Source organism: Amycolatopsis sp. WAC 04169 (assembly GCF_003947535.1).
GTDB classification, from domain to species: Bacteria; Actinomycetota; Actinomycetes; order Mycobacteriales; family Pseudonocardiaceae; genus Amycolatopsis; species Amycolatopsis keratiniphila.
Window position 1 is genome coordinate 1 of sequence record NZ_QHJI01000004.1, and the last position, 56,096, is coordinate 56,096.

The following is a 56,096-nucleotide window of genomic DNA, read 5'->3' on the forward strand; positions in this document are numbered from 1 at the left end:
TTGCCCACGTGTTACTCACCCGTTCGCCACTAATCCCCGGCCGAAACCGGATCATCGTTCGACTTGCATGTGTTAAGCACGCCGCCAGCGTTCGTCCTGAGCCAGGATCAAACTCTCCAACAATGTCAAATTTGATCGAGGCAAATAATTTGCTCTCAAAGGAACCTCTTACGAGGTTTCAATACATAAGCTCTACTGGCTTAGTTCACTAGCACACTGTTGAGTTCTCAAGCAACACACCCCGAATCGCACCGCCATCACGCGGCCTTATCCGAAGCAGTCATTCCTAGCAGTTTTTGGTGGGACACCCACTCAATCGCACTGAGCGAGAGCTTGGTTCGTGTCCCGGTCGGCCGCCCGGTTTCCCTGGCGACTTGGAGAACTTTACACGCCCCGAAAGGGCCCGAAACAGGGGGGTACCTTAACTGCGTTTCCACAGGTCAGAGCCCCTGTTTCGGGCCCGGGCCGCCATCAGCCCCCGACGCGCACGCCGGCGACGTTGCGCTTGCCCTTGCGGACCACCAGCCAGCGGCCGTGCAGAGCGTCGTCCGAGGACGGCTTCCACTCCTCGTCGGCGATCTTCGTGTTGTTGACGTACGCGCCGCCTTCCTTGACGGTGCGGCGCGCGGCGCCCTTGCTGTCGACCAGCCCGGCCGCGATCAGCAGATCGACGATCGTCGACTCGCCGTTCGGATCGACCTTGCCGTTCGGCACCTCGGCCATGGCGGCGTCGAGGGTGGACGAGTCGAGCTCACGGAGCTCCCCCCTGCCGAACAGCGCCTGGCTCGCGGCGATGACCTGGCGGGTCGCCTCCGCACCGTGCACCAGGGTCGTGAACTCCTCGGCCAGCTTCCGCTGCGCGGACCGCAGGTGTGGGCGCTGTTCGGTGTCCTCGGCCAGCGCCGCGATCTCCTCCTGGCCGAGGAAGGAGAACATCCGCAGGTAGCGGATGACGTCGGCGTCGGCGACGTTCACGAAGTACTGGAACCACGCGTACGGCGACGTCATCTCCGGGTCGAGCCAGACACTGCCGCCACCGGTGGACTTCCCGAACTTGCGTCCTTCGGTGTCGGTGACCAGCGGCGCGGTCAGCGCGTGCGTGTGCCCGCCGTCGGTCCGGCGGATCAGGTCGACGCCACCCACGAGGTTGCCCCACTGGTCGGAGCCGCCGATCTGCAGCTTGCAGCCGTACTCGCGGTACAGGTGCAGGTAGTCCTGCGACTGCAGCAGCAGGTAGCTGAACTCGGTGTACGACATGCCGTCGGCTTCGAGGCGGCGCTTCACCGTCTCCCGGTTCAGCATCATGTTGACCGGGAAGTGCTTGCCGACGTCGCGCAGGAACTCGACCACGGTCTGCTTGCCGGTCCAGTTCAGGTTGTTCTCGATGACCGCGCCGGTCGGCGAGTCGTCGAAGTCGACGAACCGCTCCAGCTGCCCGCGGATCCGATCCGCCCACTCGGCGACGGTGTCCAGCGTGTTCAGGGTGCGTTCACCGGTGTCACGCGGGTCGCCGATCATCCCGGTGGCGACACCCGCCAGCACGATCGGCCGGTGCCCGGCGCGCTGGAAGCGCGAGAGCATCAGCAGGGGCACCAGGTTGCCGGCGTGCAGGCTGGGCGCGGTCGGGTCGAATCCGCAATAGAGCGTGAGGGGTCCTTGGTCGAGGTCTCGCCGCAGTGCTTCGAGGTCGGTGGATTGCGCGATCAGGCCGCGCCAGGTCAGCTCGTCAAGGATGTGCTCGCTCACGCCTGTAGATCCTCCCGCACCAGGTCAACCGACTATCGGCCGGGGGCGGCCGCCCGTCGCTTGCCGCCGCGGCGGTAGGTGGAGACCGCGGGTGATCCGTCGATCCAGAAGCGCCAGGGCGTGTCCATCGCCATCGCGACCCCGACGCGCGGCCCGGTGCGGATGTCCGCTTCGGGGACCCGTTCGCCGGTGAACAGCCGGACGGGTGACGCGGGGTCGGTCAGGTCGACACCGTTCTCGGCCCGGTCGATACCGAGCACCGAGGTGAGGATGGCCGGGCCTTTGGCGAGTTCGCCGTTGCCGCGCGCGGACGGCCTGCGCGCCCTGGCGATGTCCGCACCGGACACCACCTCGCCGGCACGCAGCAGCACGGCACCCGGCTGCCCGTCTTCGGTGCCGACGACGTTCGCGCAGAAGTGCATGCCGTAGACGAAGTACACGTACAGATGCCCCGCGGGCCCCCACATGACCGCGTTGCGCGGGGTCTTGCCGCGATAGCAGTGCGACGCGGGATCGTCGAGCCCTCGATAGGCCTCGACCTCCACCAGACGGACCGCGACCGTGCCGTCGGGGCCGGTGGCCTCGATCACCGCGCCGAGCAGGAGCGTGGACAGCTCCACCGGATCCAGCGCCAGCTCGCGCCGGGTGAACTGTCTGCCGGTCTCCACGTTCCGCACTCCCCTAACGTCGCGTTCTCCCTCCGCCGACCTTAACCGGCCGTTCGGATCTTCGGCGCCACCCGCATGCTGGTGTGGCAACACTCGGTGCCGTCGGGGAGTTTCGTGAACAGCACCGGCATCCAGTCGTCGCCGAACATGGGGTTCATCCCGGCGAAGACACCCTCCGACACGGGCACCAGATCCGCTTCGATCGGCGGGGCGATCCCCTTGAGACCATCGGCGAATTCGTAGACGAAGTGCAGCTTTCCCGCCGTCTCGGTGACGGTGATGATGACGCCTTCCCGACGGTAAGTACCGGCGAAGGGGGCGACGTCCACCGTGGGTGGTGACGCCGGCGGGGCGAAGTCCCCGGGAACTTCGACCCCGGCGACCTCGCCGAGCAGTTCTCGCGAAAGCTCGTTGTACAGCCTGTCGGTCGTGCCGTGATTGGTGAGCAGGGCGAAGGCCACTCCGGCGTCCGGCACCACACGCAGGTAGGAGCGCTGCCCGATCGAGGATCCGTTGTGCCCGAAACCGGGAACGCCGTTCCAGTCGTGGATCGACAGCCCGAGCCCCCAGCCTTCGGAACCGAGGGTCCACTTGTCGGGCACCTCTGCTTCCAGACGCCGCATCATGGTCACCGTCTCTTCGGCCAGCACGCGCGTCCCGTCGGGTGCCGTGCCGTCCAGCAGCATCCGGGCGAAGCGGACGACGTCGCCCGCCGTGGCGAGGACGCGGCCGAACGGTCCGGCGGAGCGCGGCAGGAGATCCCACGCGGCGGTCGGCTCCGGGTCCGGGCCGAGGTGCCCCATCGCCACCCGGAAGCGCAGCGCCTCCTCGGGCAGGGTCATCGTCTCGGCGAGCCCGAGCGGGAGGACGAGCCGCTCGCGCAGGGCGTCGTCCCAGGTCAGGCCGGTGAGGACCTCGACGATCCGGCCGAGCACGTTGTACCCGACGCTGCTGTAGGACGCGGCCGTTCCCGGCGGGCAGTCGAGCGCCACTCCCCTGGCGGCCTCGACGTACTTGGCGAGGCAATCGTCCCCGCGTCCGGTGTCTTCGACGAAGTCGCACGTGAGCCCGCCGGTATGACTGAGCAGTCGCCGGGCGGTGATGGTCTTCGTCGCCACGGGATCGATCGTCGCGAACTCCGGCAGCACCTCGACGACCGGCGCGTCGAGGTCCAGGCGACCTTCCTCGGCCAGCCCCAGTACCAGCGCGGCCGTGTAGACCTTGGCGATCGAGCCGAGCTGGAAGATCGAATCGGTGGTCGCCGCCACCCCGGTTCCCCGGTGCAGAACCCCGCTCGCCAGTTCGTGGATCTCTCCCTCGGCCAGCACGGCGAGCGTCGCGCCCGGCACGTGGTGTTCGGCCCTCAGGTCGTCGAGCCTGGACTGCCAGTGGGCGAGGTCGAACTTTGTCCGTACAGTGTTAGGCATACTGAACACTGTACGGAAAAGTGAGGGAGCGCGGATGTCGGTGTGGATGCGTCCGCCGAAACGCAAGCGCGAGCAGCCGTCGCTGAGCCGGGAACAGATCGTTTCCCAGGCCATCGAGCTTCTCGACGGTGGCGGCGTCGACGCGCTGAGCATGCGAAAGCTCGGAGCCCGGCTCGGTGTGGCCGCCCCGTCGATGTACACCCACGTGGCCACCAAGGACGAGCTGGTGGAACTGGTCGTCGACGAGGTGTACGGCGAGGTCGCGCTCCCCGGTGAGGGGCCGTGGCGCGTCGTGGCGGGACGGTTCGCGCGCGACCTGCGTTCGGTCTTCCTGCGCCATCCGTGGCTCGGTTCGCTGCTCGGCGAGACGGGAGTGGCGTACCTCGGGCCGAACGTGCTGAAGATGTCGGAAGCGGCGCTCGCCCTGTTCGAGAACGCCGGTTTCTCCCTGGAGGACGCCGATCTGGCGTGGAACACGGTCATGGCGTTCGTCGTCGGGCGGGCTACCAGCGAAGCCGCGTGGCTGACCACACTCGAACGCGGCGGGCAGAGCGAGGCGGAGTGGAAGGAGCGCTTGTGGCCGGCGGCCGAGCAGGCGGTGCGTGATCATCCGCGGCTCAAGAAGCTGTACGCGGCACAACGAAGGCGGGCCCCGGGCGAGACGAACGAGGCGGATTTCGAGCGTGGCCTCGACTGCGTTTTCGATGGCTTGGAGACAAGACTTCCGTGATACGCGTGAAGGCCCCCTTCCCTTGACCCAGCCGAGGGAAGGGGGCCTTCACGCGCTTTGTTCAGCCGAGCCAGGCGCGGTGTTCGGCGACCCGTGCGATCAGGCGATCCCGCTGTTCGGCGACGCGCTCCGGAGCGGTACCGCCCCGGGCGTTGCGCGAGCTCACCGAACCCTCGACGGTCAGGACCTCGCGCACGGCCGGCGTCAGCGCCGGGTTGATCTTTTCGAATTCTTCGTCGGTCAGTTCGTCCAGACCGACGCCGCGAGCCTCGGCGACACGGACGCTCTCCCCCGCCGCCTCGTGCGCGACGCGGAACGGAACACCCTGCCGGACCAGCCATTCGGCGATGTCGGTGGCGAGGGTGAAGCCGGCGGGCGCCAGTTCGGCGAGCCGGTCGGTGTGGAAGGTCAGCGTCTCGAGCATGCCCGCGATCGCCGGGAACAGCAGTTCCAGCTGCTCGACGGAGTCGAAGACCGGCTCCTTGTCCTCCTGCAGGTCACGGTTGTACGCGAGCGGCTGCGCCTTGAGCGTCGCGAGCAGCCCGGTCAGGTTGCCGATGAGCCGCCCCGCCTTGCCGCGGGTCAGCTCGGCGACGTCGGGGTTCTTCTTCTGCGGCATGATCGAACTGCCGGTGGCCCAGGCGTCGTCGAGGGTGACGTAGCCGAACTCGGCGGTGTTCCAGATGATCACCTCTTCGGCGATCCTGGACAGGTTGACCGCGAGCATCGCGACGTCGAAGGCGAACTCGGCGACGAAGTCCCGCGAGGCGGTGCCGTCGATCGAGTTCTCGACGCTGGTGTCGAAGCCCAGCTCCTCGGCGACGGCCTCCGGGTCGAGGCCGAGCGAGGACCCCGCCAGGGCACCGGAACCGTAGGGCGACTCGGCGGTGCGAGCGTCCCAGTCACGCAGCCGGGTGACATCGCGCAGCAACGACTGGCCGTGCGCGAGCAGGTGGTGCGCCAGCAGGACGGGCTGGGCGTGCTGCAGGTGGGTGCGGCCCGGCAGGATCGCGTCCGGGTGCCGCTTCGCCTGCGAGACGAGGGCGTCGACGACGCCGAGGGTGCCCGCGACCACCCGGCGGGCGGCGTCGCGCAGCCACATCCGGAACAGCGTCGCGACCTGGTCGTTGCGCGAACGGCCCGCCCGGAGCTTGCCGCCGAGTTCGGTGCCCGCCCGCTCCAGGAGGCCGCGTTCGAGCGCGGTGTGGACGTCCTCGTCGGCGACGGTCGGGGTGAACGCGCCCGAGGCGACGTCCTGCGCGAGGGTGTCCAGCGCGGCGAGCATGCCGGTCAGCTCGTCTTCGGTGAGCAGCCCCGCCTTCCGCAGCACCCGCGCGTGGGCCCGCGACCCGGCGATGTCGTACGGCGCCAGCCGCCAGTCGAAATGGGTCGACGCGCTCAGCGCCGCCATCGCCTCGGCCGGTCCGCTGGCGAACCGGCCGCCCCACAGCTGCACCGGCTGCTCATTCCCGCTCACAACACTCCTCGGATTCCTTGGTTCTCTTCAGGCGACTGACCGGTCGAAGGTAGCGCCTGTGGTGAAGTCGTACAGTGCGCGCTCGTCGCGCGCGGAGTTCACGACCGCGTTGCCGCGGTGCAGGACCAGCCGCACCTCGCCGGACACCCGCCCGGTACTGACCTTTTGCAGTTCCTCGTGCGCGGTGACCAGTGCGATCGCGGCCGGCCCCTCGTAGATCTCGCGTCCTTTGAGCCCGAAGGCGCCGACACGCAGGTTCAGCTGCTGGAAGGCCTCCAGCAGCGTCACGGTCTCCCCGTCGATGGCCACCGGCACACCCTCGTCGAAGGTGATGACCAGCTTCTCCGGGTCATCCGGGAAGGCGAACCCGTCAGGCGTCACCTTCGGTCTCCTCACCGCCGTCCACTGTGGACGACCGTCGGGCCAGCGCCATGAAGCGCTCGGCCAGGTCTTTGCCGGACAACGGTTCCCTCGCGATCACCGCGACCGTGTCGTCGCCGGCGATCGAGCCGACGACCTCCTCCAGCGCCGCCCTGTCGATGGCGCTGGCCAGGAACTGCGCCGCCCCCGGCGGGGTGCGCAGCACCGTCAGGTTCCCCGACGAGTCCGCCGAAACGAGTAGTTCGGCGAGCAGCCGCGAAAGCCGGGAAGTACCGCCCTGCACTCCGCGTACCGGGCTGCCGTCCTCCGGAATGACATACACCGGTGCCCCGGAATCGGCACCTCGGAGCTTCACCGCGCCCAGTTCGTCGAGGTCGCGGGAAAGCGTCGCCTGTGTGACGTCGATGCCCTCCGCGGCCAGGAGCTTCGCGAGCTCCGTCTGGCTGCGGATGGCCATCGAGGACACGAGCTCGGTGATCCGGGCCTGCCGGGTGACCCTGCTGCCGGTCATCGTCGCTTCTCGTCCATGAGCCACACCAGCAGCGCCTTCTGCGCGTGCAGCCGGTTCTCGGCCTCGTCCCAGACCGCGCTCGCCGGCCCGTCGATGACCTCGTCGGTGATCTCCCAGCCGCGGTGCGCGGGGAGGCAGTGCAGCACGATCGCCTCGTCCGCGGCGCGGCGCATCAGCGCGGAGTTGACCTGCAGCTCGCGGAACGGGCCGACCCGGTCGAGACCGTCGTTCTCCTGGCCCATGGAGGTCCAGGTGTCGGTGACGACGACGTCCGCGCCTTCGACGGCGGCGTACGGGTCGGTGAAGACCGTGGTGCTGCCGCCGGTCTCCGTCGAACGGTGCTTGGCGTCGAGCATGACCTGCTGATCCGGCTGGAACCCCTCCGGCGAGACGACGCGCACGTGCATTCCCGCCGTGGTCCCGCCCAGCAGCAGCGAATGCGCCATGTTGTTGGCGCCGTCGCCGAGGTACACCAAGGTGAGCCCGGCGAGCTTGCCCTTGCGCTCGCGGATGGTCATCAGGTCGGTGAGCACCTGGCACGGGTGGAACTCGTCGGTGAGCGCGTTGATCACCGGGATACTCGCCGCCGAGGCCATCGCGTCGATGCGCTTCTGGGCGAAGGTCCGCCAGACGATCGCGTCCAGGTACCGCGAAAGCACGCGCGAGGTGTCCTCGATGGTCTCTTCGCGGCCGAGCTGCATCGAGCGGCCGTCGACGATGACCGGATTGCCGCCGAGCTGGGAGATGCCCACCTCGAAGGAGAACCGTGTCCGGGTGGAGTTCTTCTCGAAGATCGCCGCGACGGACTTGCCCTCCAGCGCGCGCGAGCTCAAAGGCTCGGCCTTCAGCTGGTCGGCGAGGTCCAGGATCTCGGCCTGTTCGGCAGGGCTGAGATCGTCGTCACGGAGGAAGTTGCGGAGCATGCTTTTCGTCTCTGTCCTAGGTGGTGGTGGAATCGAGCGCCCCGGGAAGGGCTTCGAGGAATCCCGTGGCCTCGTCGGCGCTCAGGATCAGCGGTGGGGCCAGCCGGATGGTGTCGGGTGCGATCGGGTTGACCAGGTACCCCGCGTCTTGCGCGGCCTTGGCGACCTTCGCCGAGACCGGTTCGCGCAACGCGATGCCGAGCAGCAGCCCGGCGCCGCGGACCCCGGACACCAGCGGGTGGCCGAGCTCCTCCACGCGGGAGGCGATGTCCTTGCCCAGTGCGGAAACGTGGTCGTTCAGGTTGTCCTTGGCGATGGTCCTGAGCACGGCGAGCCCGGCTGCGCAGCAGACCGGATTGCCGCCGAAGGTGGTGCCGTGCTGCCCCGGCTTCACCAGCTCCCCCGCCTCGCCGACGCCGATGACCGCGCCGATCGGCAGCCCGCCGCCGAGCCCCTTGGCCAGCGTGATGACGTCCGGGACGATGCCGGTGTGCTGGAAGGCGAACCACGCGCCGGTGCGGCCGATGCCGGTCTGCACCTCGTCGAGGACCAGCAGGGTCCCGGTCGCCTTGGTGATCTCCCGTGCGGCCTGGAGGTAGCCGTCCGGCGCCGGGACGACGCCCGCCTCCCCGAGGATCGGCTCGAGGAACACCGCCGCCGTCTCGGTGTCCACCGCGGCGCGAAGCGCGTCTACGTCGCCATAGGGAACGTGGGTGACGCCGGGAACCAGCGGCTCGAACGCGTCCCGCTTCGACGGCTGCCCGGTCAGCGTCAGCGCGCCCATGGTGCGGCCGTGGAAGGCACCTTCGCACGCGACGACCTTGGTCCGCCCGGTGAGCCTGCTGATCTTCAGCGCGGCTTCGTTGGCCTCCGCGCCGGAGTTGACGAACAGCACCTTCGCGTTGCCGGACAGGCCGGCGACGTCCAGGAGGGTCTCGGCCAGTTCGACGGCGACCGGGTTCACGTAGAGGTTCGAGGTGTGGCCGAGTTTCGCGATCTGCTCGGTGACCGCGGCGACCACGGCGGGGTGCGCGTGGCCGAGCGCGTTGACCGCGATGCCGCCCAGCAGGTCGACGTACGGTTTGCCGTCGGCGTCCCAGACCTTCGCCCCCTCACCGCGGACCAGCGTCAGCGCCGGGGTGCCGTAGTTGTCCATGAGGGACGACTTCCAGTGCTCCTGGCCGTCTACATTGGACTTGTACGTGGTCACGGGAGCTCCGTTTCGGGGAAGACCATGGTACCGATGCCGCGGGAGGTGAAGACCTCCAGCAACACCGAATGGGCGATGCGGCCGTCGATCACGTGCGCGCGGCGGACGCCGCCGCGGATGGCGCGCACACAGGCCTCCATCTTCGGGATCATGCCGCTGGCGAGGCCGGGGAGCAGGGTTTCGAGGCGGTCCACGCGGATCCTGTCGACCAGCGAACCGCGATCCGGCCAGTTGGCGTAAAGGCCTTCGACGTCGGTGAGCACGACGAGCTTTTCCGCGCCCAGCGCCGCCGCCAGCGCACCGGCCGCGGTGTCGGCGTTGATGTTGTGCACGACGCCGTCGACGTCCGGGGCCACGGTGGACACCACCGGGATCCGGCCCGCGTTGACGATGTCGAGCACGGCGTCCGGGTTCACCTCGGAGACCTCGCCGACGAGCCCGATGTCGACCGGTACACCGTCCACAGTGGCCTGTTTGCGCTCGGCGGTGAACAGCCGCGCGTCCTCGCCGGAGATGCCGACCGCGTACGGGCCGTGCGCGTTGATCAGGCCGACCAGTTCCCGGCTGACCTGACCGGTCAGCACCATGCGGACGATGTCCATGGTCTCGGGCGTGGTGACCCGCAGGCCGCCCTTGAACTCGCCTTCGACGCCGAGCCGGTTGAGCATCGCGGTGATCTGCGGGCCGCCACCGTGCACCACCACCGGGCGCAACCCGGCCGTGCGCAGGAAGACCATGTCCTCGGCGAAGGCCTGCTTGAGACTCTCGTCGATCATCGCGTTGCCGCCGTACTTCACCACGACGGTGGCGCCGTGGAAACGCTGCAACCAGGGCAAGGCTTCGATGAGGATCGAGGCCTTCTCGGCGGCCGTCGCGAGCCGCTCGTCCGCGGGGACGGTGGATTCGGAAGGGCTCATGACGAGTACGCGCTGTTCTCTTCGACGTACGCGTGCGAGAGGTCGGTCGTGTAGATCGTCGCCCCGCCTTCACCGAGGCCGAGGTCGACGACGATCTGGATGTCGCGGCCCGAAAGATCCGCCTCGGAGCGGTCCGCCGCGGTGGTGCCCTTGGCGAACAGCGTGACGCCGTTGATCGCGATGGCGACCTTCTCCGGGTCGATCTCCGCCGGCACGCGGCCCAGCGCCATGGCGATGCGGCCCCAGTTCGGGTCGGAACCGAACAGGGCGGTCTTGACCAGGTTGTCCTCGGCGATCGTCCGGCCGACGGCGATGGCGTCGGCCTCGCTCGCCGCGCCGGTGACCGTGACGTCGACGTACTTGGTCGCGCCCTCGGAGTCCGCACGCAGTTGCAGCACGAGGTCGAGGCTGACGGTGGTGAGGAGTTCGGTCAGTTCGGCCTCGGTCGGCTCGACACCGCTGGCGCCGGACGCGAGGACGAGCACCGTGTCGTTGGTGGAGGTCCCGCCGTCGACGTCGAGCCGGTCGAAGGTCACGCCGGTGGCGGCACGCAGGGCCTTGTCCAGGACTTCGGGCTTGACGACCGCGTCGGTGGTGAGGACGGAGAGCATCGTCGCGAGGTTCGGGGCGAGCATGCCCGCGCCCTTGGCGAACCCGCCGACGCTCCAGCCGCTTTCGTGCTTCGCGGCCGCCTGCTTCGGCTTGGTGTCGGTGGTCATGACCGCGGTGGCGGCGGCGAGGTCGGCTTCGTCACCGGTGCCGAGCCGCTCGAAGGCGGTGTCCACCCCGGAGAGCAGCGCGTCCATCGGCAGCCGTTCACCGATCAGGCCGGTCGAGCAGACCGCGACCTCGATCGCGCCGGCTTCGAAGAGTCCCGCGACCTTCTCGGCGGTCTGGTGGGTGTCCTGGAAGCCGCCGGGGCCGGTGGCGGCGTTCGCGCCGCCGGAGTTGAGGACGACGGCCTTGAGCCGCTGCTGCTTGAGCACTTCCTGCGACCACAGGACGGGCGCGGCCTTGATCACGTTGCGCGTGAAGACGCCGGCCGCGACCTGCAGCGGCCCGTCGTTGACGACGAGCGCGAGGTCGAGCTTGCCCTCGGCCTTGATCCCGGCGGCGACGCCCGCGGCACGGAATCCCTTCGGCTGGGTGACGGTCACGGAGCGACTCCTACGGTCGGTAGTCCGGTGGTTTCGGGGAGGCCGAGGGCGATGTTCATCGACTGGACGGCGCCGCCCGCGGTGCCCTTGGTCAGGTTGTCGATGGCCGCGACCACGATCAGGCGCCGGGTGTCGGCGTCGACGGTGACCTGCAGCTGGACGTTGTTCGAGCCGACCACCGACGCCGAGGACGGCCATCGGCCCTCGGGCAGCAGCTGGACGAACGGCTCGGTGGCGTACGCCTTTTCGTAGACCGCGCGGGCGCCTTCGGCGTCGAGGTCGGTCTTGAGTGCGGCGCTCGCGGTGGTGAGAATTCCGCGCGGCATCGGGGCCAGCACCGGGGTGAACGAGACCTTGACCCGTTCACCCGAGACCGCCGAGAGGTTCTGCGCGAACTCCGGCGTGTGCCGATGAGCACCACCGACGCCGTACGCGGTGGCCGAGCCCATCACCTCCGAACCGAGGAGGTTCGGCTTCAGGCTCTTGCCCGCGCCCGACGTCCCGGTGACGGCGACGACGTTGACCTCCGGCTCGACCAGGCCCGCGGCGAGCGCCGGGGCGAGGGCGATCGAACCGCCGGTCGGGAAGCAGCCGGGGACCGCGATGCGCTTGGTCCCGGCGAGACGTTCGCGGGCGCCGGGGAGCTCGGGGAGCCCGTACGGCCATTGCCCGGCGTGGTCACCGCCGTACCAGCGCTGCCAGTCGGCCGCGTCCGAAAGGCGGTGGTCCGCGCCGAGGTCGACCACCAGGACGTCCGGGCCCAGCTGCGCGGCGATGGCACCGGAGTGGCCGTGCGGCAGGGCGAGGAAGACGACGTCGTGTCCGGCCAGGGTCTCCGGGGTCGTCTCCAGCAGGACCCGGTCCGCCAGTGGCGCGAGGTGCGACTGATGCTGGACGAGCGGCGTCCCCGCGGAGCTGGCCGCGGTGAGCGCGCCGATCTGGACTTCGGGATGGGTCAGCAGCAGGCGCAGGAGTTCGCCGCCCGCGTACCCGCTGGCTCCGGCCACCGCGATCTTCACCGTCATACGCATGATTATGCACTCCCATGCAAGTTCAATCAAACAAAGTCGTGTGGCTCACCCGATACGGGCTGTTGCCGAGGCATCCTTGACCGCATGACCGACACCCCCGCCCGGCTGCTCAGCCTGCTGTCGCTCCTGCAGACCCCGCGCGAGTGGCCCGGCAGCGAGCTCGCCGAACGGCTGGAGGTCAGTCCGCGGACCATCCGGCGCGACATCGACCGGCTGCGTGAGCTCGGTTACCCCGTCGAAGCGTCACGGGGCGCCGAGGGCGGCTACCGGCTGGGCGCCGGCACGGCGATGCCACCGCTGCTGCTCGACGACGAAGAGGCCGTCGCGATCGCGGTCGGTCTCCGTGGCGCCGCCGGGCAGGCGATCTCGGGTATCGAGGAGTCTTCGGTACGGGCGCTGGCCAAACTCGAACAGGTGCTGCCTTCGCGGCTGCGTTATCTCGTCGGCGCGCTGGCGGTCGCGACCGTGCCGCTCCCCGGCACGGGTCCCGCGGTGGATCCGGAACACCTCACCGTCTTCGCGGGCGCGATCGCCAACACCGAGCGGACCCGGTTCACCTACCGCACCGGCGAAGGAACCGAATCCCGGCGGCACGTCGAACCGCACCGGCTCGTCTCCGCCGGACGCCGCTGGTACCTGCTCGGCTACGACCTCGACCGGGACGACTGGCGGATCTTCCGCGCGGACCGGATCTCGGAACCGCGGGCGACCGGCGGCCGGGCCACCCCGAGACAGCCACCCGCGGAGGACGTGGCGGCCTATGTCACCGACAGGATGTACAGCCTCCTTCCCACCTACAGCGCACGCGTGACCCTGCACGCGCCGATCGGCCAGGTCGCCCCCGCGATCGGCGAGGGATTCGGCGAACTGGAATCGATGGACGACGAGACCTGCGTTTTCCACGCGGGCACCGACACCCTGGACTGGCTCGCGTTCCGGATTCTCGGGCTCGGCTGCGAATTCACCGTGCACGAACCGCCGGAGCTGATCGAGCATCTCCGCGAGATGGCCGCGCGGGCCGAACGCGGAGCGGCGTCCACAGTGGACTGACGGTGGCCGCGAGGGACCGAAGGCCCTCGCGGCCACCGGTGTTCAGCCGATTTCCGCCACCTCTCGTTGGCTCGGCGGGATGGGGAGATAGGCGCCACGGCGCTCCGGGTCGCAGCCGACCCTGGGCAACCGGGCCCGGATCCCACCCGGTGTCCGCTCGAACCGCCGCGCGATCTCCTCGACGCTTTCCCCGGCGAGCCAACGGCTTTCCAGTTCCGCGTCCAGCTCGTCGGTCCACGGCAGGCCTTGCTGCGCGGGGCGGTCCGCCGATCTTCGGCGGCCGTTCCGGCCGGTGCTCCGCCCGGCGAACGCCAGCAGCGTGTCGGAAAGGACGGTCGCCAAGGCCGGTACGGCTTCGGCGTCGATATCGAGCCTGCCTTCGGCGACAGGCTCTTCCAGCGGTCCGGCTCCGCCGACCATTACGGTCACCCAGCGGTCTTCCCCGGCCGCGCCGCCACCCTCACGGGCGGCGACCTCGATGCGATAAACGGTGTCCTGCACCCGGATCTCGGTCCGGTGCTCTTCGACGATGGTCATGGCGGGGACGCTAACGGGCGGGCCCGACAATTCGGCGGCGCGGCGAGGGGATTCGGTGCGTGACCGGAAGTTTCCTCGCTTTCCCGGCCGCGAGGGGGCCGGTCACGGCACTATCGGCCACCCCGGTAGCCGCACCTAAGTGATCCTGACCGCGGTCGCCCGCGAGTTAGCTTTGCTCACCGGTTCTTCTGCGAAGGGGAGGAAAAATGAGGACCAAGGCACGCCGGACGTCGCTTTTCTTGACCATGCTCGTACTCACGATCGGGACCGTCTTCGCCACGCCCGCCTCGGCAGGCACGACTGCGTCCACCACCGCACTCGCCACCTGCACCGGAGCGGATTACTGCTGGTTCACCTGGGGTCGTATCCAGGCGGGCGACTGCACGATGGACAACGCGAAATGGACCCTCAGACGCAATGGCAGCGCCTCGTTCGAGGCGACGATCGTCAGCAGCGACAGCAACGACGCGTGGCTGATGTGGGTGAACACCCTGGACAGCAACGGCATCGTCCTCGGGCCCATCCATCACGGCGGTGACACCAAGTTCGTCAAGGGCACCGTCAAGAACGTGTGGCACTGGTGGTTCGCCGAGGGATCGTTCGACGCCGGGTTCTTCGACCGCATCCACAGCATGCGGATGACGAGCCACTGCTAAGAAGCCCCAGGGCAAGGAAATGCCCCGGTCCGGAAAACCCGGACCGGGGCATCGAAACATCCTGACGAAGGCTCAGAAAGGCAGCGCCTGAGCCAGCGCCTCCTTCTTCACCTCGGCGACTGAAGGCGGCACGTCCGACTTCGCGGCCGCGGAAGCACCGGCCGGAACCGGCTGCGGGACCGGGCCGCACTGCACGTCCGAACCGTTGCCCGGCTTGCGCACGGGCAGCTTTCCGGTCAGCAGGTAGTCCGCGATCTTGTCGTCCACACAGGACACACCGGACAGCGAGCCCGAGTGCGTCGTGCCGCCCGGAGCGCTGATCAGGCTGGAGTTCGGGTAGCGCTTGCGGACCTCGAGGCTGCCGGGGTACGGCGTCGCGGCGTCGTTCTCCTCGTTGACCAGCAGGATGCCGGGCACCTTGCTGCCGTCGATCTCCACCGGCTTGCCCGGCTTCGCGGGCCAGTCGAGGCACGGGGCGTTGAACCAGGCGTTGCCCCAGGTCTCGAACGGCGCCCGGAAGTGCGTGACCCAGTTGTCGAACTTCCAGCGGGGCCAGCTCTGCGGCCACGCCACGTCGGTGCACTGCACGGCCGCGTACACCGCGTAGCCGTTGTCCTGGCCCGGCGGGTTCGAGTCGTCGTACAGGCCCTTCAGGGTCTGCCAGTCACCCTTGTGCACCCAGCCCGAGAAGGCGTTCGCGATGTCTTCCCAGCCGAAGACGTAGTAGCCGGCCTGCAGGAAGATGTCCGTCCACTCGGATCCGCCGATGACGCCGCCCGCGGGCTTGTCGTACAGCTTCTTCTGCTCGGCGTACCACAGCTTCTCGACCGCGGCGGCGGTGTTGCCGAGGTGGTAGACCGAGTCGTACTTCGCGAGCCAGCCGAAGTAGATCTTGATGTTCTTGTCGAAGGCGATGTCCTGGTTCAGGTTCGCCTTGTACCAGACGTCGCGGGGGTCGACGGTGCCGTCGAACACCATCCGCCGCACGTTCTGCGGGAACAGCGTGCTGTAGACCTGCCCGAGGTAGGTGCCGTAGGAGAAGCCGTAGTAGTTGATCTGCTTCTCGCCCAGCGCCTTCCGCAGGCTGTCGACGTCCTTCGCCACATCGATGGTCTTGATGTGGTCGAGGATCGCGCCGTTCTTGGCGCACGCCTTCGCGTAACCCTTGGCCCTCTCGCGCCACGCCGTCTCGATGGCGCGCGTGGTCGGCACGTACTGCGGGCGGTTGTAGGAGGCGTAGTTCCCGTCGCAGGTCAGCGACGGCTTGCTCTCCCCCACGCCACGCGGGTCGAAGCCGATCCAGTCGTACTCCTCACCCGCCTTCTTGGGGACGGCCCGGCCGAGCGTCGACAGGCCGAGACCCGATCCGCCGGGACCGCCCGGGTTGACCAGCATGACGCCCTGCGACTGGGCGGACTTGTGCTTCACCCGCGAGACGGCGATCGAGATCTTCTCCCCGCCCGGCTTCGCGTAGTCCAGCGGGACCTCGAGGAAACCGCATTCCGCGCCGGCCTTCACCAGGCTCGGGCGCGTACAGGCTCCCCAGGAGATGGGCTTCGGATCGAAGTCCGACGCCGAGGCGGCCGTGGCGGAGGGAGCGAGCGCCATGGTGCCGACGCCGATCCCCGCGACCGCCAGGGCGGCAACGAATTTCTTCACTGTGTTCCTTTTCGTCCGCGTTCGACCCGGTCGGGCCGAAGCTACCGAGAACCGGCTTCAATCTCGCTGACCGACACGTTGACCGCCATCCCTCTTTAGTCGGTATCCGATCCCCGATCCGGGCATATCAGTCTTGTCGGTCCCCTGTCGTACGCTCGCGGCGCCCACGGGGGAAAGGAGAGCGCATGGACGAGGTGAAAAGCCTGGTTTCGGCGGTTCGCAACGGTTTGGCCGCGCTGGCCGATCCGGAAAAGGCGCCGTCGATGCGGGCGTACATGAAGTCGGAAATGCCGTTCCTCGGTGTGGCGTCCCCGGCTCGGGCGGCCTTGCTGAAACGGCTCTACGCCGAACATCCGCTACCCGATCGTGTGAGCTTTTCGACGGCAATTCTCACGTTGTGGCGAGAGGCCGAGTTCCGGGAAGAGCGCTATGCGGCGATCGCCCTTTCCGGGCATCGCGCGTACACCCGTTGGCAGGACGGCGATCTGCTCGGCCTGTACGAGGAGATGATCGTGACGGGCGCCTGGTGGGATTACGTGGACGAGGTCGCCATCCGCCGGGTCGGCCCGATCCTGCGCGCGGAGCCGGAGACGGTGACCACGCTGATGCTGACCTGGGCCTACGACGAGGACCGCTGGCGTCGCCGCACCGCGGTCATCTGCCAGATCGGTGCCAAGGGCGGAACGGACACCGACCTGCTCACCCGTGCCGTCGAGGCGAACATCGACGACAAGGACTTCTTCCTGCGCAAGGGAATCGGCTGGGCCCTGCGCGAGTACGCGAAGACCGACCCGGACTGGGTGCGCGCGTTCGCCGCCGCGCATCCGGCACTGTCCACTCTGTCCAGGAAGGAGGCGCTCAAGCACCTGGGAGGGTGAGCACCGGCCTGGGGACGAGGGCGATGAGCTCCTCGACCACCCCGCCGAGTTCGGGCAACAGCACTCGTAGTTCCTTGAGATCGCGAAGCAGCTCCAAGCGCGTCTCCTGTGGCGGGCCCTTTTCGAGCAGGGACTTGAGGTCACGGGTCATTTCGTCCTCACGTCCGAGGACGAGGAGGTAGAAGAGCGGCTGGAGCTGGACGTCCCAGGCGAAGGGGCCGGTCGAGATCCGGGCATTGGCCTTGTCGAGGCCTTCGTTCAGCGCCTGGCGGGCTTCTTCCGTCTTCCCGGTCTGCAGCCAGACGAGGGTGAGGAGGTTGTGCGCCCAGCCGAATTCCGGTGCGAGCGGGGCCAGGAGCGTCTCCGCCTCGTCGAGCTCCCCCGCGAACAGCAGAGCCTCCCCGAGGCTTTCGCGGTATTCGGAGTTCTCGGGATCCGAGGCGACCAGTTCGCGTAGTTCGCGGATGGCCTCCTCGTACTCGCCCGCCCGGCAGCGGATGTCCGCGCGCAGGGCGCGGGCGCTCTCGTCGTGCCCTGCTTCCAGCGCGCTTTCCGTGTCGGCCAACGCGCCTTCCAGGTCACCGAAGACGAACCGATGACGGGCGCGCCGGTACAAGGCGTACCCACCGTCCTGGCCAAGGCGAACCCCTTCGTCGAGTGCAGCCCTGGCGTCGTCGTGCCGGTCGAGGTCTCTGAGGATGTCGCCGCGATTGGTGTGGAAGAAGGCCAGCCCCGGATTCGCGGAGATGGCGACGTCGATGTCGGCGAGGGCCGCCGGGAAATCGCCGGAGCGCTGGTGGGCCAGAGCACGCCAGCTGTGCGCCCACTCGTTGCCGGGGTCGAGTTCGATCGCGCGGCTCAAGGAGGTCACCGCGCTGCCGTTCTCGTTGAGCCTGCTGAGCACCGCCCCTCGCTGCAGATGGTTCTCGGCGTCGTCGGGAGCCAGCTCGATGGCCCGGTCGAGGTCGGCGAGTGCCGTCCGGTACTCGTCCAGATTGTGGTGCGCCTGGCCGCGCATGTAGTACGCCCACTCGTAGTCCGGGTCGATCCGCAGCGCGGCGGTGAAACCGTCCACGGCGAGCCGGTTCCGATCAGCGCGGTGGTGGAAGGCCGCCCGGATCGCGTGGGCCCTGGCGCTCCCCGGGTCCGCCGCGACGATCGCGTCGAAGGCCGCCGACGCGGCGTCTCCGTCTCCCGTCCGCTCCAGGAACAACGCCAGTTTGGTCAGGTAGAAGACGTCTTTGGGGCGGAGGGCGGCGGCCGCGCGGTGACCGGCGAGTGCTCCCTCGTCGTCTCCCAGCTCGGCGAGCAGCGTGGCCCGGTAGTGGACGGCCCAGGCGTACTCGGGGTCGAGCCGGATCGCGGTGTCGATCTCGTGGATCGCCTTCCGGATATCGCCGCGTTTGAAGTGCACCTCGCTCCGGATGGCGTACGCCCATGTGTGGTCGGGCTGGAGACGGACGGCCTCGTCGAGGTCCGCCATCGCGCCGTCGAGGTCTCCGAGTTCGGCACGAGCGGAGCCGCGTCCACGCCACGAATAGGCGTACCCGGGGTCGAGTTCGATAGCCCGGTTCAGATCCGACAACGCCCGTTCCCAGTCTCCCTCGTTGCGGAACAGGTTTCCCCGATCGCTCCACGCGTAGGGGTCGGCGGGGTTCAGATCGAGCGCCCGGTCGAAGTCCCGTGTCGCCGCCTCGATGTCCTCTTGGCTTTCGTAGGCCCAGGCGCGCCGCCGGATCACCGTCGAAAGCCGCGCGGCGTCGAGTTCGCCCGCGCCGGCGAGCAGGTCGAGCACCGGGATCTCCCGCGGGCCGTCGCCGTCACCGATCGCGGCGGTCAGCCGTTGGCCCCAGCCCAGTACCGAGGGCGCGTCCGCGTCGGCACCCGCCTGTTCCATCATGCGGGCCCAGGCGCGGGCGGGAGCGGTGCCGGTGGTGATCATCTCGGCCGCGCCGAGCAGCGCGTCCGGCAGCGCGTCGGCCGGGGCGCCGCAGAGCCGGTGATAGGTCTGTTCGAGTTTCCTCTTCTGCCAGCGCTCGTCGCTCCAGGCGTCGCGGTGGTCGCTCAGACCGAGTTCGGCACAGCGGCCTTCGTAGTACTCGCCGAGCCGAAGGTGGCGTTCGGCGAACTCGGCGGGCGAGCGACCGCGTTCCAGCCGCACCATCGGGCCGCGGACCACCGGGTGGTAGCGCACCGGGAGCTCGCGGCGCCCGACGAACGGCAGTTCCCGCAGCCAGCGGAAGGTCTCCCCCGCGGTCTCCTTCCCGGTCAGCACGCCGATGACGTCCTCGTCGAGGAAGCGGGGCAATGACGCGGTGGCGGCGATGTCCTTCCTCGCCTTTTCGGGGACCCAGTGCAGGAATCGCTTGACCGCGTCGTCGCTGGGATCGCCGACGGCGTCCGCTCCGGCCGGGTTGCCGCGGGCCAGCATGGCGACCAGGACGGGCAGGCCGTCGGTCAGCCGCAGCACGATCTCGATGACCTCTTCGTCGGTGATGCCGTGTTCGGCGAGCAGGCGGCGTGCCTCCGGCTCGGTGAACGGCCGGAGTTCGATCTCGCGCACCAGCGGCGCGTGCCGGTTCCACTTCGCCTCGTCCAGCGGGAACTGGCCCGCGACGGTCAGCACCAGGTTCTGCGGCAGATCGCCGTACAGTCCGGCGAGCAGGTCGAGCAGCCAGGTCTCCAGCACCGGCGCGGTTCGCTCGAAGGTGTCGAAGAACAGCGCGATCTGCCGCGTCTCCGGAATGCGCCACAGATCTTCGACGAACGGTTTGGTGAGCTCCTCCGCCGGTTCGAGGAGCAGTTGGACGTCGGCCTTCCGCTTGAACTTCGCCGCGAGGTAGACCTGGAGCTGCTCCAGCTGTTTCGCCGTCGCGTCCGCGTCGATCGCGTCGGCGGCGATGCTGCCGCCGGGTAGTGTCTTCGCGACGCCGAGACCGGCCTTGACGACGGTCTTCGTCACCAGTTCACGCCCGGCCGCGGGTGCCTGCGGATCGCTGTGCAGCCGTTCCCTCGCCTTGAGATACGACTCGTAGCGCTTCTCGAAGCGGCGCATCTCGTATCCGCCGCGAGCGAGGTCCTTCGCCAGTTTGACCAGGGTCGCGGGCAGATCCTGCTGCCGGTCGTCGGCGAACCCGACGGCGGCGCGGGCTTCCTCGGCGATACCGCGAAGCTGGTCGAGGAGGAAGGACTTCCCGACCCCGGCGAGACCGTGCACCGAGTACAGGTACCGGCGGCGCCGATCGTCTCCGGACAACCCCAGATTGTCCCGGAAGTCCTCACGTTCTCCGACCCTGCCGACGAAACCGTCGCTCAGCCTGGCGCGGGCGATGTCTTGGATGCTGGACCGGCCGTCTGGACGTGACACAAGTCCTCACTTTGCCACACCCCAAGCGCGTGAAGGCCCCCTTCCCTCGACTCAGCCGAGGGAAGGGGACCTTCGCGGGACTACAGGAGTCAGGCCCGCAGGCTCGCGCCGAAACGTTCGCCGGCGACCGCGACGGCGGCGTCGCGGGCCTTGGTGGCCTCGTCGACGGTCAGCGTGCGGTCCGCGGCACGGAACCGCAGCTTGTACGCCACCGAACGCTTGCCCTCGCCCACCTGCTCGCCCTGGTAGGAGTCGAACAGCGTGATGTCCTCGAGCAGTTCGCCCGCGCCTTCGCGCAGCGCCTCGGCCAGATCCGCCGACGGCACCTCCGACTCCGCGACGAGGGCGATGTCGAGCAACACCGGCGGGTACGCCGAGATCCGCGGCGCCGGACGCTCGTCTGGGATCGGGATCGCGTCCAGGTCGAGCTCCATCGCGACGGTGCGCGGCGGCAGCCCGAGCGCCTCGACGACCTTCGGGTGCAGCTCACCGGCGTAGCCGACGGGCCACTGCCCCACCCGCAGCTGCGCGCAGCGGCCGGGGTGCCACGGCGGCTGATCCGCCGCGGCCGTGGTCAGCTCGACACCGGCGGCCTGAGCCACCAGCCGGGCGGCCTGGACCGCGTCGGCCCAGTTCGCCTGCTCGCCCTCGCCCCACCAGCCGGCCCGGGCACGCTGACCCGCCAGCACGACGGCGACGTGCAACGGCTGCGGCGGCACGGCCGCCTCCAGTACCGCGAGTTCCTCGTCGGTCGGGCGCCGGTCGACCCCGAGCGAAGGCATCGGGATCGGGTTCGGCCCGGGCAGCACGACCTGCCCGATGTGGAACAGCGAGACATCCTTGAAACCGCGGGAAATGTTGCGCTGCAAGGTCTCCAGCAGCCCCGGCAGCAAGGTGCTCGCCATCCGGTCCTTGTCCGCCTCCAGCGGGTTGCGGACCTTCACGGTGCTGCGGCGGACGTCGTCCTCGGGCAGCCCGAACGCGTCCCAGACCGAGTCCGAGATGAACGGGAAGGGCAGCACCTCGACGTAGCCGTTCTCCGCCAGCGCACGCGCGACCGAGCGGCGACGACGCTGCACGTCGGTGAGGCCCCGGCCCGCCGGGGCGTCGGGCAGCACCGACGGGATGCTGTCGTAGCCCTCCAGCCGGAGCACCTCCTCGACGAGGTCGGCGGGCTGAACCAGGTCGCCACGCCAGCTCGGCGGGACCGCGGTCACCAGGGCGGTGCCGTCCTCCGACGTGCCCACGTTGACCTTGCACCCGATCTGCGAGAGCCGTTTGACCGTGACACCGCGTTCGTAGCGCACCCCGGCCACCTGGTCGGGCAGGCTGATCGGCATGGTCACCGGCGGGTTCGGCTCGACGCCGCCCTCGTCGGTGCGGCCGGGCAGGATCGAGCCCTCGCCGTACTGACGCAGCAGGCGCGCGGCGAATTCGACGGCCACCGCGCACAGCTGCGGGTCGGTGTAGCGCTCAAACCGCTTGGCCGCCTCGGAGAACAGCTTGTGACGGCGGGCGGTCCGGCTGATCGACGACGGGTCCCAGTGCGCCGCTTCGAGCAGCACGTCGGTGCTCTCCGGGGTGATCTCGGTCGACGCGCCGCCCATCGTGCCCGCCAGCGAGATGACCCCGCTGTCGTCGGCGATCACCACGTCGTCCGCGTCGAGCGTGCGCTCGACATCGTCCAAAGTGGTCAGTTTCTCGCCCGGCTTCGCCTTGCGCACCACCAGATCGCCCTTGACCGAACCGGTCGCGAACGCGTGCAGCGGGTGCCCGAGTTCGAGCATGACGTAGTTGGTCACGTCGACCGCGAGCGAGATCGACCGGATGCCGGCCAGCATCAGGCGGCGGCGCATCCACCACGGCGTCGGCGCGGTCGCGTCGAGGTTCTTGACCCGGCGCAGGACGAACCGCTTGCAGCCCTCGGTGTCTTCGAGGTGCACCGGCCAGACATCGCTCTCGGCCTCGGGGACCTCGATGGACGCCGGGTCGCCGAACGGGACGTCGAGCGCGTTGGACAGCTCGCGGGCCAGGCCGCGGACCGACAGCGTGTAGCCGCGGTCCGGGGTCGGCGTGACCTCGAGGACGGTGTCGTCGAGGCCGAGCAGCTTGCTCGCGTCTTCGCCCGGGCTGGCCGTGCTCGGCGGGAGCACGAGAATGCCGGAGTGGTCGTCGCCGATGCCGAGTTCGCTCGCGGAGCAGATCATGCCGTCGCTGAGACGGCCGTAGGTCTTGCGCGCGCCGATCTCGAAACCGCCGGGCAGCACGGTGCCGGGCAGCGCGACGACGACCAGGTCGCCCTCGGCGAAGTTCGAGGCGCCGCAGATGATCCCGCGGGTCTTGATCCCCGTGGGGCCGTCGTCCTCGAAAGGACCTTCGTCGTCGTCCTCGTCTTCGTCGAGGTTCTCGTCCGGCTTGCCGGCGTCCTCGTCCTCCGACTCACCGACATCGACCCGGCAGAACCGGACCGGCTTCTTGAACTCGGTGAGCTCCTCGATCTCGGCGACGCGGCCGACCACGAGCGGGCCGGTGACGGGTTCGAGTTCACGGACGTCGTCGACCTCGATGCCGATGCGCACGAAGGCGTCGGCCAGATCCTGGGCCGTGACCTCCTCGTCGACGTCGAGGTGTTCGATCAGCCAGCTGGCTGGGACCTTCACTCAGGCCTCCGTTCCGAAGGGCAGGGTGAACCTGATGTCGCCCTCCACCATGTCGCGCATGTCCGGGATTCCGTTGCGGAACTGCAGGGTGCGCTCGATACCCATGCCGAAGGCGAAGCCCGAGTAGACCTCGGGATCGACGCCACAGGCACGCAAGACGTTGGGGTTGACCATGCCGCAGCCGCCCCATTCGACCCAGCCGGGGCCGCCCTTCTTCTCCTCGAACCAGACGTCGACCTCGGCCGACGGCTCGGTGAACGGGAAGAAGTGCGGGCGCAGGCGGGTCTTCGAGGTCCCGCCGAACATCGCGCGGGCGAAGGCGTCGAGGGTGCCCTTGAGGTGCGCCATCGTCAGGCCCTTGTCCACCGCGAGCCCTTCGACCTGCGAGAACACCGGGGTGTGCGTGGCGTCGAGCTCGTCGGTCCGGTAGGTGCGGCCGGGGCAGACGACGTACACGGGCAGGTCGCGGTGCAGCAGCGTGCGGGCCTGCACCGGCGAGGTGTGCGTCCGCAGCACCAGGCCGGAGTCCTCCTCGCCGAGGTAGAACGTGTCCTGCAGCTGGCGCGCGGGGTGGTCCTTGCCGAAGTTCAGCGCGTCGAAGTTGAACCACTCGGCTTCGAGCTCGGGACCGTCGGCGACCTCGTAGCCCATCGCGACGAACGCGTCGGCGATCCGCTCCGAGAGGGTCGCGATCGGGTGCCGGGCGCCACGGGGCACGCGGTCCCACGGCAGCGTGACGTCGACGGCCTCCTCGCGGAGCACCCTCTCGTCACGTTCCGCCTGGAGCACCGCGCGGCGGGCGTCGAACGCGGACTGGATGCCCTGGCGCGCTTCGTTGACCCGCTTGCCGGCCTCGGCCTTCTCCTGCTTCGGCAGGGCGCCGATCTCGCGGCGGGCGAGCAGCAGCGGAGACTGGTCCCCGAGGTGGGCGGGCTTGACCGCGGCCAGCGCGTCGAGATCCGCCGCGGCCGCGAAATCCGTCTCGGCCTGTTTGACGGCGGCCGTCAACGTTTCCGGCGCGAGCGCCCCCGCCTGGGGGTCCTGCTTGTCGTTGGCTTCGGACATAACTCCTCGGCGTCCGCTGGGACTGGTCCGGTGCACGCGAGCGCACACATGGGTTTAGCAGCTGCTGAATTCTATGGGACAGCGAACGGCGGCCCCCGATCACCCTCGGGCTGGGCACACCGTCACTCGGGAGTGCGAAAAACGCGCTCTACGCCGTAAACAAGGTGCTGGAACGAACACTGCGTTCCATGAGAGCTCCCTTGGTGTCGTGGTGCGACGGCGTGATGACCGGGACTCTACGTGGCCGCGGCCCGGGAAGCCATCGCATTTGTGTACACGCAGACGGCCGCGGCCGTCGCGAGGTTCAGGCTCTCGGCGCGGCCGTACATCGGGATCTTCACCGCGAGGTCGACCGTTCCCAGGACCTCCCGCGGCAGGCCGTGCGCCTCGTTGCCGAACACCCACGCGGTCGGCTCGTCGAAGGTCACCTGATCGAGTTCGGTGTCGGCGTAACCGTGCGCGCCGAGCGTGCGGAGGCCGGCGGCGGAGCAGGCCTTCAAGGCCGCGTCGACGTCCCGGATCCGGGTGATGGCGGGGTGGAACAGGCTGCCGGCGGCCGCGCGGACGCATTTGCCGTTGTGCGGGTCGACGCTGTCGCCGGCGACGACGACCGCGTCGGCACCGGCGGCGTCCGCGACCCGGATCACGGTGCCCGCGTTGCCGGGGTCGGCGACGTCGACAAGGACGACGACGAGCTTGGCGCCCGGCTTCAGGACGGTCTCCTGTGGACGGTCGACGAGCGCGCAGACCGCGACGATGCCTTGCGGTGTCACGGTCTCGGACAACCCGTCGGCGGCGCGATCGGTGATCGGCGAGACGGGGACGCCCGCCTCGCGCGCGATGGTGAGCAGCCGCTCGTGCTGCGCGGCGGCGCGTTCGGTCACGAACAGCTCGTACACCGTGCCGCCGTCTTCGAGCGCGGCCTCGACGGCGTTCGCGCCCTCGGCGAGGAACCGGCCGGTCTTCTCACGCTCGGCCCGGCGGGTGAGCTTGCGCGCAGCAACAACCCGGGGCGTCCGTTCGGTGAACGGAGCCGCCCCGGGTTGCGGAAGAGCGCTGTAGCCGGTCAGGCCGACTTCTTCTCTTCGGTGTTCACGTTCGCCTTGGCCAGCTCGGCCAGCGCGGTGAACGCGGCGGCGTCGTTGACGGCGAGGTCCGCGAGGATCTTGCGGTCGACCTCGACACCCGCGGCCTTGAGGCCCTGGATGAACCGGTTGTAGGTCACGCCGTTGGCGCGGGCCGCGGCGTTGATGCGGGTGATCCACAGCTGGCGGAAGTCACCCTTGCGGGCACGACGGTCCCGGTAGGCGTAGTTCAGCGAGTGAAGCGTCTGCTCCTTCGCCTTGCGGTACAGCCGCGAACGCTGGCCGCGGTAGCCGCTGGCGAGCTCGAGAGTCGCGCGACGCTTCTTCTGGGCGTTGACCGCCCTCTTGACGCGTGCCACTGGTCCATCCTGTCGATCTGGGGGCGCGGCGGGCGCGCCCGGGGTTTACAAGTGCGGGGGTGTCAGCGGCCGAGAAGGCGCTTGACGCGGCCGACGTCGTTCTTGGCGATCTCGGTCGTGCCTTCGAGGCGACGGGTGAGCCTGTTGGACTTCTTCTCCATCAGGTGGCGACGGCCGGCCTTCTGGCGGCGCAGCTTGCCCGAGCCCGTGACGCGGACACGCTTGGACGTCCCGCTGTGCGTCTTCATCTTCGGCATTACGTTGTCCTCTTTCGCGCGGCGGCACACCGGTGTTCCCCGGTGTGCCGCTGACATGTGCTGGTCGGCGCTACGCGTCGGCGGGCGGCTCGGACGACTCGTCCTTGGCTGCCTTCGCGGCCTTCTGCGGCTTCACGTTCTTGTGCGGAGCCAACACCATGATCATGTTGCGACCGTCCTGCTTCGGCGACGACTCGACGAACCCGAGCTCGGTCACCTCGTCGGCGAGCTTCTGCAGCAGCCGGAAACCGAGTTCCGGCCGGGACTGCTCGCGACCGCGGAACATGATCGTGACCTTGACCTTGTTGCCTGCCGCCAGGAAGCGCGACACGTGACCCTTCTTGGTCTCGTAGTCGTGCTGATCGATCTTCGGCCGCAGCTTCTGCTCTTTGATGACGGTGAGCTGCTGGTTGCGGCGGGACTCGCGGGCCTTCTGCGCGCTCTCGTACTTGAACTTGCCGAAGTCCATGAGCTTGCATACGGGCGGGCGTGCCTGCGGAGCGACCTCGACCAGATCGAGATCGTTCTCCTGTGCCAGCCGCAGCGCATCTTCGATCCGGACGATGCCGACCTGTTCACCGGCAGGCCCGACGAGGCGGACCTCCGGAACCCGGATTCGGTCGTTGATGCGTGTCTCGGAGCTGATGGGGCCTCCTTGGTCCGAGGTAAATTCTTCTACCGTTTCGACCTGGTGCCCACATGCCGAAGGCCCCGGTACCGTGAGGTACGCGAGGCCCACTCATTCCGATCGCGTTCAGTCTCCAGAACCGAACGCACCGCCTCCGACGCCCGAAATCGTCTTCGGCGAGACCGGACCCGGACACCTGGTGTTGCGGCGGTGACACGGGTGGGAGCGGGGCTCCACTTGCCGCCCCCGATCGCTCGGGGGCTGGTCGCTCGTGGAAGGGTACCAGACGTGTCAGATGAACCCGTTCAGCAACCCCCGTATTCCCCGGACGTCCGCGACCTGGAGGACATCCCGAGCGTCGAGGTGATCAGCAGGGCGGCCGTCATGCTGCTCTCCGCCGGCGCCGAACGCCTCGGCCTCGCGGACGAGGACCCGGCCAGCTCACCGCACCGCGACCTCGACGAGGCCCGTCGCCTGATCACCGCCCTCGCCGGGCTGGTCACCGCTTCGGCAGAGTACCTCGGCCTGCACGCCGGCCCGTTGCGCGACGGCCTGCAGTCGCTGCAGAAGGCGTTCCGCGAGGCTTCGGCCGTGCCGGACGCGCCCGGGCAGGGTCCGGGCGAGAAGTACACGGGGCCGGTCTACTAGCCCCCGCCGTCCGTCAAGTGTCAGGAAAGGGTCGTTCAGGACATTTTTCGTCCTGAACGACCCTTTCCTGACATCCGGGCTACCGAACCGACGCACCGCGAACTAACATTTCAGATGTGAGTGGGTTAGCGAAGGTGCCACGGTCCCTCCTCAGGGACGAGGCCTACGAGAACATCCGGCGGGCGATCATCGACGGGACGCTGCCGCCGGGCACGAACCTGCGCGACGGCGACCTCGCCGAGCAGCTTGGCCTTTCCCGCGCGCCGGTGCGCCAGGCCCTGCTGCGCCTCATCGAGGACGGCCTGGTCGAGTCGAAGCCACAGAGCTACACGCGGGTGGCGGGGTTCGTCCCCGACGACGTCCGCGACGCCTTGCAGCTCGTGCGGACGCTGCACGAGTTCGCCGTCCGGGCGGGCGCGCCGAGGATGGGACCGGCGGAGGTCGCCGCGATGCGGGCGGCCAACGCCCGGTTCGCCGACGCGATCGCCGCCGGGGACATCGCGGCCGCGATCGCCGCCGACGACGAACTCCACGACATCCCGGTGGCCGCCGCGCGCAACCGGGCGATCGCCGCGACGCTGGCCCGCTACACCCCGCTGTTGCGACGTCTCGAATACGCCCGCTTCGGCTCCCTGCCCGCCCACCGGTCGGTCCAGCGCCACGCGGAGCTGGCCGACGCCATCGAAGTGGGCGACGTCGACGCGGCCTGCGCGATCACCGCCACCATCTGGACCGAGCTCGAAGACCTCCTGGAGACGCCATGACCCTCGCCGATTTCCCCCGCTACCCGCTGTTGCTCGGCCCCTCCCCCGTCCACCCGCTCGAACGGCTCACCGCCCATCTCGGCGGCGCGAAGGTCTGGGCGAAACGCGAAGACGTCAACTCCGGGATCGCGTTCGGCGGCAACAAGACCCGGAAGCTCGAGTACCTGGTCGCCGACGCGCTGGCCCAGGGCGCGGACACGCTGATCTCGATCGGCGGCGTGCAGTCGAACCACACCCGCCAGGTCGCCGCGGCCGCCGCGCGGGCCGGGCTCAAGGCCGTGCTGGTGCAGGAGAGCTGGGTCGACTGGAACGACCCGATGTACGACAAGGTCGGCAACATCCAGCTCTCGCGCATCCTCGGGGCGGACATCCGGATGGTCGAGGCCGGATTCGGCGTCGGCTTCAAGGAGAGCTGGGAGAACGCGGTCAAGGAGATCGAGGCCGACGGCGGGAAGCCGTACGCGATCCCGGCCGGCGGCTCGGACCACCGCCTCGGCGGGCTCGGTTTCGCGAACTGGATGGTCGAGCTCGAAGCGCAGGAGGCCGAGCTCGGCGTCTTCTTCGACACGGTGGTCGTCTGCTCGGTCACCGGCAGCACGCAGGCGGGGATGGTCGCCGGGGCCGCGCTTTCCGGGAAGCCACGGCGGATCCTCGGCATCGACGGGTCGGCGAAACCGGCTGAGACGCGTGACCAGATCACCCGCATCGCGCGGGCGACCGCGGACCTGATCGGCGCGGGCGGGATCGGCGAGGTCGAACTGGACGAGCGCTATCACGCCGGGATCTACGGCATCCCGGACGAGTCCACTCTGGACGCGATCCGGACGCTGGCGCGACTGGAGGGAGTGCTCACCGATCCGGTGTACGAGGGCAAGTCGATGGCGGGGCTGATCGACCTCGTTTCCCGCGGCGAGATCTCGCGGGACTCGAACGTGCTCTTCGCGCACCTGGGTGGGCAGCCCGCCCTCAACGGGTACACGAGCGTCCTCTGACCAATGCAAGGAAAGGTCCTTTCCTCGCAAATTTCGCAAGGAAAGGACCTTTCATCGCACGCGCGAGGGTCAGTCCGTCACGGCCAGGACGTCGATCTCCACCAGCAGCCCGGCGGGCAGGCCGACGTACACGGTGGTCCGGGCCGGGTGCGGCGCCTCGCCGATCAGCTTGTTGTAGACCTCGTTGAACGCGCCGAAGTGGTCGACGTCGGTCAGGTAGACACGCACCATCAGCGCGTCGGCCAGGCTCGAACCGGCGGCCTCGAGCACCGCTTCGATGTTCTTGAAGGTCTGCTCGGTCTGCTCGCCGACGGTCTCGCCGACGATGGCGCCGGTGGCCGGGTCGAAGGCGACCTGGCCGGCCACCTGCAGGATGTTGCCCTTGCGGACCGCCTGCGAGAACGCGGCCACCGGCTTCGGCGCGTTCTCCGTGCTGATCGCGGTCTTGCTCATTCCAACTTCCCCTTTCGGTTCCCCGTCCATCCACTGTGGACGGAAGCTTCTTCGGTGGCGGCGATCAGTTCCGGCACGAGCGCCATCAGGCCGTCGTAGTCGAGCAGCACCTTCGGCACCGACACCGACGCGGCCGCGAGCACCACGCCTCCCGGCCCGCGAACGGGCGCGGCGACGCAGTGGATGAAGTCCTCGTGCTCGGCGTTGTCCACCGCGTAGCCACGGTCGGCGACGAGCGCGAGCTCCTTCTCGTAGGCCTCGGGCGTGGTGATCGTGTTCGGCGTGCGGACGAAGAAGTCGATCCTCGACACCACGTCCGCCTGCTTCTCCGGCGTCATCGCCGCGACCAGCACCTTGCCGACGGCGGTGCAGTGCAGCGGCGCGCGTTTCCCGATGCGGGAGTACATCCGCACCGAATGCCTGCCCTCGAACTTGTCGATGTAGACGACCTCGCCGTCCTCATAGGACGCGAGGTGCACGGTGTGCCCGGTGCGCGCGTTGAGCCCGGCGAGCGCGGATTGCGCGGTGCGGCGGACGTCGCGATCCTCCAGTGCCTGCTGCGCGAGGTCGAAGAGCGCGCTGCCCAGCCGGTAGTACCGCTGCCCTTCCCGGCGCACGAAGTGGTGTGCCTCCAGGGTGCGCAGCAGGCGCAGCACGGTCGACTTGTGCACGCCGATCTCCTCGGCGAGCTGGTCGAGCGTCTTCGGCTCGCGGGCGAGCCCGCCCAGCAGCGTGAGCGCCCTGTCCAGGCTCTGGCTCATCCGCCCACCACTCCCTTTTCCGTCAGCTTGGCCGCCGCCCATGCTGCCTCATCCGCGCCGAGGAGCGCGTCGATGACGGATCCGGGCAACGGCGTGCCCACGTCGTCGTGGGTCAGCAGGGTGGCCGCGGCCTGCAGATGACCACGTCGCAGCCGGGTCGCGGGGTCGTCGCCGCGCAGGGTCGCGGCGAGGAATCCGGCCGCGAAGGCGTCGCCGGCGCCGACCGGTTCCACGACGTCGACCTGGAGCGCGGGCGAGAACAGCGGTGCCCCGTCGCCCTCGACCAAGGTCACCCCGCGCGCGCCGTGCTTGACGACCAGCGTCTTCGGCCCCGGCACGGCGGCGCGCAGCCGTTCCGGGTCACCGGTCCCCCACACCCGTTCGGCCTCGTCCTCGCCCGCCAGCACGATGTCGGAGCGGGCGGCCAGCCCGGCCAGCACCGACGGATCCCGCTCGGTCCACAGCGCCGGCCGGAAGTTCACGTCGAACGACACCAGCGTGTCGCCACGCGGTCGTTCCATCAGCGCCCGCACCAGGTCGAGGCACCCGTCCGACAGCGCGGGCGTGATCCCGGACAGGTGGATGACGCGAACCCCGTCGAGCGCGAGCTTCCCCAGTAGTCCGGCGTCCATTCCGGACGCCGCCGAGCCCTTGCGGTAGTAGCGCACCGGGCTGCCGTCCGCGCCGCTCTCCTTGACGTACAGCCCGGTCGGACGCGTCGGGTCGACCACGACCGCGCTGACGTCCACCCCGGTCTCACCGATCTCCCGCACCAGCGCCCGGCCGAACGGATCGTCGCCGACGGCGCTCACCCACGCACTGGTGAACCCCAGCGCCGGGAGATGACAGGCGACGTTCGATTCGGCCCCTCCGATGCTTCGCACCCACTTACGTACCTCGTCGGGCGGCCCGGGTTCGGCCGGCACGAACAAGGCCATCGACTCCCCGATGCACAAAACGTCGGGCGCGCTTGTCACCTTCACGTCTCCTAGTCGTCACGCCGTTGACCTCCAGCGGACCGGATGCTACACCTATCCCACGCAATATGCGCAACGTCCGTTGCAACATACGCAACCGAGGTGAACCTCATGTTCCAAGCCGGCACCATCGATTCCGCCGCGGTCGCGGCCGTCCGGGAGGAGCGCGTCGACTGGCGCTTCCGCTCGGTCGCGCCCTCGCTGTCCGGTCTCACGATCGGCGAGGCCGCCGCCCGAGGCGCGAAGCTGTTCGAAGACGGCTTCCTCGGCCCGTTCGTCGTCCTCGACGAGGAGGCCGTCGAGCACAACCTCCGCACGATGGCGGCCTGGTGCGCCGAGCGCGGGGTCGCGCTGGCCCCGCACGGCAAGACGACGATGGCGCCGCAGCTGTTCGAGCGGCAGCTGAAGCACGGCTCGTGGGGTATCACCTGCGCGAATGCCGGCCACCTGCGGATATACCGCGCGTTCGGCGTTTCCCGCATCCTGCTGGCCAACCAGTTGCTCGACCCGTCCGGCCTGAAGTGGCTGGCCGCCGAACTGGACGCCGACGACGACTTCGAGTTCGTCTGCTGGGTCGACTCGGTCCGCGGTGTCGAGCTGATGACCGAAGCCCTGCGCGGGGCCCGCCGCAAGGTCGACGTCCTCGTCGAACTCGGCGCCGAGGGCGGCCGCACCGGTGTCCGCGACACCGAGACCGCGCTCGCCGTCGCCGAGGCCGCGCACGCGAGCCCGGCTCTGCGCCTGCGGGGATCCGGCGGCTACGAAGGCGCGCTTTCCCACCACACGGACGAAAAGTCGCTCCAGCTGATCAGCTCCTATGTGGACGGTCTGCGCGAACTCGTCTTCGCCTTCCACGCCAAGGGCCTGCTCGACGACGCCGGTCAGATCATCGTCACCGGCGGCGGCAGCGCGTACTTCGACCGCGTCGCCGACGAGCTCACCAAGGACTGGGGTGGCCTGGACGTCCTGCCGATCCTGCGCAGCGGCGCCTACGTGACCCACGACGACGGCTTCTACCGGGTGATCTCGCCGCTGGGCGAACACCCGCGTATCGGCGGCGTCGCGTCGTTCCGTTCCGCGTTGCGCGCCTGGGCACAGGTGACGTCGAAGCCGACGGACGAACTCGCACTGCTCACCATCGGCAAACGGGACGCCTCGTTCGACGAGGGCATGCCCGAGCCGCGCCTCATCCGCAAGGGCGACGGGCCACCGTCCGCGCTCGAAGGTCACTCCATCCAGAAGATGAACGACCAGCACGCCTTTCTCACCCTGCCCGCGTCGTCACCGGTCGAGGTCGGGGACTGGATCGCCCTCGGTCTGTCCCATCCCTGCACCGTCTTCGACAAGTGGCCCCTGATCCCGGTCGTCGGCCCCGACGGCGAGACCGTGCTCGATTTCGTCCGCACCCACTTCTGATCCGTCCTCCACCGCCGCAGAGGAAGAATCACCATGGACATCGTCGTCCGCTCGGCACTGGTCGCCGACGGCACCGGAGATCCGCTCACCAGGCACGACGTGGGCATCTCCGACGGCCGTATCACCAGTGTCGCCGAACCCGGCTCGCTCGCGGGCCGCCGCACCATCGACGCCGAAGGACTCGTGCTCGCGCCCGGGTTCATCGACATGCATTCGCATTCCGACCTCCAGCTCCTCGCCAATCCGGACCACCTCGCGAAGCTCTCCCAGGGCGTCACGACCGAGGTCCTCGGACAGGACGGGCTCTCCTACGCTCCGGTGAACGACGAGGTCCTCGCCGCGCTCCGCCAGCAACTCGCCGGCTGGAACGACGATCCGGCCGGTTTCGACTGGAACTGGCGTTCCGTCGGCGAGTACCTCGACCGGCTCGACGCGGGGGTCGCGGTCAACGCGGCCTACCTGGTGCCGCAGGGCACCGTCCGCATGCTCACCGTGGGCTGGGAAGACCGGCCCGCCACCGAAGCCGAGATGAACGCGATGAAGGAACTCATCGCGACCGGGCTGGCCGAGGGCGCGATGGGGATGTCGTCCGGGCTCACCTACACGCCGGGCATGTACGCGACCACCGAAGAGCTGGTCGAGCTGTGCCGGGTCGTCGGCGAGAACGGCGGCTTCTACAGCCCGCACCACCGCAGCTACGGCAAGGGCGCGCTGGAGGCGTTCGGCGAGATGGTCGACGTCTCCCGTCGCTCCGGCTGCCCGCTGCACCTCGCGCACGCCACGATGAACTTCTCGGTGAACAAGGGCAAGGCGTCGAACCTGCTGGAGCTGCTCGACCAGGCACTCGACGACGGCTGCGACATCACGCTCGACACCTATCCCTACCTTCCCGGCGCCACCTACCTTTCGGCGCTGCTCCCGAGCTGGGCCACCGAAGGCGGGCTCGACGCCACACTGGCCCGGCTGTCCGATGTGGACACTCGCGAGCGGATCCGCGCCGAGATCGAGGAGACCGGTTCCGACGGCGCCCACGGGGTGCCGATCGACTGGGAGGCCATCGAGATCAACGGCGTCCGCCGCGACGAGAACGCCCATCTCGTCGGGCATTCCGTCGCCGCTTCGGCGCAGCGGGCCGGAAAGCCGGCCGCGGAGCTGTACTTCGACGTCCTGCTCTCGGAAAAACTCGGGACGTCCTGCCTGATGCACGTCGGGCACGAGGAGAACGTCCAGGCGATCATGCGCCACCGCACGCATACCGGCGGCAGCGACGGGCTGCTCGTCGGCGCGCGGCCGCATCCCCGCGCCTGGGGCACGTTCCCGCGTTACCTCGCACGTTACGTCCGCGAACTCGGCGTCCTCGAACTCGCCGAATGCGTCGCCCACCTCACCGGCCGCGCGGCACAGCGCCTGCGGCTGACCGACCGGGGTCTCGTCCGCGCCGGATACGCGGCGGACCTCGTGCTGTTCGACCCGGAAACCGTCGCCGACACCGCCACGTTCGACGAACCGCGGCAGCAAGCCGCCGGAATCCCCTATGTCTTCGTCAACGGTGTCGCCGCCATCGACGATGGTCAACCGACCGGCGCCCTCGCCGGCCATTCACTGCGGAACCCCGGGAGTGCCCGATGATCGACTGGCTCCAACACACGACGGGAGGTCTCCTGACCCTCGCCGCCGTCTCGATCGCGGTGTTGTTGTTCCTCATCATCAAGGTCAAACTCGAGCCCTTCATCGCGCTGATCGTGGTCGGCCTCCTGACCGCGCTGGCCGCGGGCCTGCCGGTGGTCCAGATCGTCGGCTCCGCGCAGAAGGCGTCGGACTCCCTGCTGGAAAAGGGTTTCGGCGGGATCCTCGGCCATATCGCCGCGATCATCGGTCTGGGCACGATCCTCGGGTCCATTTTGGAGCGTTCGGGCGGGGCGAAGGTGCTCACCAGCGCGCTGCTGCGCGCCATCGGCGAGAAGCGGGCCCCGCTGGCGATGGGCCTCGCGGGCTTCGTCTTCGGCATCCCGGTTTTCTTCGACATCGGCATCTTCGTGCTGGCGCCGCTGGTCTACGTCGCCGCCAAACAGGGCGGCCGTTCGCTCGTGCTGTACGCGCTGCCGTTGCTGGCCGGGCTTTCCATCACCCACGCGTTCCTCCCGCCGCACCCCGGCCCGGTGGCCGCGGCCGGTCTGCTGCACGTGGAACTCGGCTGGATCATCCTGATGGGTCTGGTCTGCGGTATCCCCGCGTTCCTCGTCGGCGGCGTGCTGTATTCGACCTGGATCGGCAAGCGTGTCGACGTACGGGTGCCCGCGGAATTCCTGGTCGCGGAGGAAGAAGGCGAAAAGGAGACGAATCCGCCGTCGCTCGGACTGGTGCTGGGGATCATCGCGGTCCCGCTGGTGCTCATCCTCGCCGGTACCTTCGGCAGCATCTGGCTTCCCAAGGCCTCCGCGGCCGCGGGTGTCGCCGCGTTCATCGGTACCCCGGCGGTCGCGCTGACGGTCTCGGTGCTGCTCGCGTCCTGGCTGCTGGGGCTGCGCCGCGGCCTGACGGGCAAGGATTTGAGCGAGCTTTCGGCGAAGTCGCTGCGCCCGGTCGCGATGATCCTGCTGGTGGTCGGCGCGGGCGCGTTCTTCGGTGCCGTGCTGTCCGCCACCGGGATCGGCAAGGCCGTCGCGGGATCGCTGGACAACGCCGGTCTCCCGGTCATCCTGGCCGCCTACGTCATCAGTTGCGGTATGCGCATCGCGCAGGGCTCGGCGACGGTCGCGATCGTGACCACGAGCGGCATCGTCGCACCGACGGTGGCGACGCTGGGCTACTCGCAAATGCAGCTCGCGCTGCTGGTCGTCGCGATTTCGGCGGGCTCGATCATCGCCTCCCACGTGAACGACGGCGGTTTCTGGATCATCTCGCGGTACTTCAACATGACCGTGCCGGAGACCCTGAAAACCTGGACCGTATTGGAAACCGTCCTTTCCGTTTCCGGTTTCGGCGTGGCAGCATTGCTCATGGCAGTGGTTTAAACCACCCGACAGCTGGGAGAGATCACGATGACCGGACTCGATCGACGCACGTTCCTCGGCGCCGTCGGAGCGGCTGGACTCACCACCGTTCTCGGTTCCCACCTCGCGAACGCTTCCGAACAACACTGCGGACCGAAGGGAACCGGAGCCATTTACGTCAGCAGCTACACCAGTTCCGGGCACGGGCTCGATGTCGCTCACCGGGACGCGGCCACGAACGCCGTGGTCGTCGACCGGACGATTCCGGGAGTGAGCAACGCTTCCTGGTTCGACATCAGCGCCGACCGCAAGACGCTCTACGTGACCAATGAGGACGAGAACGGCCAGATCTCCGCGTTCAACCTGGCCGACCCGGCCAAACCCAAGCTGCTCAACAAGAAGTCGGCCAAGGGGAAGCACCCGACCCATCTGAGCGTCCACTCGAGCCAGAAGTACGTGCTGGCCGCGAACTACAGCAGCGGCAGCGTCGTCGTCCTCCCGATCCTCGCGGGCGGGAAGCTCGGCGACGTCGTCGATCTGGCGCAGCACAAGGGCGCCGAGCGGGACGCGCACGCACACCAGGTCGTCAACGACCCCACCGGCAAGTGGGTGCTCGCGGTCGACCTCGGCGCGGATTCGGTCTACGTCTACAAACTCGACGTCTCCACCGGGAAGCTCAAGCTGAACCAGCAGCTGAAGCTCCCGTCCGGCGCCGGTCCGCGGCATCTGGCGTTCCACCCGAACGGCAAGTACGCGTACATCCTTGGCGAGCTGCGTGCCGAGGTCACCGTCGCGGCGTGGAACCCGGCCACCGGGAAACTGACCGCCGGGCAGGTCGTCCCGGCCGTTCCGGCGGGCACGCCCGGCGCGCAGTACCCCGGTGAGATCACCACGTCCAAGGACGGGAAGTTCGTGTACGCCTCCGTGCGCGGCTCCGACACGATCGCGTCGTTCGGCGTCGGCGAGGACGGGAAGTCCTTGAAGCTGCTGAACAACGCGCCCGTCGGCGGGGTGTACCCGCGCCACTTCACCCTCGACCCGACCGAGCGCTGGTTCTACGTCTCGAGCGACAAGTCCGGCACGCTCAGCTGGCTGCCGCGCGATCCCGGCACCGGGCTTCCGGGGGCCGTCGCCGGGAAACTGGCGCTCCCCCAAGTCAATTCCGTCTTTTTCGCATAAGGAGAAAACCCATGAGAACTCGCGTCCTCATCGCGGGCCTCGCGGCGCTCGGCCTCGTCGCGGCCTGCGCGCCGGCCCAGAACACCCCGGCCGCGGGCGGCGGTGACGAGAAGACCGGCACCGTCCGGGTCTGGCTGTTCGACGAAGCCAACCGCGCGCCCAAGGAGGCCGCCGTCAAGGAGGCGATCGCCGAGTTCAAGGCGGCGCACTCGGGCGTCGAGGTCGACGTCCAATGGATCCCGGTGGAAGGCCGTGCCGACAAGTTCTCCGGCGCCTTCAACGACCCGGCCAGCGCGCCGGACGTCGCCGAGTTCGGCAACACCGACGTCTCCAGCTACGCCGCCACGGGCGCGCTGGCCGACCTGACCGGCGATCTGTCGTCGTGGAAGGAAGGCGCCGACATCCTGCCCGCGGTGCTGGAAACCGCGAAGTCCGGTGGCAAGACCTACGGGCTCCCCTGGTTCACCGGTATCCGCGCGTTGTACTACCGCACGGACCTCTTCGCCGAACTCGGCCTCAAGCCGCCGACGACGCTGGCTGAACTGACCGAGACCGCGAAGACGATCCGCGCCAAGAAGCCGGAGCTGTACGGCATCTCCGTCGGCGGCAAGTACACCTACGCGATGCTGCCGTTCCTGTGGGCGCACGGCGGCGAGATCGCCAAGCAGGACGGTGACAAGTGGAAGTCCACTGTGGACTCCGAGCAGGCCAAGGCGGGCGTGACCGCGTACGCGAACCTGCTGAAGGCGGACATCTGCCCGCCCGAACAGTGCGCCAACCTCACCGGCACGCAGAGCATCACGGCGTTCGCCGGCGGCAAGGCCGGGATGTCGATCGGCGGTGACTTCAACCGCAAGGCCGTCGAGGCCGGTCAGGTGAAGGGCAAGTACGCGATCATCCCGCTCCCGGGCACCGAGACGGGCAAGATCGCCCCGGCGTTCGCGGGCGGCAACCTGCTCGGCGTGTTCAACGCGACCAAGCGCAAGAGCCTCGCGGTCGAGTTCACCCAGCTGCTCGGTGGCGCCAAGTACCAGGAGAAGATGTACGTCGCGATGGGCAACCTGCCCACGCTCGGCAGCGTCCAGCAGAAACTGGCCGCGAGCGACCCGTCGGTCAAGCCGTTCGTCGACACGCTCACCGCGGGCACGAAGTTCGTCCCCGCCACCGCGGCGTGGTCGAAGATCGACGCGCAGAACGTGCTGCCCACCGCGATCCAGCAGATCGCGACCGGCGGCAAGGACCCGGCCACCGCGCTGACCGCCGCGGCCGCCGAGATGAACAAGGCGTTCGGCTAAGTGGTCACCCAGGAAATCCCCCGCACCACGGCTCCGGCCGTCCCGGCACGGCGGTCGCCCCGCCGTCGCCGGGACGGGCGGGCCGCCCTGCTCTACCTGGCTCCCGGTGGCATCCTGCTGCTCGCGATGCTGGTGTACCCGATCTACCAGCTCGTCCTGATCTCGTTCTACGACTACGGCCAGCCGCAGGCGGTCGGCAACGCGCCGCTGGTGTTCCTCGGTTTCGGCAACTACGTGGAACTGCTGGAGAACCTCCAGTTCTGGGAGGTGCTGGCCAAGACCCTCGGGTTCACCGCGGTCTGCGTCGTCGGCAGCCTCGCCCTCGGGACCGGGCTCGCCGTACTGGCGACCCGGGTCCGCGCCTGGGCGCGCGTGCCGCTGTTCCTGGCGGCGCTGGCCGCGTGGGCGACGCCGGCCATGGCGGGCTCGTACGTCTGGCTGTTCCTGTTCGACGCGGACTTCGGCCTGGTGAACGAGGTCCTGTCGGGCATCGGGTTCACCGGGATGGCGAACCACTCCTGGACCTTCGACACCTACAGCACGTTCGGGCTGGTGGCCGCCGAGGTCATCTGGTGCTCGTTCCCGTTCGTCATGGTGACGATGTACGCCGGGCTCAAGGGCGTGCCGGAAGAGGTCATCGAGGCCGCGTACCTCGACGGCGCGTCGACCTGGCGCACCACGTGGTCGATCACGCTGCCGATGGTGCGGCCGCTGCTGACCATCGCCACGATCCAGTCGATCATCTGGGACTTCAAGATCTTCACCCAGATCTACGTGATGACCAACGGCGGCGGCGTGGCCGGGCGCAACCTCGTGCTCAACGTCTTCGCCTATCAACAGGCCTTCGCCGGACAGGAATACGGTCTCGGCGCGGCGCTCGGAGTCGTGATGACCTTGCTGCTGCTGTCCATCACCGGGTTGTACGTCCGGTCGCAACGCCGGAGCGCCGGATGGGTGTGACGACGGGACGCCGGGTTCGCAGGCCCGGCAGGCTGATCGCCGAGATCGTCTGCGTGGTGATCGCGGGAATGGTCGCGTTCCCCGTGTACTGGATGGTGCTTTCGGCGTTCAAGCCCACCGGGCAGATCCAGGCGGAGAACCCCCGCCCCTGGACGCTCACGCCGACCCTGGAGCATTTCGAACGGGTGCTCAGTGGCGAGGGTTTCGCGATGTTCTTCCTGAACAGCGTGATCGTGGCCGTCGTGGTGGTGGCGTTGTCGCTGCTGCTCTCGTTCCTCTCGGCGGTCGCGCTGACGCGGTTCAACTTCAAGGGCCGGACCGTGCTGCTGGTGATGGTGCTCGTGGCGCAGATGGTGCCGGTCGAGGCGCTGACCATTCCGCTGTTCTTCCTGATGCGGTCGGTCGGCGACGTCGCGCCGGCGTTCGGCACCAACCACCTCGGCTCGCTGATCCTGGTGCACCTGGCGTTCAGCCTGCCGTTCGCGATCTGGATGCTGCGGGGCTTCGTCGCCGCGGTGCCGCAGGAGCTGGAAGAGGCGTCGAAGATCGACGGGGCGAGCCGCATGCGGTTCACCTGGCAGATCCTCTTCCCGCTGGTGGCGCCCGGGCTGGTGGCGATCAGCGTGCTGGCGTTCATCCACGCGTGGAACGACTTCCTGTTCGCGAAGACGTTCATCATCTCCAACACCGAGAACCAGACACTCCCACTGGCGATCCTCGTGTTCTTCAAACCGGAGGACACCGACTGGGGCGCGGTGATGGCGGGATCGACCCTGATGACCATCCCGGTGCTGGTGTTCTTCATCCTCGTGCAACGACGACTCGTGTCCGTCATGGGCGGCGCGGTGAAGGGTTGACATGCCTGGCTTCGAAACTCTGCTCCCCCGTCCCGTCTCGGTGGAACCCTTGCCGGGAACCTGTTCCGTACCGTCCGAAGTGGACGTCCGGCGTGACGCCGCGTTGCCCGCCGAGGGTTACCGGCTGGAGATCGACCCGTCCGGAGTGACCCTGCACGCGGCCGACGCGGCCGGCGAGTTCTACGGCCGCCAGACGCTGCGACAGCTCGTCGGACCGGACGCGTTCCGGGCCGCCTCCATCCACAGTGGACAGGCCACGATCCCGTGCGGTGTGGTGACCGATCATCCGCGGTTCGGCTGGCGCGGCTGCTTGCTGGACGTGGCAAGGCATTTCCGCACCAAGGCCGAGGTGCTGCGGTTCATCGACCTGATCGCCGCGCACAAGCTCAACGTGCTCAACCTGCATCTGACCGACGACCAGGGCTGGCGGATCGAGATCCCCGAGTTCCCCAGGCTGACCGAGGTCGGCGGCTGGCGGAAGTCTTCGATGGTCGGGCGGCACGACGGGCCGGAGCGCGACGGACGGCCGCACGGCGGGTTCTACTCGGCCGACGATCTCCGCGAAATCGTCGCGTACGCCGCCGCGCGTTCGGTGACGGTCGTTCCGGAGGTCGACATCCCGGGCCACGCCAGGGCCGCCATCGCCGCCTATCCCGAACTCGGGCCGGAGACCGATGAACCGTGGGAGGTCTGGACGAGCTGGGGTATCAGCACCTCGCTGCTGAACACGAGAGAGTCCACAGTGGACTTCTTCAAGCGGGTCTTCGACCACGTGCTGGACATCTTCCCGTCCGAGGTCATCGCGCTCGGCGGCGACGAGGTGCCCGGTGCGACCGAGGAGCACGGCCGGTTCGTCCGCGAGATCGCGCGGCACCTCGTCGAACGCGGACGTCGTCCGCTCGGCTGGGACGAGGTGCTCGAAGCGGGCGATCTGCCGCCGATGGTCATCGGCTCGTGGCAGAGCGAGGCGGCCGGTGCCCGCGCGGCGGCCGCCGGGCACGACGTCGTCATGTGCCCGGAGGACCACGTGTACCTGGACCACCGGCAGTCCGACCACCCCGACGAGCCCATCCCCGTCGGCTACCTGAGCACGCTGGAGAGCTTCTACGGCTACGAGCCGGTGCCCGCCGATTACCCCGAGGGGAAGGCGATCCTCGGCGCGCAGGCGCAGGTGTGGTCGGAGCACCTCGACACCGTGCGGCGGGTGGACTACGTCGCCTTCCCGCGCCTGTGTGCTTTCGCCGAGGTGGCGTGGAGCGACCCGGACGGCCGGGACTACGCGGAGTTCCTGCCGCGCCTGCGGGACCACCACCTGCCGCGGCTGGACGCGCTGGGCGTCGAGTACCGGCCGCTCGACGGACCGCACCCGTGGCAGACCCGGCCCGGAGTCCCCGGGCGGCCTCGCTAGAAGTCAGGCCATGATGGGGTGATGAGTGATCAGTGGGTCGAGGCCTCCCAGCTTCCTGAAGAACTCGTCGCCCTCATCGACACCCTCCGCCCCGGCGAGGAGGTGACCATCACCAGGAACGGCGAGACGATCGGGACGATTTCCGGCGTTTCCCGTCAGGAAACCTCCTCGTCCGCGGACGCCGAGGACATCACCGTCGTGGCCACCGCCATGAAGCTGTCGGCGTCGGCGCGGGACGCGTTGTCCGAGCGGCTCGGCCCCGGGTACCTCGTCCTGGACCTGCACTCGGCGCCCCCGACCGTCGACGTCCTGCTGGTACCGCCCGCCAGCCCGCAACTGATCGGCAACTTCCGCGCGCTGTACCCGAAGGCGCGGATCGTGATCACGGAGATCGAGGACGCCGAACTCGGCGTCAAGTACGAAGGCCCGGTCCGGCGTCTCCTCGACGCCGGCGCCGAGGCCTATCTCCCGTCGAGCACGATCCCGCGGCTGGCGGAGCAGCTGGACCGGACCATGACGCAGCTGAACCAGCTCTCCGGTGGCTCCGTCCGGCAGGCACTCGTGAGTGGTGAGGACGGTTAGAACGCTCCTCGCCACTCACGAGGCCAGTTCGGCCGAGGTGGCCAATCGACCTCCACGAACCGCGGCCGGTAGATCCGCACGTCCGCGATGTTGTCCCCGTGGTCGAGCGAGTTCACGTTGTACGACACCGTGAGCTTCCCGGGACGGCTCAGCTGCGGATGCGCCGTCGCGTCGTAGACGATCCGCCGGTCGCTCGCTTCGGGCGCCCGGTAGAAGACGACCGGAGCACCGAACGGGCCGGTCGGCGAACTCGCGGTGTAGGCGAGCATCACCGGGCTGAAGCCGGGGCTGGTGTCCATGGTGATCAGCACGTACTCTCCGCCGACGCGGGTCACTGAGAACGCTGTCCCGACCCCGGCCAGCATCCGGACGGAATCCTCCTCGTGGGGCGACCAGCCGACACCGGTCCAGAACTGCCATGGTCCGCGAAGGCCACCGACAGGCACTCTGGCGAGCCGGAGGTGGCCTTGTTCGGCGCCGTAGATGTAGGTGTACCCGCCGTCTTCGAGCAGTTCCGATCCCCACGCGACCTTGTCGCCCACCGGGATCACCAGCAGCTCGGACTGCGTCAGTGCGGGTAGCCGGAAGGTCGCCAGGGAAGTCCCGGTGCTCCGGAAGTCGAGGCCGCCGGACCCCGTCGTCTTGTACCGGTTGTAAAGCACCCGCAGGACGTCGCCCTGGACGACACCGTCACCGACCCAGTAGTGCTCGTCCGAACCCGCGAGACCGATCAGCGCCTCCGGGGCATCGGCGGTGCCGCCGTGCAGCGTCTCCCCCAGCGAGCCGTCTGGTCGCTGCACGACCAGCGTGTTGCGCGCGATCGGGCTGTCCCGCGGGCGGCTGTGGTCGGGGTTCACCGTGCCGAGGAACGTGTCCGAGAACAGCCACGCCGTGCGGCCGTCCGGCAGCGGGACCGACACCGTGCGATCGCCGCCGGTCCAGTGCCCGCCCTGATCGCCGTACGCGTTCCAGAGCTCGTTCAGCCCGGCGACGGGAACCACCGGCGGTGGCGGCGCGGACGCGATTCCGCTGCTCGCCACCATGGCGCTGAACAGCAATGCGGCCGGTACGAGAATCCGCGACGCCCGACGCATCCGATCATGCTAAAGGCGCCGAGGTCTTTGTACGACCCTTGTGCGGCAGGTGGTTACGGTCCGCCGCATGTCCTGGAAACTGCTTTCCGTGGCCGTGCTCGCCGCTGTCGCGTGCACCGGTTTCACGACGGCCGAAGCCGCTTCGAAGACCTACTACGTCGACCAGGTCTCCGGCAGCGACACCGCGAGCGGCACTTCTCAGCAGACCCCGTGGAAATCCCTGGCGAAGGTCTCCGCGACCACGTTCGTGGCGGGTGACACCGTCCTGCTGCGTCGTGGCGGGAACTGGTCCGGCGGCCTCACGGTCAAGGGCTCGGGCGTCACGATCGGCGCGTACGGCACCGGCGCGCGGCCGGTCGTCAAGGGCAACGCGGAAGCGTGCGTCGACCTTCCGGGCAACGACAACGTGGTGAAGGACCTGCAGATCGGCGTCGCGGCCGACGCGGGACGCTGTTCGTGGGCCGGGGTGAAGGTGTCCGGCGATCGCAACAAGGTGCTGTCGAACCTGATCACCGGCGCCGGCGCGGGCGTGTACATCGCGCCGTCGGCCGACGGCACCGAGGTCACGCAGAACGACCTCGTCGACAACAACCACATGACCGTCGTGACGCCGGGTGGCAACGACGACTCCGGCGCGTTCGCCGTGCTGGTCCAGGGCAACGACTCCGACATCGGCTGGAACCGGATCAGCGGCTCGATCGCGAAGGCCGACGACTTCGGCGGCCTCGACGGCGCCGCGGTCGAGATCTTCTACGGCTCCCGGAACGTCATCCACCACAACATCTCCGAGGACAACGAGACCTTCACCGAGCTCGGGACGGACGCGAAGGACCCCGACGGCGTCTCGACCGGCAACGTCTTCGAGTACAACGCGATCTTCGGCGCCAAGACACGCGGCGGGATCATCACGCGCGGCGCGGACGACGGCAACGGGCCGGTGCTCGGCACGGTGTTCCGCAACAACTCGCTCCGGCTCCCGAACGCCGAGGCGGAGGGTTTCGTCTGCTACGGCGGCTGCACGAACCAGATGCTGACGATGACACAGAACGTCGTGCAGGCCGCGTACAAGGTCGGCTATGCGGACGCGACCTTCACCGCGACCGACCACAATGTGTATTTCGGCGGGCTCCGGCAGTTCGCCCCGGGCACGACGGACAAGGTCGCGGATCCGAAGTTCACCTCGGCCACGAACCTGATCCTGCAGGCGGGCAGCCCGGCGATCGACCTCGGCACCACGAAGTACGACGACCGCGACGTCGACGGGAACACCGTGTACTCGGGTGCGGCGGTGGACGCGGGCGCCTACGAATTCTCGTAAGTGGTGAGGGTGGTTAGCGCCAACCGCGTCCTCTGTGCCTACTGGCCCGGAAGTCCACAGGCGCGCCGTGAGTGAAGACGTAACTCGCGTGATCAGGGGCGTGACTCGCGTGACTGGACGCCGCACTCACGTGTTCCGCCGCTGATCACGCGAGATCCGCCTCCAATCACGCGAGATCCGACTTCGATCACGTGAGTGCCCGACCGGCCTCGTGAGTGGTGAGGGCGGTTAGGACCGTCCTCACCACTCACGAGGGACCAGAAGCGTCAGTTGTAGATGCGCTGGATGGCGCCCGCCGCGACGAGCCCGTTGGCCCACAGCGAGTTCACCCGCGAGATCTCCTGGGCGTTCGGCGTCGCGTTGGTGCAGGACGGGCCGGGGCCGCCGCCGGACATCAGTTCGGAGCACGGGCCCTGGTAGTTGTCCGGCAGGCCGAGCGCGTGGCCGGTCTCGTGCGCGGCGATCCGCGTCTGGTCGTACTGCCGCGCCTGCGTGTAGTCGATGAAGATGGTGCCGCGGCCGTGGCCGTCGGTCTCGGCGTACGAACCCGAGGGGTCGTTGCCTTCGGTGTAGCGCAAGGTGGCGCCCGAGGAGCTCTCCTGCAGCTTCACGTTCGACACCGAGTTGTTCCAGTTCGCCACGCCGGCCTGGATGGCGGCCCGGAAGCTGGGGGCTCCCGAGGCGTCGTAGTAGACCGTGGTCGCCGCGGCGGCCTTCTGAGCAGGCTGGACCGCCGCCGTGGCCTGGCCCGCGGTGACCGGGACGGCCAGCAGCGCCAAGCTCACGGACGCGGAGACGAAGAACTTCCTTGCCATGGACCCACTCCTTGTGAGGACAACGGAATGGTTCGTGAATTTAGGAGCCCCGGCCGCGACCCGGCACCGACTTTCGTAGTGTCGGCCAGCTGGTGATTTACCAACACTTTCGACCTATTGACATGCGCATGTCAGCATACGATCATGCTCTGCTCAAGGCCGTAGAACCAGCTTTCCCGACGTCGTCCGCGCCTCCAGTTCCGCCAGCGCCTCGGGCCCGTCCGCGAGGTCGTACACCGTCGGTGTCCCCGGCACGCAGACGCCGGCCGCGATCAGGGCACGCAGTTCGTCCATCAATTCCGCGAAGATCGCCGGGGCGTGCTCGATCAGGACGCCGAGGTGCAGCCCGATCACGTGGATCTGCCGCCGGAAGTTCAAGTCCCGGTTGGTGATCGCGACCTCTCCCCCGGCGACGCCGTAGACCACGACGCGTCCGGTGACCCGCTTGGCGGCGGCGAGACTCGTGGCGAAAGCCGCCCCGCCGACCGATTCGAGCACCAGGTCGACCGTCCCCGGATCGGCTCCGTAGCCGAGGACGCGATCGGCGCCCAAGCGCCGCACGACGTCGTGCTTGCCCGGTGACGCGGTGCCGACGACGGTGGCGCCGTAGTGCTTGGCCAGCCGGACCGCGGCCTGGCCGACACCGCCCGCCGCCGCCTGGACCAGCACGGTCTCACCGGCGGCCAGCCGGCCCAGTTTGAGCGCGGCGAGCGCCGTGACCCAGTTCAGGATCAGCCCGATCGCCTGCTCGTCCGACCAGCCCTCCGGCACCGCGACCGCGCCGGACGCGGGCATGACCATGTACTCGGCGAAAGCCCCACCGCCGGTCCCGACGACGTGGTCGCCGACCGCGGGCGCCGTAACCCCTTCTCCCACGGCCACGACCTCACCGGCCGCCTCGAATCCGGCGATGTACGGGGCTTCCGGACCGTCTTCGTACACCCCCCGCGTCTGCATGACGTCGGCGAAGTTGACACCCGCAGCGGTGACCTTCAACAGGATTTCGCCTGGTCCGGCCGCCGGGACGGGGGCATCGGTGACGAGATGGAGATCTTCAGGACCGTTCGCGGAGTCCTGCCGCAGCGCGCGCATCGAAGTCATGTCCGCACGCTAAAACCCTCACGTTTGTGTCAGGGTCAAGTCGCGCAGGTACGCGTCGAGAGCGTCGCGATTGCGGGTCATGAGCGCGATCCGGCGGTCGAGCACTTCACGCTGCCGCGCGACCTCGCCGATCATGTACTCGCACGGCACCTTCGGCCGTACCTCGTCCGGTCCGTCGAGGTACGGCAGGACCTCCCGGATCAGCCGCACCGGCAGCCCGGCGTCGAGCATCCCGCGGATCTGCAGGACCGCCTCGACCGAGCCTTCGCAGAAGTCGCGGTAGCCGTTGCCTTCGCGGCCAGGGCTGATCAAGCCCTCTTCCTCGTAGTAGCGCAGCGCGCGGACGCTGACCCCGGTCTTCCGCGCGAGTTCGCCGATCTTCACGATCCCAAGGTAGTCCGCGGGCGGCGGTATAGGTCGTTATACAGTTTTCGGCTTGTACCAGACCTCGGGGCGGCCGACCTGGCCGTAGCGGGGCTCGCGCTGGGCGAGGCCGTTGTCGGCGAGGTATTCGAGGTAGCGGCGTGCGGTGACACGGGAGGCGCCGATGGCGGTCGCGGCCGCTCCGGCGGAGAGGCCGTCGGCGGCCGAGGCGAGGACTTCAGTGATCGCCTCCAGGGTCTGCCCGCTCATCCCCTTCGGCAGCGCCTGCCGCTCGGTGGTGCGCAGGGTGCCGAGCGCGCGGTCGATCTCGGCCTGTCCGGTGACTTCGCCCGAAGCGCCGTGGAATTCCGCGTAGCGCTCCAATTTCTCCCGCAGTGAGGCGAAAGTGAACGGTTTCAGCAGGTACTGCACCACGCCGACCGACACAGCGGCCTTCACCAGCGCCAGATCCCGCGCCGACGTCACGGCGATGACGTCGATCGGGAGCCCGGCCGCGCGCAGCGACCGGCAAACGGCGAGGCCGTGCGTGTCCGGGAGATAGAAGTCCAGCAGGACCAGGTCGACCGGTTCGCGTTCACAGAACCGCAGGGCGTCCCCGCCGGAGTGCACGACCCCGGCCACGGTGAAGCCCGGCATCCGCTCCACGTACACCCGATGCGCGTCGGCGGCCACCGGTTCGTCCTCGACGACCAGCACCTTGATCATCGGGCGGACTCCTTCGGCGGCAGGCAAACGGTGAACACCGCGCCCTCGTCGCGGCCGACGTCGATCGTCCCACTGTGCCGCCGCACCGCCTGACCCACCAGCGCCAGCCCGAGCCCGTGCCCGTCCTCGGGTTTGGTGGACCACCCGCGCCGGAACACGTCCTCGACGTCGTCCACGCCGGGCCCGGTGTCCGCGACCCGCAGCAGCAGTCCCTCGGCGCCGGACCGCACGGTGACCTCGACGCCGGGCCGTCCGCCGTGGCCGGCGTTCCCCGCCGCCGCGTCGATGCCGTTGTCGATCAGGTTGCCGAGGATGGTCACCAGATCCCGAGGCGGGACGCCGGTGTCCGAATCCTCCATGACGGTGTCGGGCGTGATCGTGAACTCGACGCCGCGTTCGCTCGCCTCCGCCGCCTTGCCCAGCAGCAGCGCCGCGAGCACCGGTTCGGCGACCGCGCCGACCACGCGGTCGGTGAGTTCCTGCGCCAGCGCGAGTTCTTCGGTCGCGAATTCGACGGCCTGTTCGGGGCGGCCGATCTCGACCAGCGAAACGACGGTGTGGAGCCGGTTCGCCGCTTCGTGCGCCTGCGACCGCAGCGCCTCGGCCAGTCCGCGCACCGTGGTCAGTTCCCCGGTCAGCGCCTGGAGTTCCGTGTGGTCGCGCAGGATCACCACGGTGCCCATCGCCTTCCCGCGCGAGCGCACCGGCGACGTGCTGACCACGAGCACCCTGGCCTCGGTGAGATGGAGTTCGTCGGTGCGCTCCTCCCCCGAGGTGAACGCTTCGACGAGATCTTCGGGAATGTCCAATGCGGACAGTTCGCGGCCGACGACGTCCTCGTCGACGCCCAGCAGCGCCCGCGCTCCGTCGTTGCACAGCACCACTCGCCCGTCCCCGCCGACGAGCAGCAGCCCCTCGCGCACCGAATGCAAGACGGCTTCGTGGTACTCGAACAGGTTGCTCAGTTCCTCCGGCGCGATCCCCCTGGTCTGCCGCCGGAGCCGGGCGCTGACCAGATAGCTGCCGATCCCGCCGACCACCAGCACCGCCACCGCTACCCCGATCAGCGGCCACAGCCGTTCCCGCAGTTCCGCGTCGATCGCTTCGACCGTGATGCCGACCGACACCAGCGCGACGACCTGCCCGGCGGCGCCGCGCACCGGGACCACGACGCGTTCGGACGGGCCGAGCGAACCGGCGTAGGTCTCGACGACCTTGCCGCCGCGTTGCGCCTCGCCGATGTTGCCGATGAACCGCTGCCCGATCAGCGCCGGATTCGGGTGCGTGTAGCGGATGCCGTTCTTGTCCATGATGGTCACGAAGTCCACGTCCGTGTCCGCGCGGACACTCTGCGCGAACGGCTGCAGTGTCCGGGTCGGCTCCGATGTGGACAGTGCGGCCAGCACGCCGGGGGCGTCCGCCACCGCTTCGGCGACCGCGGTCACCTTGTCCCGCGCCCGGTCTTCGGTGGCCCTGACCGAATCGAGGTACGCGAAGGTCACCCCGGCCGCGACGAGCACGAAAAGCACCACGAGCTGCAGAATCAGCAGCTGACGGGCGAGGCTGCCGCGCCTGGTCCGGATCCGCGTCGTCGAGGGCACCCGCCCATACCAGCACACCCACGCCGAGGTCGCTCCACGCGCCTGGACGGAATTCCCTAAATGACACTCGTGCGAACTCAATGAACACAACCGTGACCCAGCTCACCAGCCCGGGTGATAGTGACCGGCAATCCCACGGACATCCCCCTGAGCTGGAGGCAAAGGTGCCTACAACGCCGGAAGCGGCGCCACGACGCCGCGACAAGATGCACTACCTGTACCTGGCCGTGATCGCGGCGGTCCTCCTCGGCGTCATCGTCGGGTTCGCGGCGCCGGGTCTGGCCAAGGAGCTCAAGCCGCTCGGCACGGGCTTCGTCAACCTGATCAAGATGATGATCTCCCCCATCATCTTCTGCACCATCGTGCTCGGCATCGGATCGGTGGCGAAGGCCGCGAAGGTCGGCAAGGTCGGCTTGCTGTCCCTCGGCTACTTCCTGATGATGTCGACGTTCGCGCTCGCGATCGGCCTCGTCGTGGGCAACCTCCTGCACCCGGGTGAGGGCCTGCACCTCGACCCCGCCGCCGCGGCGAAGGCGCACAAGCAGGCCGAAGGCGGCGAAGGCACCGTCGACTTCCTGATGGGCATCATCCCCACCAGCTTCGGTTCCGCGTTCACCGAAGGCCAGGTGCTGCAGACACTCCTGGTCGCGCTCCTCGCCGGCTTCGCCGTGCAGAAGCTGGGCACCAAGGGCGAGCCGATCCGCCGCGGCATCGAGCACATCCAGCGGCTCGTGTTCCGCATCCTCGCCATGATCATGTGGGCCGCCCCGGTCGGCGCGTTCGGCGCGATCGCCGCCGTCGTCGGCGAAACCGGCTGGGGCGCGCTGCGCAGCCTCGCCGTCATCATGATCGGCTTCTACCTGACCTGCCTGGTGTTCGTGTTCGGCGTGCTCGGCTCGGTGCTGTGGCTCGGCGCGCGGATCAACATCTTCACCCTGCTGCGTTATCTCGGCCGCGAGTTCCTGCTGATCCTGTCGACGTCGTCGTCCGAATCGGCACTGCCGCGGCTGATCGCGAAGATGGAGCACCTCGGGGTGTCCAAACCGGTCGTCGGCATCACCGTGCCCACCGGCTACTCGTTCAACCTCGACGGCACGGCCATCTACCTGACGATGGCGACGCTGTTCATCGCCAGCGCGCAGGACCAGCCACTGGGCGTCGGCGAGCAGATCTCCTTGCTGCTGTTCATGATCATCGCGTCGAAGGGCGCGGCGGGCGTGAGCGGCGCCGGGATCGCCACCCTCGCGGGCGGTCTCCAGTCGCACCGGCCGGAACTGGTCGACGGCGTCGGGTTCATTCTCGGCATCGACCGGTTCATGTCCGAGGCCCGCGCGCTGACCAACTTCGCGGGCAACGCCGTCGCGACCGTCCTGGTCGGCACCTGGACCAAGGAGTTCGACCGGGATCAGGCCAACCGGGTCTTCAGCGGCCAGGCACCGTTCGACGAAGCCACCCTGATCGACGACCATCCCGACACTTCGAGGGACCCGGACGACGACAGGGAGAAGACCGTGGCGCACGCGTAGCGCCCGGCGACAGACCGGAACCGCGGTGCGAGGGGCCCCCGTCCTCGCACCGCGGTTCCGCTTTTCTGGGAAGCTGAGCGGCATGCCGGACGCCATCGACCGTTACGTGCGCTCGCGGTACTCGAAGCTGCTGCACGGCAACTTCGCCGGGATGATGACCGACCCCGAACGCGAACGGTTCCTGCGCGACCTCGTGGAGGACGCGCGGACCATCACCGACGACGAACTGGGCGAACTGCTCGCCGCGGACTGGCGGCCCCGGATCACCGCGGCCTGGCTGATCGGCGTCGACCGCCGCACCGCGTGGCGGAGCCGCATCCGGGAACTGTTCCTGGAAAGCGGTCTTGTCTTCGCCGGGCAGGGCTACTGTTTCGCCCTCGCCCGGTTCGGCACGATCGCCGACGCCGAGATCCTCGTGTCCTATCTGGACCATTACCTCGCGCGGCCGGATCTGCGCTACGACCAGGAATGGGCGCTCGCGGCCCTGCACCACATCGACGCCGACCTCACGACCGCGTACACGTCACGCTATCTGCGGCCGGGCGGGCTTTGGGAAAGCTGGTCCGCGAAGAACAGCACGGACCTGCCGTTCCACAAGATGTACTTCGCCATGCTGTGCTCGCACGTCCAGCGTGCCGTGCACGCGGCGGGCGTCAGGCGCTGACCTTCTCGTCGTAGACGACACGGGACGCGGCGATCGAGTCGCGGTGACGCTCGGCCCACGTCAGCAAGCCGCTCAACGACGCGTACAGCTCCTTCGCCATCGGCGTGGCCTCGTACTCCACCTTCGGCGGCACCGTCGGGTACACGGTGCGTTCGAGCAGGCCGTCGCGTTCGAGGTTCCGCAACGTCAGGGTGAGCATCCGCCTGCTGATCCCCTCCACCGAGCGCTCCAGCTCGGTGAACCGCACGGGGCCGCGGGTGGCCTCCAGCAGGATGCCGATCGCCCACTTGCCGCTGATCCGGTTGATCACCTCGAGCACGGTGCACACCTCGAGTTTTTCGGGATCGACGACCCTGGCCTGCGCGGTCACATCGGTGTTCCCCTGGGACATGAAAGTGCCTCCTTCCGGCGAGGAACAGAGTCACACAAGATGGGCGCTGTTACAAGTGATGCACCAAGGCATCACCTGGGAAAAAGGGGTTATCCGTGTCTCAGCGCGCCCTCGCACTGGCCGTGCTCTGCGCCGTCTCGCTGATGGTCGTCCTCGACGGCTCGATCGTCGCCGTCGCGCTGCCCGCGATCCAGAACGACCTCGGCTTCACGCCCTCGACGCTCGCCTGGGTCGTCAACGCCTACTTGATCGCCTTCGCCGGGCTGCTCCTGTTGTCCGGGAGGCTGGGCGACCTGATCGGCCGGAAACGGGTCTTCCTCGCCGGGCTCAGCCTGTTCACGCTCGCCTCGCTGCTCTGCGGTATCGCGCAGGACCAGACGCAGCTCATCGGGTTCCGCTTCCTGCAGGGGGCCGGTGGCGCGCTGGCGTCGGCCGTCGTACTCGGCATGATCACCACGCTCTACCCCGAACCGCGGGCACGGGCGAAGGCCATCGGCGTCTACAGCTTCACCCAGGCCGCCGGATCGTCGATCGGGCTCATCGCGGGCGGCACGCTCACCCAGCTGCTCGACTGGCACTGGACGTTCTTCGTCAACCTGCCGATCGGCGCGATCGCGCTGGTGCTCGCCGTCCGGCTGCTCGCGGACGATCGAGGCCCCGGCCTGCGCGACGGCACGGACGTCACCGGCGCCGGGCTGGTCACCGGCGGCCTGATGCTGCTGGTCTACACGATCGTCAAGGCCGAGGAGTACACCTGGGCCGACGCCCGCACGCTCGGCCTGCTCACGGTGTCGCTGCTCCTGCTCGCCGGGTTCGTGCTCCGGCAGGCGAGGGCACGCCGGCCGTTGCTGCCGCTGCGGATCTTCCGCCTCCGCACGGTGTCCGGGGCGAACACGGTGATGGTCCTGATGGTGGCCGGATTGTTCGGTTTCCAGTTCATCACCGCGCTCTACCTGCAGCGCGTGCTCCAGCTCGACGCGTTGAGCACCGGGTTCGCCTTCCTGCCCGCTCCGCTTTCGATCGCGGTGATGTCGCTGGTCTTCGCCGAGCGGCTGAACCACCGCTTCGGGGCGCGAACGGTACTCATCGGCGGGCTCTCGCTGGTCGCGCTGGCACTGGGCTTCCTCGCCACCGTCCAGGCCGACGGCGACTACGCCACGGACGTCCTGCCCGCGCTCGTGCTGATGGGCGTCGGGTTCGGCGCGGCGATGCCGGCGCTGATGGGGCAGGCGATGTCGGACGTCGCGCCGGCCGACGCGGGGGTCGCCTCGGGGCTGATCAACACCACGCAGCAGATCGGCGCGGCGATCGGGACCGCCGTGCTCGCGACCACCGCCGCTTCGCGCACCGGATCAGTGCTGGCCGAAGGAGCCGCGATGCCCGAAGCGCTCGCTAGCGGGTATCGGGCCGCGTACGCGTTGAGCGCCGGCCTGCTCGCTCTCGCGGTCTTCGCCGCGACAGTGCTCCTTCGCGCCCGGAAGGTTCAGGAAACGATCGTCGCGTAAGCCCACTCGGAGACCTCGCCGCCGAGACGCACCTCGGCGGCGCCTCCGGGTTTCCAGACCCCGCTGCCGCCGAACGCGGCCATGCCGCCGGTCTTGCCGGAGTACTGGGAAAGCACCACCCACATCCCGTATCGGGCCGCGACGCCGACCTGATCGAGCAGCCGGTCTTCCTGCCCCTCGCTGAAGAGCGCGCTGAGGACGTAGACCTCGGCGCCCGCCTCGGCGAGTTCCCGCGCGTGGTCCGGGTCTGCGGCGTCGAGACAGATCGCCAGCCCGAGACGCCTGCCGCCGACCTCGACGATCACCTGCCGCCTGCCCGGCTCGAAGAGCTCTTCCTCACTGTTGTGCAGGTTCCGTTTCGCATAGGTGGCAACGGTTTCCCCGTCGGGACCGAGGACGAGCGAACCGATGTACCGGCGGCCGTCCTCCACCAGGGGCAGCCCGATGACGGCGTGGACGGCGCTCGCCCGGCAAGCCTTCCGAAGCGGTTCGAGGCGCCGGTCGTCCGGTGTCAGCCAGAGTGCCGGATCGGTGGCGAGCGCCTCGAATTCCAGACCGGTCAGGGAGAGTTCCGGGAACACGCAAAGGTCGGCGTCCGCGATCCGGAGGAGCCTGGCGTGTTCGGCGATGTTCGCGGAAAGGTCCGCCGGGACGGTGAACGGCTGCACGGTGGCGACACGCATGGCCTGAGCCTAGCGCCCCAGGTACCCCCGCAATCCGTGTTGCCCGCGCCGCATCATGAGCGCGTGGTTGATCCGGAATACCGGCCTGGCGACGCGATCGAGCTTGCGCAGCAACGGTTTCCGCGCCTCGACCTCCTGCGTGATCTCCAGTCTCGTGCCGCTTCCCACCGCGACCAGCGCACCGGCCAGCGTCCCTTCGAGGTCGCCGCTGAGCAGCACTCGCAGCCGTCCCTCGCGCTCGTCCTGGCGGTCTCGGTGCATCCGTACGGTCAGCGCATACGGCAGCCTGGAGCGGCAGACGAGTTCGGCGGTGTCCTCGTCGACCCGGCTGACCGAACGTACGTCGCGCCACCACAGCGGATACGCGGCCAAGTCGACGACCGCGTCGAAAACCGCCTTGGGCGAAGCCGGCAGCACCCACGTGTCGCGGAAGCGGTACCAACCGCCTCCGCGACCCGCGAGCGAACCCGTCATGCCTGCGCCGACACCAGGTTCCGGCCGTCCATCGTCACGACCTCGACCGAGGCCACGTCGGCGGGGGCGACCAACGCGGAACCGTCGACACCGGTGCCCTCACGCTGTCCCTTCTCCGAAACGAGCCAGCTGCCGGCGTTGACCCGCTCTCCACTCTTGGTCACCACGACGAGCGCGCACTTCTCGCCTTCGCGGACGCCTGTCGCCTTGGCGTGCAGCCGCACCCATCCCGCGGCCGGAACCACCCGGACCGCCAGCTGTACGCCCGTGTCCCGGTTGGTCGCCGCGAGGTCGCGGGTGCCGGGCACCGGGGCGGTCGCCGTCGGCACCGGCAGGGCCACCGTCGACGGTTCGGGCGAGGTCTGCCGTCCGACCAGCACACCCGCGCCGAGCGCCACCACGACCAGCACGGCCGCACCGGCGACGGCGAGGAGCCGCCGCGGTTTGCGCTCCTGGGTGCCCTCTTCTTCGCGAACCTGACGCAGCGTGCGCTGCAGGAGCAGATCTCCCCCGTCGGGAGGTCCTTCGAGGAACGCCTCCGGCGGCACCTCGTCGAGATGGTGGCGGAGCTCCGACAGCTCGCGCACCTCACGACGGCACGTGGGGCAGTTCGCCAGATGCGTCTCGAACGTGGCCGCTTCGCCCGGGGTCAGGCCGCCGAGGACGTAGGCCGCGAGCTGGCCCTGGTCGTGTCCCACCGCACTCATCGCGCTACCTCATTCCCGGGTCCGGACATCACGGCTCTGAGCGCCCGTAACGCGTAATAAGATCTCGACTTAACGGTACCCGGGGCCACGCCCAGGGACTTCGCCGCTTCGGCCACCGTCCGGCCCCGGTAGTAGATCTCCACCAGTACCTCACGATGTTCCGTGGACAGGCCGTCCATGGCCCCGAGCACGGCCATCGAGTCCACGACGCTCTGCGCGTGGTCCCGCTCCACCGCCGGGGTGGGCACGCCTTCCGCGGGCTCCGCCACTTCCGGTGGCCGCGCCGCCCTGGCCCGCGCGCGGTCGGTGATGATGTTCCGGGCGACCGTGAGCAGCCAGCCCCGCACCGATCCCTTCGCGTCGTTCTCCAGGTCTTCGGCGTGTTTCCAGGCCCGGACCAAGGTCTCCTGCACGACGTCCTCCGCGGCCGCGCGGTCCCCGGTCAGCCTTGTCGCGTACGCCAGCAGGCTTCGCCCGTGTTCGGCGTACAAGTGCCGGACCAAGTCCTCGCCTTTGGCCTTTTTGGGCCGCCAGCCTCCGATCGCCACTCGCGTCCTCCCGACGGTCTTCTGGGTCGGCGAGGACAGTACTGCAACCCGCAGGGGCAGAGTGGATCGTTCGGCGCGCGCCGCGATCGAACTGTGCATCGGCACCGGCCTCTCCTCGGTTCTCCATGGCCGCCTCCTCTTGCCTCCCACACGGACGGCCGGTGGATGCGGTTCAACCGGGGTCTTGTCGATCATCGGACGCGCTCGTATGCTGACGCCTCCGGATTCCGCCGCCGCCTGATTCCCGGGAGGGTCTCGGCGTGCCAAGGAAACTCGCGGCCGTTCTGCTGGCGGTCGCTTTCGTGTCGGGCTGCGGCGACGAGCCCGGTTTCACCGCGACGCTGACGGATCCGGTGAACGTCGACCTGAGCTGGCCCGACGACGATCCGGCCGCCGCGGGGCGGATCGTCGAGTACACGACCGATCCGCGGGGCGAGTACACGATCCTGCAGTTCGTGCCGCCTCGGCAGACGACGTACCGGCATCCGGATCTGATGCCGGAAACGCGGTTCTACTACCGGATCCGGCCGTTCTACGGTGCCGTTTCGGACGCCGTGACGGTTTCCGGCCCCGCGACCCCCGCCGCTTCCGCCCCCGCCGTGCCGCTGCGGGCGGGCGATCGATCGGCCGCCCCGGCTTCGTTCCGGGCCGAGCCCGCGCCGGAGCAGATGGTGAAGTTCAGCTGGGCTGATCGCTCCAGCGACGAGGACGGCTTCCTGGTGGAGATCAAGAAACCCGGCGCGGCCGAGTTCGTGCCGATCGAGGTGTCCGATCCGGGGACGACGTCGGCCGGGCTCGCCACCATGCCGGGCGAAGAAGGCGCCTCGTATCGGCTGCGCGCCTTCTACTATGGGCCCGCTTCTCCGGTGCTGGACCTCGTGAGTGGTAAGGACGGTTAGAACCGTCCTTACCACTC

55 protein-coding genes and 1 rRNA gene are annotated in these 56,096 nt (G+C 69.0%); 21 read left to right on the forward strand and 35 right to left on the reverse strand.

Annotated elements, in window-relative coordinates; translation table 11 throughout:
* From DMC61_RS09225 to DMC61_RS09240, 4 genes are all read right to left on the reverse strand, one after another.
* Positions 1 to 123: ribosomal RNA gene (locus DMC61_RS09225) — 16S ribosomal RNA — on the reverse strand; the annotation flags it as partial.
* Positions 124 to 471: 348 nt separating this feature from the next.
* Positions 472 to 1,746 (reverse strand): tyrosine--tRNA ligase, encoded by a 1,275-nt coding sequence (gene tyrS / locus DMC61_RS09230; RefSeq protein WP_063276212.1) that lies wholly within the window; start codon positions 1,744 to 1,746, stop codon positions 472 to 474.
* 32 nt (positions 1,747 to 1,778) lie between these two features.
* Positions 1,779 to 2,414, reverse strand: coding sequence for a DNA-3-methyladenine glycosylase (locus DMC61_RS09235; RefSeq protein WP_199749945.1), 636 nt, complete (start codon positions 2,412 to 2,414; stop codon positions 1,779 to 1,781).
* A 41-nt stretch (positions 2,415 to 2,455) separates the two neighbouring features.
* Entirely contained in the window at positions 2,456 to 3,841 is a 1,386-nt protein-coding gene (locus DMC61_RS09240) for a serine hydrolase (protein WP_125688466.1), read from the reverse strand.
* Positions 3,842 to 3,875: 34 nt separating this feature from the next.
* Here DMC61_RS09240 and DMC61_RS09245 point away from each other — a divergent pair, with 34 nt between their 5' ends.
* A complete protein-coding gene (locus DMC61_RS09245) occupies positions 3,876 to 4,571 on the forward strand; it encodes a TetR/AcrR family transcriptional regulator C-terminal domain-containing protein (RefSeq protein WP_125688468.1) in 696 nt (231 codons plus the stop codon).
* 61 nt (positions 4,572 to 4,632) lie between these two features.
* Here DMC61_RS09245 and argH read toward each other — a convergent pair whose 3' ends face one another.
* From argH to argC, 8 genes are read right to left on the reverse strand one after another with little or no spacing between them, the layout of a single operon-like run.
* Complete coding sequence (gene argH, locus DMC61_RS09250; RefSeq protein ID WP_125688469.1) at positions 4,633 to 6,048, reverse strand: argininosuccinate lyase; 1,416 nt, start codon at positions 6,046 to 6,048, stop codon at positions 4,633 to 4,635.
* Positions 6,049 to 6,075: 27 nt separating this feature from the next.
* Entirely contained in the window at positions 6,076 to 6,429 is a 354-nt protein-coding gene (locus tag DMC61_RS09255) for an argininosuccinate synthase domain-containing protein (RefSeq protein WP_016335383.1), read from the reverse strand.
* The gene (locus DMC61_RS09260) at positions 6,419 to 6,940 is read right to left on the reverse strand and encodes an arginine repressor (protein WP_016335384.1); all 522 of its coding nucleotides are present in this window, start codon (positions 6,938 to 6,940) and stop codon (positions 6,419 to 6,421) included. Before DMC61_RS09260 ends, DMC61_RS09255 begins: the two co-directional genes overlap by 11 nt.
* Positions 6,937 to 7,863 carry an ornithine carbamoyltransferase gene (argF, locus tag DMC61_RS09265; protein WP_125688471.1) on the reverse strand — a complete coding sequence of 309 codons (927 nt, stop codon included), beginning with the start codon at positions 7,861 to 7,863 and terminating at the stop codon, positions 6,937 to 6,939. Before argF ends, DMC61_RS09260 begins: the two co-directional genes overlap by 4 nt.
* Before the next feature lie 16 nt (positions 7,864 to 7,879).
* A complete protein-coding gene (locus DMC61_RS09270; protein ID WP_125688473.1) occupies positions 7,880 to 9,073 on the reverse strand; it encodes an acetylornithine transaminase in 1,194 nt (397 codons plus the stop codon).
* Positions 9,070 to 9,990 carry an acetylglutamate kinase gene (gene argB, locus DMC61_RS09275; protein WP_016335387.1) on the reverse strand — a complete coding sequence of 307 codons (921 nt, stop codon included), beginning with the start codon at positions 9,988 to 9,990 and terminating at the stop codon, positions 9,070 to 9,072. The genes DMC61_RS09270 and argB overlap by 4 nt, the downstream gene beginning before the upstream one ends.
* Positions 9,987 to 11,147, reverse strand: coding sequence for a bifunctional glutamate N-acetyltransferase/amino-acid acetyltransferase ArgJ (gene argJ, locus DMC61_RS09280; protein ID WP_125688475.1), 1,161 nt, complete (start codon positions 11,145 to 11,147; stop codon positions 9,987 to 9,989). The genes argB and argJ overlap by 4 nt, the downstream gene beginning before the upstream one ends.
* Positions 11,144 to 12,172 carry an N-acetyl-gamma-glutamyl-phosphate reductase gene (gene argC / locus DMC61_RS09285; RefSeq protein ID WP_125688477.1) on the reverse strand — a complete coding sequence of 343 codons (1,029 nt, stop codon included), beginning with the start codon at positions 12,170 to 12,172 and terminating at the stop codon, positions 11,144 to 11,146. The genes argJ and argC overlap by 4 nt, the downstream gene beginning before the upstream one ends.
* Before the next feature lie 90 nt (positions 12,173 to 12,262).
* Here argC and DMC61_RS09290 point away from each other — a divergent pair, with 90 nt between their 5' ends.
* Positions 12,263 to 13,228: a YafY family protein gene (locus tag DMC61_RS09290; RefSeq protein WP_125688479.1), complete on the forward strand. Its 966-nt coding sequence runs from the start codon at positions 12,263 to 12,265 to the stop codon at positions 13,226 to 13,228.
* 42 nt (positions 13,229 to 13,270) lie between these two features.
* On the opposite strand, the gene DMC61_RS09295 is transcribed toward DMC61_RS09290, so the two are convergent.
* Positions 13,271 to 13,765, reverse strand: coding sequence for a hypothetical protein (locus DMC61_RS09295; protein ID WP_016335391.1), 495 nt, complete (start codon positions 13,763 to 13,765; stop codon positions 13,271 to 13,273).
* A gap of 206 nt (positions 13,766 to 13,971) precedes the next feature.
* Between DMC61_RS09295 and DMC61_RS09300 the strand changes: the two genes are divergently transcribed.
* Complete coding sequence (locus DMC61_RS09300) at positions 13,972 to 14,421, forward strand: DUF6294 family protein (protein WP_125688481.1); 450 nt, start codon at positions 13,972 to 13,974, stop codon at positions 14,419 to 14,421.
* A gap of 72 nt (positions 14,422 to 14,493) precedes the next feature.
* Here the strand turns inward: DMC61_RS09300 and DMC61_RS09305 are convergent, their stop codons facing one another.
* Positions 14,494 to 16,080, reverse strand: a complete 1,587-nt coding sequence (locus DMC61_RS09305) for an alpha/beta hydrolase (RefSeq protein ID WP_125688483.1) — start codon at positions 16,078 to 16,080, stop codon at positions 14,494 to 14,496.
* Between the two features lie 185 nt (positions 16,081 to 16,265).
* Here DMC61_RS09305 and DMC61_RS09310 point away from each other — a divergent pair, with 185 nt between their 5' ends.
* Complete coding sequence (locus DMC61_RS09310) at positions 16,266 to 16,958, forward strand: DNA alkylation repair protein (protein ID WP_125688485.1); 693 nt, start codon at positions 16,266 to 16,268, stop codon at positions 16,956 to 16,958.
* Here the strand turns inward: DMC61_RS09310 and DMC61_RS09315 are convergent.
* From DMC61_RS09315 to infC, 7 genes are all read right to left on the reverse strand, one after another.
* A complete protein-coding gene (locus DMC61_RS09315) occupies positions 16,939 to 20,325 on the reverse strand; it encodes a tetratricopeptide repeat protein (RefSeq protein ID WP_125688487.1) in 3,387 nt (1,128 codons plus the stop codon). The genes DMC61_RS09310 and DMC61_RS09315 overlap by 20 nt on opposite strands.
* A gap of 89 nt (positions 20,326 to 20,414) precedes the next feature.
* Complete coding sequence (pheT, locus tag DMC61_RS09320) at positions 20,415 to 22,985, reverse strand: phenylalanine--tRNA ligase subunit beta (RefSeq protein ID WP_125688489.1); 2,571 nt, start codon at positions 22,983 to 22,985, stop codon at positions 20,415 to 20,417.
* Positions 22,986 to 24,050 carry a phenylalanine--tRNA ligase subunit alpha gene (pheS, locus tag DMC61_RS09325; protein ID WP_037345633.1) on the reverse strand — a complete coding sequence of 355 codons (1,065 nt, stop codon included), beginning with the start codon at positions 24,048 to 24,050 and terminating at the stop codon, positions 22,986 to 22,988.
* Between the two features lie 236 nt (positions 24,051 to 24,286).
* Complete coding sequence (locus tag DMC61_RS09330) at positions 24,287 to 25,120, reverse strand: RNA methyltransferase (protein WP_125689386.1); 834 nt, start codon at positions 25,118 to 25,120, stop codon at positions 24,287 to 24,289.
* Positions 25,117 to 25,494, reverse strand: coding sequence for a 50S ribosomal protein L20 (rplT, locus tag DMC61_RS09335; protein WP_005163284.1), 378 nt, complete (start codon positions 25,492 to 25,494; stop codon positions 25,117 to 25,119). Before rplT ends, DMC61_RS09330 begins: the two co-directional genes overlap by 4 nt.
* A gap of 62 nt (positions 25,495 to 25,556) precedes the next feature.
* Entirely contained in the window at positions 25,557 to 25,751 is a 195-nt protein-coding gene (gene rpmI / locus DMC61_RS09340; RefSeq protein ID WP_007028043.1) for a 50S ribosomal protein L35, read from the reverse strand.
* Positions 25,752 to 25,821: 70 nt separating this feature from the next.
* Complete coding sequence (gene infC / locus DMC61_RS09345; protein WP_051071860.1) at positions 25,822 to 26,397, reverse strand: translation initiation factor IF-3; 576 nt, start codon at positions 26,395 to 26,397, stop codon at positions 25,822 to 25,824.
* A gap of 270 nt (positions 26,398 to 26,667) precedes the next feature.
* On the opposite strand from infC, the gene DMC61_RS09350 reads away from it, so the two are divergent.
* The 3 genes from DMC61_RS09350 to DMC61_RS09360 all read left to right on the forward strand — a co-directional run bounded on the left by DMC61_RS09350 (position 26,668) and on the right by DMC61_RS09360 (position 28,783).
* A complete protein-coding gene (locus DMC61_RS09350) occupies positions 26,668 to 27,027 on the forward strand; it encodes a DUF1844 domain-containing protein (protein WP_005163289.1) in 360 nt (119 codons plus the stop codon).
* 134 nt (positions 27,028 to 27,161) lie between these two features.
* Complete coding sequence (locus tag DMC61_RS09355) at positions 27,162 to 27,791, forward strand: GntR family transcriptional regulator (RefSeq protein ID WP_199749946.1); 630 nt, start codon at positions 27,162 to 27,164, stop codon at positions 27,789 to 27,791.
* Positions 27,788 to 28,783 (forward strand): 1-aminocyclopropane-1-carboxylate deaminase, encoded by a 996-nt coding sequence (locus DMC61_RS09360; protein WP_125688494.1) that lies wholly within the window; start codon positions 27,788 to 27,790, stop codon positions 28,781 to 28,783. Before DMC61_RS09355 ends, DMC61_RS09360 begins: the two co-directional genes overlap by 4 nt.
* 69 nt (positions 28,784 to 28,852) lie before the next feature.
* Here the strand turns inward: DMC61_RS09360 and DMC61_RS09365 are convergent, their stop codons facing one another.
* The 3 genes from DMC61_RS09365 to DMC61_RS09375 are packed head-to-tail and all read right to left on the reverse strand — an operon-like array spanning position 28,853 to position 30,935.
* A complete protein-coding gene (locus tag DMC61_RS09365) occupies positions 28,853 to 29,236 on the reverse strand; it encodes a RidA family protein (RefSeq protein ID WP_007028047.1) in 384 nt (127 codons plus the stop codon).
* Positions 29,233 to 29,997 (reverse strand): IclR family transcriptional regulator, encoded by a 765-nt coding sequence (locus tag DMC61_RS09370; RefSeq protein ID WP_072026456.1) that lies wholly within the window; start codon positions 29,995 to 29,997, stop codon positions 29,233 to 29,235. The genes DMC61_RS09365 and DMC61_RS09370 overlap by 4 nt, the downstream gene beginning before the upstream one ends.
* Positions 29,994 to 30,935, reverse strand: a complete 942-nt coding sequence (locus tag DMC61_RS09375) for a sugar kinase (RefSeq protein WP_233594783.1) — start codon at positions 30,933 to 30,935, stop codon at positions 29,994 to 29,996. The genes DMC61_RS09370 and DMC61_RS09375 overlap by 4 nt, the downstream gene beginning before the upstream one ends.
* A 150-nt stretch (positions 30,936 to 31,085) precedes the next feature.
* Here DMC61_RS09375 and DMC61_RS09380 point away from each other — a divergent pair, with 150 nt between their 5' ends.
* From DMC61_RS09380 to DMC61_RS09420, 9 genes are read left to right on the forward strand one after another with little or no spacing between them, the layout of a single operon-like run.
* Positions 31,086 to 32,390, forward strand: coding sequence for an amino acid deaminase (locus tag DMC61_RS09380; RefSeq protein WP_125688498.1), 1,305 nt, complete (start codon positions 31,086 to 31,088; stop codon positions 32,388 to 32,390).
* Between the two features lie 33 nt (positions 32,391 to 32,423).
* The gene (locus DMC61_RS09385; RefSeq protein ID WP_125688500.1) at positions 32,424 to 34,019 is read left to right on the forward strand and encodes an amidohydrolase family protein; all 1,596 of its coding nucleotides are present in this window, start codon (positions 32,424 to 32,426) and stop codon (positions 34,017 to 34,019) included.
* Entirely contained in the window at positions 34,016 to 35,404 is a 1,389-nt protein-coding gene (locus DMC61_RS09390; protein ID WP_016335406.1) for a GntP family permease, read from the forward strand. The genes DMC61_RS09385 and DMC61_RS09390 overlap by 4 nt, the downstream gene beginning before the upstream one ends.
* Positions 35,405 to 35,431: 27 nt before the next feature.
* Positions 35,432 to 36,562 (forward strand): lactonase family protein, encoded by a 1,131-nt coding sequence (locus DMC61_RS09395; protein ID WP_125688502.1) that lies wholly within the window; start codon positions 35,432 to 35,434, stop codon positions 36,560 to 36,562.
* An 11-nt stretch (positions 36,563 to 36,573) separates the two neighbouring features.
* Positions 36,574 to 37,857, forward strand: coding sequence for an extracellular solute-binding protein (locus DMC61_RS09400; RefSeq protein WP_125688504.1), 1,284 nt, complete (start codon positions 36,574 to 36,576; stop codon positions 37,855 to 37,857).
* Entirely contained in the window at positions 37,858 to 38,817 is a 960-nt protein-coding gene (locus tag DMC61_RS09405) for a carbohydrate ABC transporter permease (RefSeq protein ID WP_125688506.1), read from the forward strand. It abuts the gene before it with no gap.
* The gene (locus DMC61_RS09410; protein WP_016335410.1) at positions 38,808 to 39,674 is read left to right on the forward strand and encodes a carbohydrate ABC transporter permease; all 867 of its coding nucleotides are present in this window, start codon (positions 38,808 to 38,810) and stop codon (positions 39,672 to 39,674) included. Before DMC61_RS09405 ends, DMC61_RS09410 begins: the two co-directional genes overlap by 10 nt.
* A gap of 1 nt (position 39,675) precedes the next feature.
* On the forward strand, positions 39,676 to 41,082 hold the full coding sequence (locus tag DMC61_RS09415; protein WP_125688508.1) for a beta-N-acetylhexosaminidase: 1,407 nt from the start codon (positions 39,676 to 39,678) through the stop codon (positions 41,080 to 41,082).
* Between the two features lie 21 nt (positions 41,083 to 41,103).
* Positions 41,104 to 41,664 carry a hypothetical protein gene (locus tag DMC61_RS09420; RefSeq protein ID WP_125688510.1) on the forward strand — a complete coding sequence of 187 codons (561 nt, stop codon included), beginning with the start codon at positions 41,104 to 41,106 and terminating at the stop codon, positions 41,662 to 41,664.
* On the opposite strand, the gene DMC61_RS09425 is transcribed toward DMC61_RS09420, so the two are convergent.
* Entirely contained in the window at positions 41,661 to 42,758 is a 1,098-nt protein-coding gene (locus tag DMC61_RS09425) for a DUF5005 domain-containing protein (RefSeq protein WP_125688512.1), read from the reverse strand. The genes DMC61_RS09420 and DMC61_RS09425 overlap by 4 nt on opposite strands.
* Positions 42,759 to 42,825: 67 nt before the next feature.
* Between DMC61_RS09425 and DMC61_RS09430 the strand changes: the two genes are divergently transcribed.
* Complete coding sequence (locus tag DMC61_RS09430; RefSeq protein ID WP_125688514.1) at positions 42,826 to 44,076, forward strand: choice-of-anchor Q domain-containing protein; 1,251 nt, start codon at positions 42,826 to 42,828, stop codon at positions 44,074 to 44,076.
* 266 nt (positions 44,077 to 44,342) lie between these two features.
* Here the strand turns inward: DMC61_RS09430 and DMC61_RS09435 are convergent, their stop codons facing one another.
* The 5 genes from DMC61_RS09435 to DMC61_RS09455 all read right to left on the reverse strand — a co-directional run bounded on the left by DMC61_RS09435 (position 44,343) and on the right by DMC61_RS09455 (position 48,682).
* The gene (locus DMC61_RS09435; RefSeq protein ID WP_072026449.1) at positions 44,343 to 44,891 is read right to left on the reverse strand and encodes a snapalysin family zinc-dependent metalloprotease; all 549 of its coding nucleotides are present in this window, start codon (positions 44,889 to 44,891) and stop codon (positions 44,343 to 44,345) included.
* Between the two features lie 153 nt (positions 44,892 to 45,044).
* The gene (locus tag DMC61_RS09440; RefSeq protein ID WP_125688516.1) at positions 45,045 to 45,992 is read right to left on the reverse strand and encodes a zinc-binding dehydrogenase; all 948 of its coding nucleotides are present in this window, start codon (positions 45,990 to 45,992) and stop codon (positions 45,045 to 45,047) included.
* An 18-nt stretch (positions 45,993 to 46,010) separates the two neighbouring features.
* The gene (locus DMC61_RS09445; RefSeq protein ID WP_037345593.1) at positions 46,011 to 46,376 is read right to left on the reverse strand and encodes a MerR family transcriptional regulator; all 366 of its coding nucleotides are present in this window, start codon (positions 46,374 to 46,376) and stop codon (positions 46,011 to 46,013) included.
* A 36-nt stretch (positions 46,377 to 46,412) separates the two neighbouring features.
* Entirely contained in the window at positions 46,413 to 47,081 is a 669-nt protein-coding gene (locus tag DMC61_RS09450) for a response regulator (RefSeq protein ID WP_037345590.1), read from the reverse strand.
* Positions 47,078 to 48,682 carry a sensor histidine kinase gene (locus tag DMC61_RS09455; protein ID WP_125688518.1) on the reverse strand — a complete coding sequence of 535 codons (1,605 nt, stop codon included), beginning with the start codon at positions 48,680 to 48,682 and terminating at the stop codon, positions 47,078 to 47,080. The genes DMC61_RS09450 and DMC61_RS09455 overlap by 4 nt, the downstream gene beginning before the upstream one ends.
* 206 nt (positions 48,683 to 48,888) lie before the next feature.
* Here DMC61_RS09455 and DMC61_RS09460 point away from each other — a divergent pair, with 206 nt between their 5' ends.
* A complete protein-coding gene (locus DMC61_RS09460; RefSeq protein ID WP_125689387.1) occupies positions 48,889 to 50,208 on the forward strand; it encodes a cation:dicarboxylate symporter family transporter in 1,320 nt (439 codons plus the stop codon).
* An 82-nt stretch (positions 50,209 to 50,290) separates the two neighbouring features.
* Positions 50,291 to 50,872 (forward strand): DUF6000 family protein, encoded by a 582-nt coding sequence (locus DMC61_RS09465; RefSeq protein ID WP_125688520.1) that lies wholly within the window; start codon positions 50,291 to 50,293, stop codon positions 50,870 to 50,872.
* Here DMC61_RS09465 and DMC61_RS09470 read toward each other — a convergent pair.
* Positions 50,862 to 51,263, reverse strand: coding sequence for a helix-turn-helix domain-containing protein (locus DMC61_RS09470; protein ID WP_016335422.1), 402 nt, complete (start codon positions 51,261 to 51,263; stop codon positions 50,862 to 50,864). The genes DMC61_RS09465 and DMC61_RS09470 overlap by 11 nt on opposite strands.
* 95 nt (positions 51,264 to 51,358) lie before the next feature.
* Between DMC61_RS09470 and DMC61_RS09475 the strand changes: the two genes are divergently transcribed.
* Entirely contained in the window at positions 51,359 to 52,768 is a 1,410-nt protein-coding gene (locus DMC61_RS09475) for an MFS transporter (RefSeq protein WP_125688522.1), read from the forward strand.
* Here DMC61_RS09475 and DMC61_RS09480 read toward each other — a convergent pair.
* Genes DMC61_RS09480 through DMC61_RS09495 form a run of 4 tightly spaced genes read right to left on the reverse strand, consistent with a single transcriptional unit; the run spans position 52,747 to position 55,180 of the window.
* On the reverse strand, positions 52,747 to 53,451 hold the full coding sequence (locus tag DMC61_RS09480; protein WP_233594738.1) for a carbon-nitrogen hydrolase family protein: 705 nt from the start codon (positions 53,449 to 53,451) through the stop codon (positions 52,747 to 52,749). The genes DMC61_RS09475 and DMC61_RS09480 overlap by 22 nt on opposite strands.
* A gap of 9 nt (positions 53,452 to 53,460) precedes the next feature.
* Positions 53,461 to 53,925, reverse strand: coding sequence for an SRPBCC family protein (locus DMC61_RS09485; protein ID WP_125688524.1), 465 nt, complete (start codon positions 53,923 to 53,925; stop codon positions 53,461 to 53,463).
* Positions 53,922 to 54,632, reverse strand: a complete 711-nt coding sequence (locus DMC61_RS09490) for an anti-sigma factor (RefSeq protein WP_125688526.1) — start codon at positions 54,630 to 54,632, stop codon at positions 53,922 to 53,924. Before DMC61_RS09490 ends, DMC61_RS09485 begins: the two co-directional genes overlap by 4 nt.
* Positions 54,629 to 55,180 (reverse strand): sigma-70 family RNA polymerase sigma factor, encoded by a 552-nt coding sequence (locus tag DMC61_RS09495; protein ID WP_199749967.1) that lies wholly within the window; start codon positions 55,178 to 55,180, stop codon positions 54,629 to 54,631. The genes DMC61_RS09490 and DMC61_RS09495 overlap by 4 nt, the downstream gene beginning before the upstream one ends.
* Before the next feature lie 260 nt (positions 55,181 to 55,440).
* Here DMC61_RS09495 and DMC61_RS09500 point away from each other — a divergent pair, with 260 nt between their 5' ends.
* The gene (locus DMC61_RS09500) at positions 55,441 to 56,079 is read left to right on the forward strand and encodes a fibronectin type III domain-containing protein (protein ID WP_125688531.1); all 639 of its coding nucleotides are present in this window, start codon (positions 55,441 to 55,443) and stop codon (positions 56,077 to 56,079) included.
* Positions 56,080 to 56,096: the final 17 nt, after the last annotated feature.

Excerpts from the sequence above, each read along its gene's own strand:
- DMC61_RS09240 (WP_125688466.1), bottom strand. The coding sequence starts at position 3,841 with ATGCCTAACACTGTACGGACAAAGTTCGACCTCGCCCACTGGCAGTCC.
- DMC61_RS09245 (WP_125688468.1), top strand. The coding sequence starts at position 3,876 with ATGTCGGTGTGGATGCGTCCGCCGAAACGCAAGCGCGAGCAGCCGTCG.
- DMC61_RS09260 (WP_016335384.1), bottom strand. The coding sequence starts at position 6,940 with ATGACCGGCAGCAGGGTCACCCGGCAGGCCCGGATCACCGAGCTCGTG.
- argF (WP_125688471.1), bottom strand. The coding sequence starts at position 7,863 with ATGCTCCGCAACTTCCTCCGTGACGACGATCTCAGCCCTGCCGAACAG.
- argB (WP_016335387.1), bottom strand. The coding sequence starts at position 9,990 with ATGAGCCCTTCCGAATCCACCGTCCCCGCGGACGAGCGGCTCGCGACG.
- argC (WP_125688477.1), bottom strand. The coding sequence starts at position 12,172 with ATGACGGTGAAGATCGCGGTGGCCGGAGCCAGCGGGTACGCGGGCGGC.
- DMC61_RS09290 (WP_125688479.1), top strand. The coding sequence starts at position 12,263 with ATGACCGACACCCCCGCCCGGCTGCTCAGCCTGCTGTCGCTCCTGCAG.
- DMC61_RS09295 (WP_016335391.1), bottom strand. The coding sequence starts at position 13,765 with ATGACCATCGTCGAAGAGCACCGGACCGAGATCCGGGTGCAGGACACC.
- DMC61_RS09300 (WP_125688481.1), top strand. The coding sequence starts at position 13,972 with ATGAGGACCAAGGCACGCCGGACGTCGCTTTTCTTGACCATGCTCGTA.
- DMC61_RS09310 (WP_125688485.1), top strand. The coding sequence starts at position 16,266 with ATGGACGAGGTGAAAAGCCTGGTTTCGGCGGTTCGCAACGGTTTGGCC.
- pheS (WP_037345633.1), bottom strand. The coding sequence starts at position 24,050 with ATGTCCGAAGCCAACGACAAGCAGGACCCCCAGGCGGGGGCGCTCGCG.
- rpmI (WP_007028043.1), bottom strand. The coding sequence starts at position 25,751 with ATGCCGAAGATGAAGACGCACAGCGGGACGTCCAAGCGTGTCCGCGTC.
- DMC61_RS09360 (WP_125688494.1), top strand. The coding sequence starts at position 27,788 with ATGACCCTCGCCGATTTCCCCCGCTACCCGCTGTTGCTCGGCCCCTCC.
- DMC61_RS09365 (WP_007028047.1), bottom strand. The coding sequence starts at position 29,236 with ATGAGCAAGACCGCGATCAGCACGGAGAACGCGCCGAAGCCGGTGGCC.
- DMC61_RS09370 (WP_072026456.1), bottom strand. The coding sequence starts at position 29,997 with ATGAGCCAGAGCCTGGACAGGGCGCTCACGCTGCTGGGCGGGCTCGCC.
- DMC61_RS09375 (WP_233594783.1), bottom strand. The coding sequence starts at position 30,935 with ATGGCCTTGTTCGTGCCGGCCGAACCCGGGCCGCCCGACGAGGTACGT.
- DMC61_RS09380 (WP_125688498.1), top strand. The coding sequence starts at position 31,086 with ATGTTCCAAGCCGGCACCATCGATTCCGCCGCGGTCGCGGCCGTCCGG.
- DMC61_RS09385 (WP_125688500.1), top strand. The coding sequence starts at position 32,424 with ATGGACATCGTCGTCCGCTCGGCACTGGTCGCCGACGGCACCGGAGAT.
- DMC61_RS09390 (WP_016335406.1), top strand. The coding sequence starts at position 34,016 with ATGATCGACTGGCTCCAACACACGACGGGAGGTCTCCTGACCCTCGCC.
- DMC61_RS09395 (WP_125688502.1), top strand. The coding sequence starts at position 35,432 with ATGACCGGACTCGATCGACGCACGTTCCTCGGCGCCGTCGGAGCGGCT.
- DMC61_RS09400 (WP_125688504.1), top strand. The coding sequence starts at position 36,574 with ATGAGAACTCGCGTCCTCATCGCGGGCCTCGCGGCGCTCGGCCTCGTC.
- DMC61_RS09410 (WP_016335410.1), top strand. The coding sequence starts at position 38,808 with ATGGGTGTGACGACGGGACGCCGGGTTCGCAGGCCCGGCAGGCTGATC.
- DMC61_RS09415 (WP_125688508.1), top strand. The coding sequence starts at position 39,676 with ATGCCTGGCTTCGAAACTCTGCTCCCCCGTCCCGTCTCGGTGGAACCC.
- DMC61_RS09420 (WP_125688510.1), top strand. The coding sequence starts at position 41,104 with ATGAGTGATCAGTGGGTCGAGGCCTCCCAGCTTCCTGAAGAACTCGTC.
- DMC61_RS09425 (WP_125688512.1), bottom strand. The coding sequence starts at position 42,758 with ATGCGTCGGGCGTCGCGGATTCTCGTACCGGCCGCATTGCTGTTCAGC.
- DMC61_RS09430 (WP_125688514.1), top strand. The coding sequence starts at position 42,826 with ATGTCCTGGAAACTGCTTTCCGTGGCCGTGCTCGCCGCTGTCGCGTGC.
- DMC61_RS09435 (WP_072026449.1), bottom strand. The coding sequence starts at position 44,891 with ATGGCAAGGAAGTTCTTCGTCTCCGCGTCCGTGAGCTTGGCGCTGCTG.
- DMC61_RS09440 (WP_125688516.1), bottom strand. The coding sequence starts at position 45,992 with ATGACTTCGATGCGCGCGCTGCGGCAGGACTCCGCGAACGGTCCTGAA.
- DMC61_RS09450 (WP_037345590.1), bottom strand. The coding sequence starts at position 47,081 with ATGATCAAGGTGCTGGTCGTCGAGGACGAACCGGTGGCCGCCGACGCG.
- DMC61_RS09460 (WP_125689387.1), top strand. The coding sequence starts at position 48,889 with ATGCACTACCTGTACCTGGCCGTGATCGCGGCGGTCCTCCTCGGCGTC.
- DMC61_RS09465 (WP_125688520.1), top strand. The coding sequence starts at position 50,291 with ATGCCGGACGCCATCGACCGTTACGTGCGCTCGCGGTACTCGAAGCTG.
- DMC61_RS09470 (WP_016335422.1), bottom strand. The coding sequence starts at position 51,263 with ATGTCCCAGGGGAACACCGATGTGACCGCGCAGGCCAGGGTCGTCGAT.
- DMC61_RS09480 (WP_233594738.1), bottom strand. The coding sequence starts at position 53,451 with ATGCGTGTCGCCACCGTGCAGCCGTTCACCGTCCCGGCGGACCTTTCC.
- DMC61_RS09485 (WP_125688524.1), bottom strand. The coding sequence starts at position 53,925 with ATGACGGGTTCGCTCGCGGGTCGCGGAGGCGGTTGGTACCGCTTCCGC.
- DMC61_RS09490 (WP_125688526.1), bottom strand. The coding sequence starts at position 54,632 with ATGAGTGCGGTGGGACACGACCAGGGCCAGCTCGCGGCCTACGTCCTC.